This window comes from Thalassoroseus sp. (genome assembly GCF_984380535.1).
This window is the reverse complement of record NZ_CFHRBF010000005.1, coordinates 325,583-383,253: the sequence shown is the minus strand read 5'-3', so window position 1 is coordinate 383,253 and position 57,671 is coordinate 325,583. Positions and strand designations below refer to the sequence as shown.

The following is a 57,671-nucleotide window of genomic DNA, read 5'->3' as shown; positions in this document are numbered from 1 at the left end:
GACTTGAGGTCGCTTCCCATCATCACCCCAGACCTCATCACATCATCAGCAACTCACGCCGCTTTGCGGGGGTACTTCGGAAATGTGTGGCCGGCTTCACGGAGAGTCTTCTCGCGGGCGGCGAGTTCCACGTCTTCCTCGACCATCATTTGCACGAGTTGTTCGAAGCTGACTTTCTGTTGCCAACCGAGCTTCTGTTTCGCTTTCGTGGCATCGCCGAGGAGCAGATCGACTTCCGTCGGACGGAAGTAACGCGGATCGATCTCTACGAAGTCTCGGTAATCCAGATCGACGCACGAAAACGCCAATTCCAGAAATTCGCGAACCGAATGTGTCTCACCGGTTGCGACGACGTAATCCTCGGCTTGTTCTTGTTGAAGCATCAGCCACATCGCTTCGACATAATCACCGGCAAAACCCCAGTCGCGTTTGGCGTCGAGATTGCCCAGGTAAAGTTTGTCCTGCAAACCGTGCTTGATCCGACCGATGCCAAGTGTGATTTTCCGTGTGACGAAAGTTTCGCCGCGACGGGGGGATTCGTGGTTGAACAGAATCCCGTTGCTGGCGTGCAATCCGTAGGCTTCGCGGTAATTCACGACTGCCCAATACGAAAAGACTTTCGAGCAGGCATACGGGCTGCGTGGGTAGAACGGCGTGGTTTCCTTCTGCGGTGTTTCGACGACTTTGCCGAACATCTCGCTTGATGATGCCTGGTAGAATCGAATTTCCCGACCGGTGGTGTCCTGCACTTCGCGGACGGCTTCCAACAATCGCAGTGTGCCCATCGCATCGATGTCAGCGGAGTCGAGCGGCATATCGAAGCTCACCCGCACATGGGATTGGGCCCCGAGATTGTAAAGTTCATCTGGCTCGACAGCGTCGAGCACACGACGCAAGCTGTTCGCATCGGAGAGGTCGCCGTAATGCAATTTCAACCGCACATTGGGGTTGTGGGGATCTTGATAGAGATGATCGATCCGCCCGGTGTTAATCGTCGAAGCCCGCCGGATTAGCCCGTGAACTTCATATCCTTTGGAGAGCAACAACTCGGCCAAGTAGCTCCCGTCTTGCCCGGTGATGCCGGTGATGAGAGCAACGGGTCGGGATGTGGAATCGTGGGCGTCCATGCGTTTTCCTGTCTCTTGCGTCCTGCAGCCGATCGAACCGTCGCGGTGTAACGGACGTGTGGAAATGCGTCAATAGCGAATCAGAGCTGAGAGTGGGGAGTTGAGAGTGAGGAGTAGAGGGTGGGATAGCAATGTCATTTCACAACTCTCTACCCCCTACCCTCCACAGCCGTCATTGCCCTGCGTACCGCACGGGGGCAGCGCCGGTGCCGTAGTCGTGACCGAGACCGGCTCGGTAGTCCGGCGATCCGGTTTCCGGGCGGAGGTTGTAGTCTTCGGGCCGGTAGGAATGGTATTCGTCAGGCCCGGTCATCATACCGGGAGGAATTGCCGGTCGGTCCGCTGAACCTTGGCCCCATTGTCCGCGTTGGGTGGCCAACTGCTGCAATTCCGTGTTGTAACTGGCGGCATGTTCTTGGCGTTGACGATCATAGGCGTCAAGTGGTCCGGGATTCTGTGGAGCGTATTGCGGGGGATTCGTCATTTCCGATTGTCGGTCGTATTGGCCGGGATTCTGCGGAAACGACCCGTTCTGATCGTACCGCTGGTCCGCAGGAACACCCGGCTGCGGCTGATGGGCATTGCTCGGTTGAATCACTGGCAACCCGTTGGAGTTTGTGGAACCGTTCGCGTGTGGCCATTGGCCGGGAGTGGTGGTCGCGGTATCGAATTGATTGTTCCAGTTCGATGAACTGTATTGATCCTGTGTGCTCCAGTCAGGAGTCGCAGGCCGATCGTGCCAACTTGGTGTGGCTGTTCCCTGAGTTTGCGAGTTCGATCCTGGCAGTTGACGACGTGGCGGTGCCTGGACTCGTGGTTGAATGATCGGTGCAGCCGATCCAGAGGCCATCGTCCGTGGTTGCCCGTTGGTCGGCATATTGTCGGACGACCGTAACCCCGGGAACATTGCGCCCGGTCCGGTTTGCATCCCGACTTCAGCGGCTTGTCGAGCGACGGTGTAATCGGTTTGCTGAATGGCTCCCGAGCGAACTCCCGATGCGTTGCGAGAATCGTACTGCGCTTGGGTCGCGGTTGGGATTTGTGACCAATTTTGCTCCGGGATGTTCTCCCAACGCGGAGCTTCCGGCCGATTGTCGATTGCATTGTGTGTCGCAACCGATTCCGACGGATTACCCATGTTCCGAGCATTCATGTCGTAACGGGTGGTGTGCGCTGGCGAAACCGAGTCGAAATCGGCATTTCGAACGCCGCTGTTCTCTGGCATCTGCGGACCGTACGCCACTTGAGTCGTGGTGCGTGGATCGGGTGCCATTAGGCCGCGATCGTAGTCCCGTTGCCCTTCTGCGATCATCCGAGGATCATGCGACGGTGACTGAGTTCGCGTCGGCCATTCTTGTGCGGACATGGGACGTGGTCGGGTTGCCTGGGAAGTTCGGTCAATATCCCGTAGCACGGTCGCAAGATGTTCATCCGGAATGCGGCCGTCTTGGGGCGGGTAGTTGTTCTGCGGTTGGCGATGCGGCAGCGAACGGTTCCGACGTTCCGGGGCAAGTTCCGCAGGTGACTTCGTCCGAGCGGCGGCCATCTTCTGACGCATCCATTCGTTCGGGTCCACTCCTTCGGGAGGCATATTGGAGTCCAAGTTCATCGGTCGACCGGCAAGCCCGTTCGATGCTGGCGGCGAGTGTGGTGGTACTCGCGGCGTCGGCGGGCTCGTCCGAGCGGCAGCCATCTTCTGACGCAACCATTCGTTCGGGTCCACCCCTTCCGGCGGTGTGTCGGTGTTCAAGTCCATTTGCCCACTGTTCGGTCCGTCGTCGAACAAACTCGCCAGCGTTTGCGATGCTTCCCGTGGACTTTGGACCGTCCGCAATACCGACTCGGCTTTCGAGCGATCAAACAAGACGGAAAGGTTGTCGCGAGCGTGGCGATGTCCGGGGTCGGCCTGCAATGCTTCCCGCAGGAACTTCTCGCTTTCGATCGGTCGCCCTTGCAGGAAGTAGGAGTATCCCAAATCGCTGAGCAAGTCCGCATCGGTCGGTCGCCCGCGGAGTGCTCTGAGGTAATGTCTTTCGGCTGTCGCGTACTGACCACCTCGATCTGCAAGAATTCCGAGCCGATGATGAGCCACGGGATGATCGGGTTGCTCGTCGAGCACAAGTTGATACAACCGACGGGCTTCGTCCGCGTTGCCCCGCACAACGGCCTCGTGTCCTTGTTGCAACAATCCTTGCACTCGGGGCGGATCGGCAGCGGGTCGCCCCAACTGCGAGGCGGATTCACGGCCTCGACTCACGAATTTGTCGAGTTCCTCATGTTCGCGATCTTTCGTCGGGGAGAACGCCTCACGAATGGCGGCCGGGTCCGACGAACTCGCGGTGCCCCCCCCGAAGAACGGTGGCGATTGGCAACCGCACAACATTACGCTGCCGGAAAGAGTTAGCAGGCCAACAGATGCGGCTCGGCGGAAACGTTGTTGCATCGGGTGATTCTCCCGGATCGGTCCAATCATACGCACGCCAGCGGAGACAACATCGCGAACCGCGATTTCCACGGACGAATCGTACCTAGCGAATGCCGATTGGATTCGAATGAAGAGTTTTGAAGAGATTTCGGAGAAAGAGTGGCGCGGGTTATAGATTGCTTCAAGTTCCGTGTCGAGACCAATTCCGAACCGAGAACGTTGCAATCTTCCGCAGACCACAGATGTTCCAGAGAAGCTTGGCAACCTGGATAAGTTATCAGGTTCTTGCGGGTCCTAAACTCTTGAGTTGGAGGACTCTTTTAGCAGAGATTCGACAAAACTGGACTTGGCATAATCTGAAGTTCGAAATAACTTCCAGCGCTAACTCACGCACGATGGGGCAGTTCCGACTTAAATTTGGCCGTTGGCTGTCTCCAACACTCCACTCACGAGCATGATGCTTGCGAACGCGTGAACACAGCAGGGATGTATCCATAGCGGGGAGACGACACGAATGGCGAACGAGTTGACGGCCAATGGCCAACCGGAAGTTGTGGCCGGTGGGCCCGCAGGCGATTCATTCGACATCCTGCAAATTATCAAAAGGCGATGGACGGTCCTGGTGGTCGCCGTCGCCCTTGGTTGGGCCGCATCAGTCGCGTACTGGTATGTCACTCCGGTCACGTACGAATCTGCCGCTCAGTTGATGATTATGCGTCGCGACCCGCGTTTGGCAACGCGTGGTGTGCAAGACGGGCAAACCGGCGGCGTTGGCGAAGATATTCTCGCCACACACATGCAATTGCTGCAAAGCCCACGGATCGTCAAAGACGCCCTCCAAGGGGCCGGCTTGTTCGAGCTGGAGTCCATCAAAAAAGAACTGAAAAAAGATGAGACGCCCGTCGATTACGTGATCGATCATCTGGACATCACCCGCGGTGGTGCCGGTGGTGCCAAGGAAGCGAATGTGCTGAACATCAGCTTCCGACACAACTCGCCGGCGGAATCTCAACTGATCGTCAATGCGTTGGTTCAGCGGTTTCAGTCGTTTGTGGATGAGCAATCCGAAGACGTCAACAACGAGGCTGCAGAACTCATCGCCCGTGCCCGTAAGGATTTGGAAGACGAGTTGAGCGACGTCGAAACCGAACGACTCAACATGCGGAAAAACGCACCGTTGTTGTGGAACGGATCGCAAAGCAACAACATTCACCGCACACGATACGAGCAAATTCAACAGGAACTTTCCGCACTCCGGTTGCAAGCGACCGAGGCGGAAGCTCGGTTGCAGAATCTTCGCGATGTCGCTCTACGAGATTCGCAATCGCCAATCAACCTGCTGCAAAAACTTTCACTCATCGACGACGAGAACTTGGCCCGCTTGGGCGTGTTCGTCGAAGTGATCGGCAGCGAAGCCAGCTCTGCAACGTTCCAAGCCAGCATGCCGGTGCGGTTGTCAGAGGCCAAAGCTCAATATGAAGTGCTTTCGTCCTTGCGAGCGAAGGAAAAGACGCTTCTCGAAAAGTTCGCACCGCGACATCCGGAAGTGATCCGCGTTCGTTACGAGATCGAAGAAGCCGAACGCGTCTTGAAAGAAGCTTCGGGCGCGACTTCTCTGACCAGCAACGAGCAAATGTTGACGCCGGACGGCATTGTCGATGCGTACACTCGGATTCTGGAAAACGACCTGCAATCGATCAAGAACCGCGAACAAGGCTTGCTCGCGTTGGCAGCTTCGGAAGAGCAGTCCGCGAAGGAACTTGTTGTCTACGAGTTGCAGGATGAAACGCTCGACAAGCAAGTTGCTCGTCGTCAAGAGTTGTATAACGCGGTCGTTGAACGTCTGCGGGACATCAACATGGCGAAGGACTACGGCGGGTTCATCAATGAACTGATCGCGTCGCCTTCGTTCGGCGAAGATGTATGGCCCAGTTTGCCGTTGTGCATCATTTTGGGAACATTCCTCGGTTTGATGGGCGGAGTCGGCGGAGCATTCCTGCTGGAATACCAAGACCGATCCTTCCGCGATGCCGACGAAGTCGCTGCACTGCTCGACTTGCCGGTCCTCAGCCAAGTGCCATACCTGGAAATTCCAGAGGAAGCCACGAACCCGCTGCATGCGGCAATGGACCTGACCGTCTGTTCGTTGCATGCACCGCAATCGCCGGAGGCGGAAGTCTTCCGGGGCTTGCGAACGCAAATGTTCTTCGCGGCCAACGGTGCCACGCTCCATGTGTTGGCTGTCACCAGTGCGAAACCGGGCGACGGGAAAACCACCGTTACCGCGAACCTGGCTTTCAGCTTGGCTCAAACGGGTCGGCGGGTGTTGCTGGTCGATTGCGACATGCGACGTCCACGGATGAACCAGGTCTTCGGGGTCGACAACGAAACCGGCTTGAGCATGGCATTGCAAGGCAAAGTCAGCCCGTGGGACGTCACCCACCATGTGCCCGAAACGAACGTGACATTCCTGCCGGCCGGTCCGAACCCTGGCAACCCGGCCGAAATGTTGGAATCGCCAGCGTTCCACGATTTCCTCGAACTGGCGAAAAGCGAGTACGATTTCGTTCTCTTGGACTGCCCGCCAGTCCTCAAAGTGGCCGATCCGTGCATCATCGCTTCGCAAGTCGATGGCATGCTGCTGGCCATGCGAGTCTCGCAAGACACCAAACCCGAGGCCCTCAAAACGCTGGAAATGCTCGAGCAAACCGGGGTCACGATGTTGGGCCTCGTGCTCAACTGTTGGGATGCCGGAGCCAGTTTCGACACCTACGGCGGTGGCTACGGTTACGGGTACGGCTACGGAGACTACACTCCCGACGAAACCCCCAAAGCGGCTGCATAACTGCGACCGAACTCCTACACTTCAAATTCGAAAGTCGAGTCGATCGTTTGATCGGCTCGGCTTTTTCTTTCGCTGCCGACCGACGTTTTGTTCCACAGCCAAATTCGGGAGCCACTGCAGGAAATTGCATGTATTAAAGACAATATTGCGTAACACTCAATGCGGTTAACACTTGGGTGGCATGCCCACCGTTTGGGGTGGGCATGGGCCAGCGATGTTTGAATGTCCAATCATGCCCACGTAAAACCGTGGGCATGCCACCCACGACGCTATATCGATGTAATTTGCTGCACTCGCTTTGCCAGTGCAATGTGACTTCAATGTCCACTTGAGTTTGCACTGGTCGCGCCAGTGACACACAATCCAATTGTTCCACGGGAACAAAGAACTCGAGATCCATTCGTACCCAAGATTCCGGTCGCCCTATGACTGACGCCCTCCATGTCGCCATGCTGCAAATGAAATGCACCGAACATCCAGCGGTGAATTTGCAGATTGCCCAAGATATGATCCGCGAAGCCGCCGCTGCGGGTGCCCATATTGTGTGTTTGCCCGAGTTGTTTTTGGCTCCGTATTTCTGCCAGACCGAAGACCACGTCCATTTCGACCTCGCCGAACCGATCCCCGGACCGACCACCGAAACGCTGCAAGAAACCGCGCGGGAAACCGGTACCGTCGTGATTGCCAGCTTGTTCGAACGTCGTGCGGCTGGGCTGTATCACAACACGACGGCGGTTATCGATGCCGACGGACAGTACCTCGGCAAATACCGTAAGATGCACATTCCCGACGATCCGCTGTACTACGAGAAATTCTATTTCACGCCAGGTGATCTCGGTTTCAAGACATTCGAGACAAAGTTCGCCCGCATCGGTGTGCTGATTTGCTGGGACCAATGGTTCCCCGAAGCAGCTCGATTGACCGCCATGCAAGGTGCGGAAATTCTGTTCTATCCCACCGCGATCGGTTGGCATCCCAGCGAGAAAGACGAGTACGGTGTCGCGCAGCATGGGAGTTGGGAACTGATCCAACGTTCTCACGCGGTCGCCAACGGTTGCTACGTGTTCGCCGTCAACCGCACCGGTTTCGAAGCAACACCAACGAGCGATTCCCCCACACTGACCGGAGCGGCCGAGTCGGGCGGAATCGAATTCTGGGGCCAGAGTTTCGCCGCCGACCCGTCAGGAACGATCATCGCGAAAGCTTCGAACGATCAAGCGGAAGTGATCGTGGTGCCGGTCGATCGCGAGCGGATTGATGTCACCCGCACACACTGGCCGTTTCTGCGTGACCGTCGCATCGACGCTTACGACCAATTGACCAAACGTTACATTGACGCCGACTGAGCGAAAGTCCCTTTATGAAACCGATCAATTCGGGAACGTTCAGCCAACATGGTTTTCGGATGCCGGCCGAGTGGGAGCCGCACGCCGCCACGTGGGTTTCGTGGCCGCACAAAGAAGAGTCGTGGCCCGGCAAATTCGAGAAGATTCCGCCGATCTACGCTCAAATGGTGAAGCACCTGGCGCGTTCCGAACCGGTGCACATCAACGTCGCCGATGCCGAGATGGAGTCGCACGCGCGACGACATCTCGATGAAGCGGGTGCGAGCGGTGAGATTCTATTTCATCACTTCTCGACCAACGATGCTTGGTGTCGCGATCACGGTGCGATCATCGTCAAAAACGCCGACGGAGACCGCCATGCCCTCGATTGGCAGTACAATGCCTGGGGCGAGAAGTATCCGCCGTTTGATCTCGATAACCAAATCCCCAGCCAAATGGCAGACGCACTCGGTCTTCCGTGCACTTCCATTCCATTAGTGCTCGAAGGCGGTTCGATCGATGTCAACGGACAGTCGGTGTTATTGACGACCGAATCCTGTCTGCTCAATCCGAACCGCAACCCGCAGTTCTCGAAACGAGAGATCGAACAAACGCTGAAAGACTTCTTCGGTGTGACGGAAGTGTGGTGGTTGGGCGACGGGATTGTCGGCGACGACACCGATGGCCACATCGACGATCTCACGCGGTTTGTCAATCCGAACACCGTTGTGACAGTGGTGGAAAGCAACCCGAACGATGTGAACTATCAGCCGCTCGAAGAAAACCGGCGACGGTTGGAATCGTTTCAGCTCGACGGCAAACCGCTGAACGTCATAGAACTGCCGATGCCCTCCCCTGTGGAATACGACGGCGAACGACTACCGGCCAGCTACGCGAACTTCTACATCGCGAATCGCCTAGTGTTAGTGCCGACCTACAATTGCCCGGCGGATGCGGTTGCGTTGGATGTGCTCGGAAAATGTTTCCCGAACCGCGAGATTGTCGGTCTCGACTGCACCGATCTGGTATGGGGACTCGGTGCATTCCACTGCCTGACACAACAAATCCCAGCATGAAAAAAGCCGCCGGAGAGAACCGACGGCTTTCAAGATTTGACGTGACGTTAGCGATCTAGCTATCCAAACCCTGCAACCGGCCTTTGCTGTCGCCGATGCTTTCAACTTGGGCTCCCACGCGATCGAGCATGGAGAGGAACAAGTTGTTCAACGGGGTTTCTTTCGGATAAGCCACGTGACGACCGGTTTCAATCGTTCCGCCGCCACGTCCGGCCAACACGATGGGCAGATCGTGGTGAGCGTGACGATTACCGTCGCTGATTGCACTTCCAAAGAGGATCATGCTGTTGTCGAGCAAGTTGCCTTCACCCTCAGGGATATTGCGGAGGTTCTGGAGGAACTTCGCATACTGTTCGGTGAGGAACAGATCGATCTTGGCGATCTGATCCATCTTCTTGCGCTCGTTACGGTGGTGCGACAACGAGTGGTGACCGTCGGTCACACCGACTTCCGGGTAAGTGCGGTTCGAACCGGCGTTGGCCAACATGAAGGTCGCGATGCGGGTCGTGTCGGTTTGGAAGGCGAGCGTCATGATGTCGTACATCAAATTGATGTGCTGCGCCGTTTCCTTCGGAATGCCTTCGGGCACGTTGTAGTCCGGCACTTCGGCGGCGGTGACGGCGGATTGTTGAATCCGAAGTTCCAACTCACGAACGCTGGTGAAATACTCGTCGACTTTCCGACGGTCGGACTGGCCAAGACGTTGTTGCAGTTTTCGCGCGTCTTCGGAAACCAAGTCGAGAATGCTTTGCCGATAGAAATCGCGACGGGCCTGCTTTTGTTTGTCTTCGCCATTGCCGAATAGCCGTTCGAAGGCCAACCGGGGGTTGATTTCCTTCGCCATCGGCGTGGTCGGCGTTTTCCACGAGATGTTCGACGAATAGGCACAACTGTAACCCGAATCGCAATTACCGGCGTTACGACTGCGGTCGACACCAAGCTCGATCGACGGCAACCGCGTGTACTTGCCAATGTCGTCAGCGGCGGCTTGATCGACCGAAATCCCGAGCTTGATGTCGGCTCCGTTGGTCTTGTAGGCTTGGCAGCCGGTCAAGAAGACCGACGCGTTGCGTGCGTGGTCGCCTCCGCCGTCGCCGTTCGCCCGACCGTGGTGCTGCGTGAGTCCGGAGAAGATATTGATATCGTCTTTCAAACCCGCAAGCGGTTTGAGTGTCGGAGAAAACTTGTAGTCTCGCCCCTCACCTTCGACTTGCCATTGATCCATAATGGCCCCGTTGGCGAAGAAGATGAACGCCATCCGCACGGGCGGTTTGGCTGCCGCCGCTGCCGCTTGCACGGGGCGAACCAAGCTCATTCGCGGCGACATAATGTCCAACAATGGCAACGCCATCGCTGTTCCGGCACCACGGAGAAATGTCCGACGCGGGATGTGATTCTTGTTCGTATCCATAATTCGCCCTTTCCGACTTTCGTAGAGTGCGTCGTGACGCACCATTGCGAGAATGTCGTTTGAAGGTGCGTCACGACGCACCCCACAAAATTCTACTTGGTCTCGGTTTGCTGATGACGACGTTTGAGGAACGGATCACTCAGTACGACTTCCGTAATGAGCGTGGAAAACCGATCCCCATTGGATTTCATTTTCTTGCAAATCTCATCAATCGCACAACGATCGTAATATTCAACCCCGCGTCCAAGAGCGTAGGTCAACATTTTCTCGGCTAACGAACGACGAAAATCCTCATCGCGGGTTTTCAGGATTTTGACCAACTCGACAGGGCCATTGAACGAACCGCTGCCCTTGAGTTCGGCGGATGCGTCGATCTTGACCCCATCGTCTTTATCCCGCCATTGGCCGACGGCATCGAAGTTTTCGAAGCCGAAGCCGATTGCGTCCATCACACGGTGACACGAGGCACAGGCCGGGTCCTTGCGGTGAAGTTCCAATTGATCTCGCAATGAAGCCCCTTCCGGTGCTTTGGCGAGTGTTTCTTCCAGTTCGGGTACGTCTGGCGGAGCCGGTGGCGGCGGCGTGCCGAGGATATTCTCCATGACCCATTTCCCCCGCTTCACTGGACTCGTTCGCGTGGGATTGCTGGTCAACGTGAGAATGCTCCCCTGCGTCAGGACACCGCGACGCGGCAGACCCGCAAGTGACACTTTCTGGAACTCGTCACCTTTGATGCCACCAATTCCGTAAAGTTTCGCGAGTCGTTCGTTGACGAAGGTGAAGTCTCCGTCGAGGAATTCCAGCACGCTGCGATCTTCCCGCATAATCGTTTCGAAGAACTTGCGGGTCTCGGTTTGCAAGTCCTGCCGAAGTTCCTCGTTGAACTGCGGGAAGAGTTTCGGATCGGGTTCCATTTCTTCGAGTAATCGCAAGTTCAACCATTGCATCGCGAAGTTATCGACAATGGATTGCGATTTTTCGTCTGCAAGCATCCGGCGAACTTGCTTCCGAAGCACGTCCGGCTCATGAAGTTTCCCGGCTGATGCCAGTTGGAATAACTCCTCGTCGGGCATACTGCTCCAGAGGAAGTAGCTCAGTCGCGACGCCAGATCGTATTCTTCGATGTATTGAATCGATGCCGTCTCAGCCGGTCGCGCGTCACTTTCCACACGGAACAGGAAGTGTGGCGAGACCAATGCCGCCGAAACAGCCAGTTGAATTCCTTGTTCAAACGAGTCGCCCCGTTTGATCGCCAGTTTCACAAGTTCTTGGAAGCGTTCGACTTCCTCATCACTGACCGGGCGACGAAACGCACGTGGCAAGAACTTTCGTAGGATTTCCTCACTGGCACGGTCGGGAGACTCGTCTTTGCCAGGACGGGTAAACACGATTTGCTGATGCGACTCTGGCAAGAGTTCCGATTCGAAACTCTGCGGCCCAACGACGGTAATCGATCGGACCGCTGCGTTGCGGTCGCGTTGATTGCGGTCTTTGGCTTTCGCGTTGTAATAGTCATTGATGAAGGCCGCCTCGATTTTCCGTTGCCCGTCTTTGAGACGAACGGAGTACTCGAGTGTTTCGGACTTCATGTTCTTTTGCACATCGAACGTGTGAACGGCTTCACCATCGATTCGCAATTCGAGTTTGGCTTTCTCGTTACCAGCTTGTTGGGCCATCGCTTCGACTTTGACGATGTAATCGCTGGTGACCGGAATTTTGAGATTCGCTGCAACTGACCCCGTGGATGCCATCCAAGCGAAACCGCGGTCCCGGAGGGCGGCACTGCCTTCGAGCTGCAAATCTTTTCCGGACACACGACGATCGACTTGCGAGAACGGGTCGCCAATGATCGCCCGACTGGCAACTTCCTCGGCGGCTTCGATGTACTTTTCGAACAAAAGCGGGGGCAGTGAAAGCACATCGCCGATGTTGTCGAATCCATAGCCGACTTCATCAGACGGAAAATCCTTCGCCGGATGAAAATCAACGCCGAGCAAATCTCGGATGGTATTGTCATACTCTGCCCGATTTAGTCGTCGAATCGTGACACGACCAGGATCCGGCGGCAATGTGCAGTCGACAAAGAACAACCGATCATCCAGCCAACGCAGGACTTGTTCCCGTTCCTTCGCGGTGGGTTGAGCGTAGTGATCACCTGGCGGCATGGCCTCCGCAGAGATCATCCGCAGGGCTTTTTCGTAGTCTTTGCGATGTTCGTCAATTTTCTCGGCGGAAGTATCGTCATCGAAGGCTAGTCCACCCTCTTCCACCCCATTCGCATGACAGTCGAAACAGTATTTTTCGAGGAACGGACGCACGTCTTTCTGGAATAACGCTTCCGTAGCGGGAGATTCCGCGGGTTGCCGATTTTGTTCGGTGTTCTCGACAGGAGCGGCTGCAGCCGTTTGTGACTGGGGCACACCCGAGAAATTGCGGACCAAAATCAAGACGACCGCGAGAGCCATCGCACCCGTGACGCCTAGAAGACCATGCCAAAGCCAACTGCGTTGCTTTGAACGAGTTTTCTTGGGGGGTGCCAATCGTTTGCGAACGGCAGGTGGAATCGGCGTTCTCGACGCCAACGGAGCAACCCGCGAGGAAATTTTTGACCGAATCTCTTTTGCAGCAACACGTTGCGGCGGACGGCTCGGCCTCTTCGGAGCTGGTGGCGGTAGCAGATTCTGAACCGCTGGCGGGGTTGGGACGGTAAACTTCATCCCACACTGTTTATTCGGACAGGTCCCCTGCTTTCCGGCGTAACGTCCTTGGACTTTGAACTTTACGCCGCAAGATCGGCACCGGACTCGGATGAGATCAACAGTCAAGATTGAAAACCCCCTCTTGGTTGGCAAGGTGACAACGGGGGCCACAAGACGAACGTGGCAGGTTTTATCGGTCATCCGTCAGCGAGATTCAGTGCTCTCGTCTTTGTGAGCATGAGCCAACGGAAGGATGGAATTTCGGCAGTTATCTATTTTGAATTCTAGACAAAACTTCCTATGAAAGTAAAGGAAATCGATGAATGTTGATACGATCGAGCGAGAAACTTGTCAAATTCATCGCCTCTTATGGATTAGTTCGGTGATCTGATCGGTAGAATTCCCGGAAAAATCCGGTTACTCGGCTGCGAATAGGGAAACTCCCGGTTGAAACTGGGTTTTTGCTGTTCAGACTCGCACCAAATTTGGTTTACTAGCATACTGGATGGGATTCTTTGACGTTTTGGTTTGCTTTTGTCGGTCGGGCCCTGTCGGAACATTCGTGGAAGAACATCGATCAAGGGCCATTCCGATGTTCGGAATAAGATTGTAATTCGACATGTCTCCACTTGAACTCATTGGTGCCTTACTGGCATTTCAGGTTGTTCTCGGATTGGTCGGTGAATTGATTTCCCGGCTTACGCCCTTCGGACGTCAAGACGAGGCGTTGATTGTCGAAGTGTTTCAAACTCCCAACGGCCCCGATGGCGTGCTGGAATTGACCGGCCGTCGCGGTGGATTCTGGGGGTTGGTCTTGATGACGATCGGCAAACACGCTCGTGCCCGTCTGACTGTGGATTCCACGGAAGTCCGCCTGGAATCGGACAGTCTCATGGGCAAATCGATGGCGGTCATGCCGATCACACGCAACCTCGGCGTGACAGCCTACGCCAATCGTTCGCTGATTTATCTTGTTTACGCAGTGCTGACGTTTGTCGTTGGCGTTCCCGGTTTGTTCCTGGGTGCATCGTTTTTCAGCCATCTGATTTACTTGGGCATGTTGTTGCTGTTCGTGGGTGCCTGGTTGGTGGTGTTCTCGATGTCGATGCGGTACGGCGTTATGGTCAGCGGACCGTTGAACATCATCGTGGGATTCAAGCCGGGTGTGGTGAATAGTCGCAAAATCACCTTCGCCGAGGTGATTCAAGCCGCCGATGCGATCACGAATTGGGTGCAAGAATCCGACGCGATGCCGGAGATCAACATTCCGGAAATCAAGTTGCCGCCGATGCCACAACCGGCTGCAGTTTCACCCCAAGCACCTCCACCACCCGCGATGCCACCGGCACGAGCCGAATCACATGATCCTTTCGCGAACGTGCCGAAGGGCAGCCAGTTCGCTGAAATGGCGGATTTTTCGCCGAATGAGCCGGGGATTTCGGAATCCATTCGTCTTCAGCATTCCGCCGGTCGACCGAGTGCCCCGAGTGAACCGGAACGTCGCCCCGGAACGGGAACCGTTCCCGATGCCAGCGAGTTTGGCTTTGCTCCGCAAGCCCCTGAGGGTTTTGACGACGACAATGATGACGATGGAGAATGGGGACAAGTTCGTGGAACGAGTACCGTCGGCTGGGAGGATGCATCCGAACGTGCCAGTGACGAAGATCTCGCTGAGAAAGTGCTCAATGAAATCCGTTCTGGTGACATGACGCCGACCCAAGCCCGGCGGCATCTTCAAGATGTCATGCGACAATACCCCACGACCCGGGCGGCACGAAAAGCACGGCGACTGTTGAACGACATCGAGCACGGCAACTTCCGCGAACGCGGCAAAGAATCGGACCCCGAAGAACTTGCTTACAACGCTTTCGAGCAGATCAAAAGCCGATCCGATATGCCTCGCAGCGAAATCAAGCAACGATTGCAACTCATCGTGAACAAGTGGCCCAACACCAGAGCCGGCCGCCAAGCCAACGAAAAGCTCAAACAACTTCTCCGCGGCAACAGTTAGTTCGAGCAAAAGACCACAGGCCTATGATCAGGGGCCGAAGAGAACTGCCTGTGCAGGGTCTCGCAAGAACTCCTGATCTGGGATGTCCGAAACTGCGTAAGATCGGAACGTTTCCCAACGTTCTGAACCTTTCGCCCCTCGTCCTCAACTCGAACGAACATGCAACAGCACGAAACAGACGCGGAATTCCTCACTAACTACATTGCCGAACATATTCCGTTGTCTCAGGCGATGGGGTTCGAGGTCCGGGCGGTTTCGGAGACTGGGATCGAATTGTTCGTGCCGTTGGCCCCGAATATCAATCATCGAGATTCCGTCTTCGGCGGAAGTATCTCGGCAGCGGGGATTATGGCCGGTTGGGGATTATTGCATCACAATTGTCGGATGCACGGACTTCGCCCAACGCTGGTGGTGCAAGAAAGCACCACGAAATACCTCAAGCCGATCCTGAGTGATTTCCTTGTCACCGTGCAGCCGGTTGAAACCGATGCCTGGCGAAAGTTCTTCCGCACTCTCGAAGCCCGTGGCAAAGCCCGATTGCGACTCACGTCCGTCATTCAAATCGATGACGAAACACTCGCCGAGCAAGATGGCACGTTCGTCGCCATGCTGCGGACATAAGGCAAGTGCCCGGATAGAAAGACGGCTTCCGGTCCCGGATATTTTTCCGGCTCTGGCCGCTGGTCTCTAGTCCGTTGCCCTACGCGACGGTTGACCATTCGTAATCTTCATTCGATGATCCGAATTCACGGAACTTTTGCCGACGGACGTCGTCTCATTCGGCGGTCTGCTGGAATTTACTACAGGAGCGTTCCCATGCGGCGGTTCGGATTGATTGGCTTGGTGGTCGGAAGTCTTGTATTCGGTGGAGGAGGCCCGATGCCCCAGGCGGACGCGGCGAAAATCGGTTTCATTGAAGATTTTGCCCTAGCGAAGAACCGCGAGCAGGCCCTCGCCCAGTTGATCCCCGGCACCGAAGATTACTATTACTTTCACGCCCTCCAATACCAGCACACCGAACAGTTCGACAAAGTTGGCGATCTCCTGACGCCGTGGATCAAACGTCATGGCCGCACGCAACGGGTCCGCGAGATCGAACACCGCCAAGCGTTGCTCACCTACCAACGCACGCCGCAAAACTCGTTGGACTATCTCAAGCGGGAACTCAACCTGCGACTGAACCATCAGCGACAACGACTCGGCGAGAAACCCAACTTGCCGACCACGCTCGATGCTCAGCAAATTTCGCGGGAAACGCTCACGCAGCAGGCACTCTCTCAACACAATAATCTTCAAGGTTTCGAAACCGGCGCACTCGATTGGGTCATCGACCGCAAGCTCGACGAAGACGAACGCTGGGATCTGCTGCAACGCATCGAACGCCCCGACTACAAAAACCTCGTCGATCACATCATCGCCGACTTGGGGACCAAACACAGCGGCGGATTCGGCTATTTGGAGATCCACAAGCGACTGCTCTTGGCTCAACTCGATGAGTTACTGGACAAGAAACCCGATCTGCGAAATCAACAGAACTTCGTCAACGTCTACCTACAGAAATTGCGACCGTCCGACGATGTCGATTGGCGACACAACGACAAAGAACGTCTTGCGTATCTCGAGCGTTTGTGGAAGTTCGTTTCCACATTGGAGCCGCGGTACAATTCGCTGAAGGCTCATGTGCTGTATCATCGACTGAAGTACGACCTCCAGCATGGTGTTATCGACAAACCGCGATTCATGACCTACCTCGCGTTGCCCCGCGAAATCGGGTACATGAACGTCGATTATCTCCGCTCCCCCGAGCAACGCAGTTGGCATGCGAACCTGGGTGCGAACTTCCAAGGCGTGACGCTATTCCCGCCGATCCACAACGACGAACAACTCGTGCGGGAATACTTGTCGATCTTCTTTCTCAAAGAGACAGACATCAAACCCTATGCCCAATATGTGAGTGATGTGTACCTGCGGAAGTTGCTCGCGGAAACGAAAATCGTCAACGGACTCGGCGACCCGGAAAAGTGGGCATCGTTGCTATCACCGGAGGAATATCGAGCCCTGAAAGATCGCGTCGATCTGGATTTTGCTCCGACGAATCCCGACGAGTTCGCCCCGGACGACCCGGTCAGTCTGGATGTGTCCGTCAAGAACGTGCGGAATTTGTTGATCAAAGTTTACGAGATCAACACCCTGACGTGGTATCGACAAACGCAACGGGAAGTCGACACGGATATCAATCTCGACGGGCTCGTCCCGAACTCCGAACAAACGCAATCCTACAACGAACCACCCGTTCGCCGTGTGAAACGACACTTCGAATTTCCCGCCCTCGACAAACGCGGGGTGTACGTAATTGACTTCATCGGCAACGGACGCAGCAGTCGAGCGGTGATTCGGAAGGGGCGATTACATTTCGTGATGCACACCGATGTGTCCGGGCATGTGTTCACAGTGCTCGACTCGAAAAACGAAATCGTGCCGAAGGCGGAACTGTGGCTTGGCGGTCAGAAATACATCGCCGACAAAGATCACCACATCACCGTCCCGTTCACTGCTAACGCAAAACAGCAGCCGATCGTTCTGTGTGCCGACGGGTTCTGCTCACTCACACGGTTCCCGCATCAACAGGAGAACTACACCCTTCAGGCGGGCTTTTTCGTCGACCGTGAAGCGTTGTTGAAAAACCGTCAGACGCGTGTGGCTATCCGACCGCAGTTGCTCGTGCAATCGGTCGTTGCGCCGTTGGAACTTCTAAAGAACGCTAGTTTGACGATCGTCTCGACAGACCTCGACGGCGTCACCGCAACGCAACGCTTCTCGGGCGAGTCGCTGAAACTCTCGATGAAAACCGAATCGGTTGTCGATTTCAACGTGCCCGATCGACTGTCGAAATTGCAATTCACACTCCAAGGCACCGTCGAAAACCTTAGCCAAGGGAACGACACGACCGTTAGTGCGTCGCGATCGTTCGAGATCAACCAAATCGACCGCGAGGACAAAATTAGTGACTTGTTCCTCGCCGAGTTTAGTGGCGAGTATTTCGTCAATTTGCTCGGTCGTACCGGCGAACCATTGGCGGACCGGCCGGTACGGTTCGAGATCAAACACCGTGATTTCACTCGTCCCGTGCAACTGACCTTGCAAACGAATGCCGCCGGTCGAATTGGGCTTGGTCGATTACCCGGCATCGCGTGGGTGAAGGCGGTAGGGCCGAATGAAGTCTCGACGACTTGGACCCTTCGTCACGACGAACACACGCAATTCACCCATACGCATGGCATCGCCGGTGTGCCTGTGGAAGTGCCTTTGATGCCCACACCGAAGGAGCTTTCTCGCGAGGATGTGTCGCTGCTCGAAGTGCGTGGCGGCACCTTCGTGGAAGACCACTTCGATGCCCTGAAACTCGAAGACGGGTTGCTTCGCACCGATGATTTGCCCCCGGGCGATTACGATTTGTATCTGAAACGCACCGGACAGCATGTGCGAATTCGGCTGACCGAAGGGGATTACAAAGACAGTTACATTCTGGGTGATGAACGGTATTTGGAAGTCGTTTCTCCACGCCCGTTGCAGATCGCCGAGCTTGTTGGTGATAACGACAAACTCCACGTCAAACTTCGCAACGCTCGCAACGCCACCCGTGTGCATGTGGTGGCAACGCGGTATCGTCCGGTATGGTCGGCGTTTCAAGAATTCGCGCAATTGACGCACGCGGGTCCTCAATTGATGACGCGTCCAAACGCGTTGTCGGCGTATGTGGAGGGTCGCAATATCGGGGATGAGTACCGGTATATTCTCGATCGACAGTACGCACCGAAGTTCCCCGGCAACATGCTGGAACGCCCGAGTGTCTTGCTGAATCCGTGGGCGGTGCGGGAAACGGAGACCGGTCAGCAGGCGGCCCAGAGAGGCGACGAATTTGCGCCCGCTGCCCTGGATGATTCCGGCATGATGGCCGCTCCCCAAACCGCTCCCGCTCCGTCAGCCAGCAACACGGATTACTCGAATCTCGATTTCCTCGCCGACCAATCGGTGATGCTGTTCAACTTGGTGCCGGATGAGAATGGATTGGTCACGATCGATCGCAAAGACATCGGACCGCACTCGTATTTGCAAGTCATCGCGGTCGATCCGCAAGCAGTCGCATCGCGGTTGGCCACGCTACCGGAATCACAACGTCGCTTCCGCGATTTGCGGTTGGCCGAAAGTCTCGATGCCGACAAGCACTTCGCGTTGCAAAAGAAAATCAGTGTGTTGTCAGCGGGTGAGAAGTTCCAACTCAACCACTTGCAAACCGCACGGTTCGAAGCGTACGACAGTTTGTCGAGCGTGTACGGTCTTTATATGGCTTTGACGCAAAATCCTGAGTTGGCGAAGTTCCGCTTCCTGCTCAACTGGCCGGCATTGACCGACGAAGAAAAACGCGAGAAGTACTCCGAGTTCGCCAGTCACGAGGTGAGTTTCTTCATCGCCCAGAAAGACCCAGAGTTCTTCCGCAAGGTGGTCGTTCCGTACTTGCAGAACAAGAAAGACAAGACGTTCCTCGACTACTATCTTCTCGAAGCGAATCTCACGCGGTTCCTTTCGCCTTGGGAATACAACCGTCTCAATGCGGCCGAGCGGGCATTGCTGGCCTCGCGGATCGAAGCCGAGCGACCGTTCACCATTCGCGATTTGAACGACCTGCTCGCATTGCAACCGCCGAACCCCGTTCGTGATGACCAACTCTTCCAAACCGCGATCAACGGGACCGCACTGAGCACTTCCGATCGATTCGGTTTCCAAGAAAAGCTGAGTTTGGAACTCCGCCAAGAACAGCTGATGGAAAACGAAGCCATGCTAGGTGCCATTATGGAACCGCAGTCGGCGACTTCCGATTTCAACGGGCCGATGGGCGGAGTTGGCGGCGGTGGCGGATTCGGCGGAATGGTCGGGGGCGAGTCCTTGTCGAAAGACAAAAAGTCCGAAGCGAAATCCCGGTCATTGGACACCCGCAAACGCCGTTACTCGGGGCGAGAAATGGCGGAGGAAATGGACGCCGAGTTCAGTGATTACAACCAAAATTGGTCCGCCCTTGGCGAGCACGATATGGATGGCATCCAAGATCGACTCGGTCGGCGGGCGACCGCGAGACAGTTGTTCCGCAAACTCGATAAGACGAAAGAATGGATCGAGAACAACTATTGGCATCTTCCGATGGCCGATCACGACGCCGATGTCGTCCCGGTGAATGATTTCTGGGCCGACTTCGCCGCTCACGATCACCAAACGCCGTTCTTCTCCGAGCACCTCACCAAATCCGCGAGCAACATTCATGAAATGTTGCTCGCACTCGCTGTATTGGATTTGCCATTCGAAGCCAAAGAACACAATGTCGAACTCGCTGACGACAAGATGACGCTCACGCCAGGCGGATCGATGATTGTGTTTCATGAGGAAATTGAAGCCGCGGGAATTGTCGACGGCCCGACGCCGGTGCTGATCAGTCAGAACGTCTTCCGTTTGGATGACCGCTACCAAACCCAGAATGGCGAAAAGTCCGACAAATACGTGACCGACGAATTCCTGACGCACGCGATTTATGGATGTCAGATTGTCGTCACCAACCCGACCAGCACCCGCCAGAAACTTCGCGTGCTCACGCAAGTTCCCGTGGGTGCGTTTCCGGTGGGCGGCAGTCAGTTTTTGAAGAGTCTTCCCATCGACTTGGAACCGTTCCACACGCACAAATTGGAATACCACTTCTACTTCCCGCTCGCCGGTGACTTCCCGCACTACGCCGCTCACGTGGCTGAAGGCGGGCAAACATTGGCCCATGCAGACGCGATGTCATTCCACGTGGTTTCGGAACCGTCGAAAATCGATCGCGAGTCGTGGGTTTACATCTCCCAATTGGGCAGCAACGACGAGGTGCTCGACTTCCTCAATACGCACAATTTGCGAGAACTCGATCTCGATGCCATCGCATTCCGCATGAAAGACAAAGCGTTTTTCGAGCAAGTCACGGAACTGCTGGCACGACGACATGTTTACGACCACACGCTGTGGGCGTATGCAGTGTTGCACAACGATACCGACTCGATTCGCGAGTTCCTCGCCCATGCCGAAGGCTTTCTGAATCAATGTGGCGACTTCCTTGATAGCGAGTTGGTGACGATCGATCCGGTACAACGTCATGTTTACCAGCACCGTGATTACCGTCCGTTGGTCAATGCTCGCACGCATCGACTGGGAGCGGATCGCGAAATTCTGAACGATCGGTTCCATACCCACTATCATGAGTTCCTGACGATCCTCAGTTACCACCACAAACTCTCCGATGAACAAAGGATGGCGGTCACGTACTATCTGCTTCTGCAAGATCGCATTGGCGAGGCACTTGCGTTCTTCAGCGAGGTGCAGCCGAACAATCTGGAAACGCGGTTGCAATACGATTACTTCGCTGCGTATCTGGGGATGTATCAACGTGAAACCGATCGGGCCGCCGCACTGGCGCGGAAACATGAGAACCACCCGGTTGACCGTTGGCGGAATGCGTTCGTTGCCGTCTCGCAACAGATTAACGAGATCACCGGTGGCGATGTGCAACTGGCCGATCCGAAAAACCGCGATCAACAACAAACGAAATTGGCAGCAACGGATGCAAGTTTTGACTTCCGCGTCGAAGGCGAAACCGTTGCGGTGGATTATCAAAACCTGAAGGAAATTCAGGTGAACTTCTATCTGATGGATGTCGAGTTGCTGTTCAGTCGCAACCCGTTCGTGCAAGCGGGGACCGAACGGTTTGGGTTCATCAAGCCGAATCAAACGATGACGGTGAATCTGCCCGAGAACGGTTCGCAAACCTCCTTCGAGTTGCCCGAAGATTTGCGATCACGAAACGTGTTGGTGCAACTCGTCGGCGGCGGACAAACCACTTCGAAACCGTATTACGCGAATTCGCTGTCCGTCACGACCAGCGAGAACTACGGCCAACTGCTTGTGCGTCAGGCGAAGGGCGGCCAACCGGAACCGACGGTCTACGTCAAAGTTTACGCCCGGAAGAAAGACGGTCGTATCGAGTTCTACAAAGACGGCTACACCGATCTGCGGGGCCGATTCGATTACGTCTCGCTAAGCACGAACGAAGTCGAAAACGTCACCCAATTCGCCCTACTAATCCTCAGCGACGAACACGGCGCGATCGTACGTGAAGCGAAACCACCGCAACGATAAGGAAGACGATGATGTGATGAGGTCTGATGTGATGATGTAAGAACAGCGTCTCTTCTCCTGACTTCATCACATCATTATTGCTGAGGGACATTTCCGAATGTCCCCCAACCATCTGAGTATCCATCGAATGGGCGGCTCAGTTCGTCGAGTTCGACCTGAGCCCACCTGACGTTCTGATAGGTGGGCACAATCGATTTCGTGCAATACACGCTCCAGGTTCCTGATTCATCGTCGTAAAAGACCCTTGAGTTGTAACCATTCGCATCCGCAACTTCGCGGATGGCATTGGCAGCGAATTCATCGGGCACGGCAATAGCAAAATCGATCTCCATCGGTTTTGTCATGTCGTTGCCCGATTCGGCGAGTTTTCGCAACACATTGCCGTCGGCATTGCTCGGATAGTGCGTATTCATCCACCACTCCCTCCACTCACATGATCACATCAGACCTTATCACATCATCAACAACGACCGATCTCTCCGGTTCTGCCGGGTGTCCGGGTGTTAGACGATCAAGTTTGCTAAACCCGGCGTGATCTGCTTGCAACGACTGGGATGGGCTGGCAAAATAGGACGTTAGGGAGTTGGTCCGTAGCTCGCGGTCCAACTCTCATCCATTTCTCGATCACCAATCCTATTCAAAACCGATTTGCATTTTGGTTGTCGGTTCGCAATAACGGTGAATTCACAGATCCAAGTCGTTCCTGGTTGTGGTCAATAAGGGCAACTCATGAATTTTCTCGACGGGCAAACAGTTGGTATCGATTTAGGAACGACCTACTCGGCCATTTCCCAATTGAATGAAGAGGGCGTACCGGTCCTCATCGAAAACGCGGATGAACGCACGATTACGCCGTCGGTTGTGCTGCTTGCCGATGGTGGGCAAGTGATGGTGGGACCGTCTGCGGAACGGATTTCCATCGAAGACCCCAATCACATCGTCGAAGCCGTCAAACGGCAAATGGGTAACAGCGATTACTTCGTTGTCTATCAAAACAAGAAACTCACGCCGGAATTTATTTCGGCTTTGATTTTGAAGAAGCTCAAGAAAGACGCCGAAGCGAAAATCGGCCCGATCGCAAATGCGGTCATTACGGTACCGTACTACTTTAATGATGTCCGTCGAAAAGCTACGCAAGACGCCGGTCGAATCGCCGGGTTGAACGTGTTAGACATCATCAACGAACCCACCGCCGCGACTTTGGCTTATGCTTGGAACAAGGGTGAACTTGGCCGCCCGGATGTTCTTTCCGGTGAACGAACGATTTTGGTTTACGACCTCGGTGGTGGTACCTTCGACGTGACGGTGGTTCGTTACTCGGCCTCCAAGTTTCAAGTCCTGGCGACGGACGGGGACGTGATGCTCGGTGGTTTGGACTGGACGCAACGTCTGGTCGACCACGTCGCTGAACAGTTCAAACGGAAGTTCGGCGAAGACCCGCGTGACGATCTCGAAGCGTTGAAATCCTTCCAACAGGAATGTGAAGACGCCAAGCTGCAACTCACGAAGAAAGCGCAAGTGCCGATCAGTGTGTACTGCAAAGGCAAGACACTGACCGTGAGTCTGACTCGTGGCGACTTCGAACGGATGACCGCCGACTTGCTGCAACGAACCAAAGACACGACCGAGTTGGTGCTCGAGCAGTCGGGCGTTAAAGGTCCGGACTTGGATGAAGTCGTGATGGTCGGTGGCTCGACGTACATGCCGGTCGTCGAATCGATGTTGAGGCAACTTACCGGTTGCGAACCATCCCGTGCATTGGAACCGGAAAAAGGCGTGGCCCAGGGAGCTGCCATCCACGCCGCAATTCTGGAAGCCCGCGAACGCGGCGAAAACAGCTCGCTAGGGCAAGCGGTTCTCAAGCGACTGCAAGCCGTGCAAACTGCCGATGTCAACAGTCACTCGCTCGGTGTGAAGGTTTCCGATCCGGAAGAACGGTCGCGGAAGATCAATCACATCATGATCCCTCGCAATACGACCATTCCATTCAGCGTCAGCCAGCGGTTCGTCACCAACTCCGACAATCAAAAGCGGATTCACGTCGAGATTCTCGAAGGCGAAGCCCGTGACCCAGCCGGTTGTTCGTTGATCGGGGACTTCCGCATCCTCGATTTGCCGCCAAACTTGCCGAAGGGGTCACCGGTGGAAGTCACCTACAGTTACGATTCAAACGGCCGTATCCAAGCCACCGCGAAGGAACTCACCAGCAACAAAGCCTCGCAAACCGAAATCGTCCGCGATTCCGGCCTGTCCGAAGCCAACGTCGGCAACTTCGAACAACTGGCGAAGGATTATCACGTGGAGTAGTCAGTTGTCGGTTGTTCGTGGTCAGTTGTTGTTGGCCTTTGTGGGTCTGTTTAGAAAAGTCGGGGTCTTATGTGGCTCGGACGCAATTTGAAGAACTTGAGGTCTATCAGTTAGCGGAGAAACTTGCGGACCTGGTTTGGCGGATTGTCTCCGTGTGGGACCAGTTTCCGCAGAACACGCTTGGCAAACAACTTGGACGTACTTCCGACAGTATTGGGGCGAATATAGCCGAGGGTTGCGGTCGCGGTTCTTTCAAGGATAATCAACGCTTCGTCAAAATCGCGAGAGGCTCACTCTACGAAACCAAGCACTGGCTCCGCCGTGCGTTTCGACGAAGATTATTGAATACGGCAGAAACTGACGAACTGAAAAAACTCTTGGACGAGTTGAGTCCGCGCCTCAATGCCTATCTCAATTCGATCGGTCGAGTGAATCCAACGGACAACTGACTACTAACAACTGACAAGCACCTATGGACGTTTACAAGGATTGGCTCGGGATTCCCGAGGGGGAACGGCCGCCGGATTACTACACGCTGCTGCGGCTGAAGCAGTTTGAGGATGATCCGGAGAAAGTCCAGAAGCATTACAAGAAGCTCAATGCGGTGGTGCGGAAGTATGCCACCGGGCAGTACATGCAGAAGTCGCAAGACTTGCTGAATGAACTCGCCAAGGCGATGCTCTGCCTGACCGATGCCGAACGCAAACGCGACTACGACGAAAGTCTCGGCCGGGAGTTCGAGGAAAGCGACACCGGCGGTCGCAAGCCGATGTTACGCGTGCTGGTCGAACGCAAAGTTCTCTCGCGTGACCAAGCCCGTGAAGCGGAAGAGTTCGCTCAAGGTCGTGGGTTGTCTCACCGTGACGCCGTCGTACAGATGAAAGCGACCGACGCCGAAACCGCGACTCGGGCTTACGCCCAGGAACTCGGCCGACCGTTCATCGATCTCGCCGAAACCACACCCGATGACGATGTGCTCGACCGTGTGCCTCGAAATTTCGTCAAACGCAATGCGGTTTTGCCGTTGTTCGTGGACGACGACGTCGTGATGGTCGCGTGTGCCTACGAACCCACACCCGATTTGGAGGAGGAAATCCAACTTCGGTACGGCATGCCGATGCGGGCCGTCATGGCGACTCCGTTGGCCGTCAATCAAGGCATCGCAAAATACTATCAACCGGGCATGCGAGACGAAGCCGTTGCCGCAGCGGCTCCGGCGGGTAATCCGAGCGGCGGCAAAGTCGTCAAGCAGAAGAAGGACACGGCGAACAAATCCTGGTCGCAGCTCACTCCAGATGAACAACGCGAACGCAAGAGCCTCGGCATTATCATGATGTGCTGGGCATTCATCGGTTCCGCGATGTTCGACACGTTCGTGTTACCGGAATCGTTGAAGTTTATCCCGGTTGTGCCGTTTCTCACGGCATTGATCGTGCCGCCGATTGTCGTTTGGTACGTGTTGAAGGTCTACTGGAAGTAGCGTCGGATTAAAGTGAGATCCGGTATGACCGGATCATTCGGATTGTTCTCGCGAGAGATCATGCGAACGCTTCGCGTTACCTCCGGGTCGGTCCCTGACAAAACGTATGGTTAATTCGGATAATGTCACGTTGACATATCGGAACATTAACAAACGTGCACAGGGCCGAACGATGTCTGACGCTCGTCACCACATCAACGAGGCGAAACGGGTCGAATCGCTCCGACACGCCATGATTCTGGACACCCCCGCCGAGGCAGAGTTCGATCGTCTTGTCGAGTTGGCCGCCGATATTTGCGAAACGCCGATGGCTTTTGTGTGTTTCGTCGACGACGAGCGGTGTTGGTACAAGAGTCGTCTGGGTTTCGACGAGCAAGAATTTCCTCGTTCGATTGCCCTATGTGGCCAAACGATTCTGGCGGGTCAGCCTCTTGTGGTTCCAGATACACTCGCTGACGAACGCTTCGTCGACAACCCGATGTGTACGGCCCCTGATGGTGTCCGAGCGTATTTGGGTGTCCCAGTTTGCTGCCCGGATGGCCAGCGGATCGGTACCATTGGTGTCGCCAGTGCTTCGCCGCGTCCGTTCAGTCCGCTGCAACAGAAAACATTGGTTACCTTAGGCAAGCAGATCGAGCAACTCGTGAGGTTGCGGACGACGGTCACACGCCTCCGATTGAACAACGAACAACTCGTCCTACGGATGGCGGCGCTCAATGCGTCGACCGACGGAATCGTGACCGTCAGCCAAGATGGTCAGTTGGTGGAAGTCAATCAAGCTTTCGCCGAAATGCACGGATATGAACATCGTGGGGATTTGGTCAATCAGCCCTGGTCGACCGTGTGTGATCTCAACTTGGCCGAGCTAGGTCTGCATCTCGATATTCGTGAACCATCATTTTATCTCAGCCGTCAAAGTGAGCTTTCTTCACGACGTCGGGATGGGTCGCGTTTCGATTCCTGGGTCACATGGACTTATGCCGAGAACAACCATTGGATCGGGGTGTTTCGGGATGTTTCGGAATGGCGACAACACGAGGCCGTGTTGCGAGCGAGTGAAGCTCACTTGCGAATGATCACCGATGCCGTCCCGGCGTTTATCAGCTACGTCGACACCGAGCATCGATTCCAATTCGTGAACGCCAAGTACGAGGAGTTTTTCGAAAAACCACGTGCGGAGCTGATTGGTCAGCACGTCCGCAACATTATCGGCGACGAAACATATCGCCAGGCGGTACCACACTTCGAAGCGGCTCTTCAAGGGCAGCCCGTCCGTTGTGAAATTCGTCACAGCGACTTCGAGGGCCGACGACTGGGCAGCGAAATGACCCTCGTCCCGCATCATTCCAATACCGGCCAGATATTAGGCATGCATGTCGTAGTCATCGACCAAACCGAGATGCTGCGGCAACGCGATGAACTCAGTCGGCAAGAAAAAGAAACGCAACGCATTCTCGATAGTTTGCGGGCATTCATCGTCTTCAAAGACACCAAGAATCGGATTCTACGAATCAATCAGTACGCGGCCGACGCCGTCGGTCTGCCCGTCGAAGACATCGAAGGTCGTCATACCGCTGACGTCTATCCTGCCGATGCCGACCACTACTACGAAGACGATTTGAAAGTCGTGCAAACGGGGAAAGCACAATTCGGAATCATTGAGTCGGTCCAGAATGGTGACGGCAGCACCTCTTGGATTCGCACCGACAAAATTCCGCTGTTCGACGATGCGGGGAACGTCGAGCGGATCCTCGTGGTGGCGGTCGACGTAACGGAGTTACTCGAAACACAGTCAGAATTGGTCGCAGCCCGGGAAGCCGCCGAAGACGCGAACTACGCTAAGAGTCAATTCTTGGCGAACATGAGTCATGAAATCCGCACGCCAATGAGTGCCATCCTCGGCTTTGCCGACGTGTTGGCACAATCTCTGACCGAACCTCGGCAAATCGAAGCCGCGAACACCATTCGGCGAAACGGGGATCATCTGCTGAATTTGATCAATGATATTCTTGATCTCTCAAAGATCGAGGCCGGTCGGATGACGATCCATTCGCAGAAGTTCTCGCCGCAGATGTTGGTCAACGATGTCGTGAAATCGTTGTTCTGGCGGATAGAGAGTTCGAAAGTTCAACTGCGTGTGGCGACCGAGGGGCTGATTCCGGAATGGATTGAATCCGACCTCACCCGGTTACGGCAGGTGCTCATCAACCTCGTCGGCAATGCGTTGAAGTTTACAAGTGAAGGTTCGATCGAAGTGCGACTACGGACGCTGCCGCAGACATCGAACGAACAACGGTTGCTGGAATTCGCGGTCGTCGATACGGGGATCGGAATCGCGGAGGAACACCTCGAATGGCTGTTCCAGCCGTTCACGCAGGTCGATGATTCGTCGACGCGTCAACACGGGGGCACCGGGCTTGGTCTCGCGATTTGCAAACGCTTGGTGAACATGCTCGGTGGTGAGATTTCCTTGGAAAGCCAACTGGGCAAAGGCAGTACGTTCCGCTTCGTCATTCCGTATGTCGAACCGGACACGTTTGAAACCACCATGTTGCACATTGAAGACGCGAGATCGGAGTCGGAAGATCCCACCGCAGACTCTCCCCATCTTCCGCGTGTTCTGCTGGCGGAAGACGGGCCGGACAACCAACGGCTCTTCAAATTCCTTCTGGAAAAGGCCGGTATGGCGGTGACGATCGCGAACAACGGCAGCGAAGCGATCGAGGCCATTCAATCTGGCTGGGATCAATTTGATTTGGTGCTGATGGACCTCGAAATGCCGGTGCTCGACGGCTACAGCGCGACCCGTGAGTTGCGAGCCATGGGCTACAAGAAACCGGTGATTGCATTGACCGCACACGCGATGCCGGAAGTCGCGGAACGGTGTCACGCGATCGGTTTCAGCGATTATGCCACCAAGCCCATCCGACGCCCTGCCCTGATGGAATTGGTCGCGAAGTGGCATCGATCTGAACTTCCTGTTGCCCACTAACGCCCGTTCGTCTGACAAGCGATAGCGGCCCGATCGGTCCGTACGCGAATCAACTGATCGGGTGTTGCGGTCCGAGAAATGCCGGGTAGAATCAAATGTTCCATTGGCCCATTTCGCCCGGCCGATACGATCGCGGGTACTTCACAGGATCGCTCTCCCATGCCGCAAGACCAACTCCATTGCCCCGCCTGTGATGTTGCCATTCGTTTTCGGAATGGGTTGCCCGACCGCGATTGGATTCGCTGCCCGCGTTGCCAGGAAGAAATCGATCTTGCCGAGCTTCGTTATGGCTCCTCCCATGCAGCAGCCGAGTATGGAGCCGACGATTTAGAACTCCTCGATGAGGACGAACACGACCCGTTCGATGACGTCTTCGACGACGCACAACCACGCCAGCGTCACACACGGCGACCGTCATCGCAGTCGCGAAGTGGCACACGTTCGCGGAGCGGTTCTCGCTCTCGCAAACCGGCACCGTCTTCTTCCAATGGTCTCTGGATTGGTATTGCCGCCGGTGGTATCGCGTTGGTCGCGTTGGCTGTCGTCTTGGTGATGCTGTTGAACAAAGACGACCCCGCAGTTCCGCCCGCGATGGCTCGTAACAATCAACAGCAAAACGCACCAGTTGTGCCGGCAAATCCGAACCCGAATTGGCCGGGGCTCAATCCGCAACCGCGTCTCGTGCCCGAGCCACAACCGCCGATCAATCAAGAGATCGCGTTCGCTCCGGCGGATCCTGCGGCAGAAGGTCCTGTCGTCAACGAAGCACCGCTAGAGAATCTTCCACCAATCGCGAACAATCCGCCGGCGGAAATCCCACCACCGGTTCAAAATCAACCGCCGGTTCAAAATCAACCGCCAATGCCACCTGACGTTATTCCGGCTCCTCCGGGCGGTCAGAATGTCGCCGTGATCGCCGCTCCGCGGGATCTGCGTTACGACTGGAAACCCGGCAACGAGTATGCATTTCAATTGAAAATGGAAGCCGACTTTTCCGACTACATTGAGGAAGTCAGCGGACAATGTACCTACACCGTCTCCGACAAACCGGCCGGTGCCTTGGCGAACGGCGAACCCGAGGAAGGCAGCGGGACCGGCTTCGTTATCAGTCCTGATGGTTATCTGGCGACCTGTGCTCACGTCATCGAAGATGCCAGTACGATCGAAGTCGATTTGGGCGGCAAGACCTACGCAGCCACGCCGGTGGCGATCGATCACGACAAAGACCTAGCCATCATTCGCATCACCGCCAACGATTTGCCCGTTTTACCGCTCGGCGATTCGCAAGGTGTGCAACTGGCCCAAGACGTCCGCGTGATTGGGTACCCCCTGACCGACGTACTTGGTCAAAGCGTGAAAGTTACGAAGGGGACCATCGCTGGGTTTGTCGAAGGTCGAAAGGGAAAAACCTTCCAAGTCGACGCCAGCATCAACTTTGGCAATTCCGGTGGGCCGTTAGTCAACAATCGTGGGGAAGTCGTCGGAGTCGCCAGTGCGAAACTGACCGGAAACAAAGTTTCCAACGTCGGTTTCGCGGTCCCTTCGCAGGATTTGCAATCTTTGGCTCGAAAGCACAACGTCGGCTTGGGGGGTGCGAAATCGAAAATCGATCTAGACGGCCCGAACTTGGCAAAACGTGTTACCCCCGCCATTGGGCTGGTGCGAGTCACCGTCGGACCAGGACAAGGAAAGCAACAGTTCGTCCTGAAATACAATGGCCATTTCTCGCGAATGAAGCGACCAAAACGCGGGTTCTTCCGCGGTCCGAATTTCCCGGACCACACAAGCGACCGCGGTCAAATCATTGTCGATGAGTTGGGTCACATCATTGATGGCGGGGATTCGGAATCAATTCCGTTCTTGATCGAACCGCTTGCACATTTGGCGATAGAACCGTTGCCACGTCATCAAGATACCAGTTGGAACGCCGATCAAATCATCACAATTCAACGCGTTCAACGCCAAGACAACGGCATCGGCCCACGATTCACGCCGCGAATTCGTCCCCGGTTCGGTCCTGATCCGTTTGCCGGTCGAGAGAAAGTCACGATTTACCCGGCAGAGGAGAACCGCAGTTTTCGGATTGCCTCGGTGACGGATCAGGCGTACGTCATCAACCGCATTTACGAAATTAAAACCACGAAGAATGCCGAGAAACCGTTCTTCCACCTCAAAGGTAGCGGGACTATTTCGATTGACCGAGCGGACATGCTGCCCCGGAAAATCGAGCACAACCTCGTGCTGGAAGTAAACGACGAAAACAAATCGGTCCGAGCACCGTTGACCGTCACCTTCACCCGGTTGACCAGGCAGGAGCTTGCCGACCAAAAGAAACGAGCCGAGGAACTCGCTGCAAAAGCCAAAGAAGACGCCGCCCGTCGAAAGGTCGAAGAAAACTCCCCGGAAAAACTGGCCGAGCACCTGAAAACCATCGAAGAATTGACGCCGCAGGGTGAGTTCTCCAAACGGTTTGTTGCGCTAAGTGCATTGGGGCGAATGAACCCTGAGGATCACGCAGAGATGCGGTCCGATGTGGCAGAAATCCTGAAGCCGTTGATGGATGACAAGAACGGTTCCATTCAACGCACTGCCCGCGACACGTTCCTAGTTTGGGCCGACGACGGAGACTTAAAGACCGTCCTGGAAATGATGAATGATTCGAATATTCTCACGCGACAAAAAGCGATCGCCGCAGCCGGTCGAATTGGTGACGCAAAAACCGCCGAAACGATTGCTGCCCGGTTGGCGGAGAATTCCGATCGCGGGGCTGCCAAGAAGGCGTTGATCGCGATGGGGGAATCCGCCCTGCCCGCCGTTACGAAGATGACCGAACATGCCGACAAATTCGTCCGGACCGAAGCGTATCGGATTCTCGGCGACATCGGCGGAGACGCTGCCAAGAAACTGCTCACCGAGCGAGCGGAGAACGACCCCGACAGTTACGGCCGATTGAACGCCAACATCGCTTTAAAGAAGCTCAACGGAACGAAATGACCCTGCAGGTTCGATGAATTTTGCAGTTCGTTGTCACGATCACATCGAAGGCAAAATCCGCAACTTACTGTCCAAGTGTTGCGTTTCGTCAGGTGTCGGGTAAAACTGATCCGTTCCACCGAAGACTGACTCGAGTCATCAATTCTGCTAAGGAACGTTCCCATGCCGGAGGTTGAGATCCACTGTCCAGCATGTGGCGTGAAAATCCGGTTTCGTCAAGGTCTACCCGCTGGAGATTGGATTCATTGCCCGTGTTGTCGAACGGAATTCGATCTGCCGGAACATCGAAGTGGTTCGTCTCCTGTTGCGGAAGAATCTGCTAAACCCAAGCCGGAACCAACACTGCCATCGCAACAACAGACTTTGGCAGGATCACACTCGCGGGAATCCGCATCGCCCTCATCGACGGGAGTTTGGATCGGGTTTGGTGGCGCTGTCGTTGCGATCATTTCCCTGGCGATTGCGTTGTTTGTTGTGATGCAACGCAATGACGGAACAGTTCCGTCCCAGGATCGGGTTGCCGAGAACGATCAGAAGGAGCAGACACCTCCTCCCGAACCGGATTCACAACCGAGTCAGCCATCGCTGAATTTGCAACCGAGTCAGCCACCACTGGATTCGCAACGACTTCCAGAGACTCGCCCGAAAGACAACGGCTTCAGCCCGGTGCCTCAAAGAACAGAGTCGATCGATCCGCTATCTCCGTCTGATCCCGTGTTCGCAGAACCCTCGCCGGCTGTCAACTTATCCCCCGAGCGGATGCCGGCAGTCGCCGAGAAACAACGGCCGTCTGAGCACGCATCATCGGTTCCGCCGGATCCCCAAGTGGATGTCGAGTTACCCGCGATTGCCGAGAAGCCGACACCAAGTACCGAACAAACTGCTGTCGCGGACGTGTTGCCAGCCGATCTGCATTACGAATGGAAACCGGGTACCGAGTATGCTTTTCAGTTGAGCGCGGAAGCCGAATTCAAAGATCACAAGGAGGTTGTCATCGGGCAATATAAGTACCATGTCTCCGACGATCTCACTGGCTTACCACCGATTCACGAACCGGAAGTCAGCAGCGGGACCGGATTTGTCATCAGTTCCGATGGCTATATTGCGACCTGCGCTCACCTAGTCGAAAACAACTCCTCGATTGAGGTTGATCTTGCAGGAAGGACGTATCCGGCCACGGTCCTTACGCTCAACCATGAGAAAGATTTGGCCATCCTTCGTATCGCCGCGAAGGGGTTACCGGTCGTGCCACTCGGCGATTCCAGTCGTGTGCAGTTGGCTCAAGACATCCACATGATCGGCTTTCCCCTGACCAATGTCCTTGGTCAAAGCGTGAAAGTCACCAAGGGATCAATTGCGGGTGTTATCGAAGAACCCAGCCGAAAGACCTTTCAGGTTGGTCCCAGCATTCCCCAAGGAAGTTCGGGCGGTCCCTTGGTCAATGATCGTGGCGAAGTCATCGGCGTAGCCAATTCACAACTCGATAACAAGCGAGTCGCGAATGCGAGCTTCGCGGTGCCTGTGCAAGACCTGCGTACGATGGCGCAAATCTACAATATTCGTTTGGATGGATCAAAATCGGAAGTCGAGTTAGACGGTCCGAAACTGGCGAAAATGGTGACTCCCGCCGTCGGATTGGTGAGGGTCACAGTCGGACCCATACCAGGGAACGATCCGCTCGTGCTCAATTACAATGGACTGCTGACGTATCGACAACACACTCAACGAGGTTATTCGCGGTCGACGAGCATTTCCAATTACCCCGGTAATAGCGGTCGGATGGCAGTCGACGAACTGGGAAATTATTATCCGGTCGGTGAATCCGATTCCATTCCGTTTCTCAAGAAACTTTTGGCCCGGTTGCCGATTGCCCCATTGCCAAGTCAGCCACAAGCAACTCGGAATCATCATCGGATCGTCATGATCCAACGCGATGAAGTGGAAGACTTCAGCTTCGGCTCAATTTTTCCCGCCACCACTCGTTCAGCATTCGTTCCACGCACTTCGGTCGTACGACAAAAGACGATCAACCTACAGGCGGAGGAAAACATCAGTTGCCGGGTGATGTCCGTCACTGGAGAAGCGGTGGTCATCAATCGTGAATACGAACTCAAAACATTGAAAAACGCCACCAAAATGTCTTTTGAGCTAAGCGGTCGCGGAACGATCACTTTCGATCGCAACGATATGTTGCCCCGCAAGATCGAACATCGGCTTGTACTTCAGGTGACCGACGAGTTTAAGACAGTCCGAACGCCATTGACGATAACGCTCGTAAGGCCGACTCCCGAGGAATTAGCCGAACAACAACGAAAGCTTGAGGAACAAAAGAAACGGACGGCGGAAATAACCGCTCAACTCAAGGCAGATATGGCACGTCGCCGGGCGGAGGAAAATTCGCCGGAGAAGCTGCTCGAACATCTGAAGACAATCGAGTCCGCAAAGAAGGATAATGAACTGCTGAAAATTTCAACCACGTTATCTGCAATTGCGCGAATGGACCCCACGGATCATACCGAGAATCAATCGGATGTTTTGAAAATGCTAAAGTCGTTGACCAACGACAAGAATAGTTCGGTCAGCCGTATCGCTCGCGAAAATTACCTAAGATGGGCCGATGATCAAGAAACCGATACTGTGCTGACGTATCTAGATGACCCCAGTATCTCCATCCGATCAATGGCTTTCGCAGCGGCTGCGAGGATCGGCGGAAAAAAGGTCATTGAAGAAGTCGCGTCACAGTTTGGTCGTGGCGATCGATACCACGCGAAAAAAGCGTTGATCGAAATCGGCAGAGACGCTGTCCCCGCGTTAGCCAAGTGGACCGAAGACTCGAATCGGGATATCCGGCTCGATGCGTATCGGGCATTGGGCGAACTCGGTGGCGACGATGCTATCATGCTCTTGGAACAACGAGTCAAAGATGACCCAGACATCCTCGGCCAATCAACTGCGAAAAGCGCCCTACAACGGTTACGTCGATAGACAAACGCAAGATTGAACCCAACGTGAAACGTATTATTGATAATTACATCGCGCGCCATCAAAACCGCTGGAATCAATTGTTGCACTGGATTGGTGTGCCGTTGACGTTTGTTGTCTCGGTGGTGTTCCTGATTCGTGAACAGTGGATTTTCGCTGCGGGTGCGTTCATCGGCGGCTATGTTCTGCAGTTTTTAGGGCATGCAATCGAGGGAAATGACGCGGGCGAACTCATTTTGATCAAAAAAATGCTGGGAATTCCCTACACTGAGTTCGGCCCTTCGGCAAAACAGTCAAACTTTCCGGATTGACCCGCCGATACTGATTCTGCCGCTTATGCCAATTTTGCGCGGAGTCAGAGGGTCTATCTATGAACAACTCGCCGATGACGCTTCGAGTCTCGGGCTGTGTCGTTTCTTGTGTGTTGGCTATCCTTGCTGGCTGCGCTAGCAATCCACCGAAGCTGCATTACATCGGTGATGCGGATTTGAACTACTACAAGGAAGCCGCCACGCAAGTGGAATATCCGCTCGTGTTTTCGGACACGGTCGGCGACGCGATGGCGACCGATCAGCCACGAACGATCGAAGATCGTCGCAAAGACGAACTTTGGGATCTTACGCTTGAAGAAGCGTTGCATTTGGCACTCGAAAACAATGCGGTCATTCGCACTGCGAGTGAATTCCGTACCGGTGGTGGGGTGTTGAACAACCCAACCAACGCACCGAGTATCTACGATCCCGCGATTCAAGAGTCTGGGGTGTTGTTCGGTGGACGCGGTGTCGAATCGGCCTTGTCTGCATTCGATCCGACGTTGAACGTCTCGATGAACTGGGGACGTGACGAACAAATCCTCAATAACCTGTTCTTCAGCGGAACGAGTTTGGGACCAACCACGGCATTGGGGAACCCCTCGACCGGGATTACCAATGCGGCTACGGGGACAAGCGGATTGATCAGCGGGGGTTCCAACGCTGCTGTCGCTGGTCCCGCCAGTGAACTTGTCGCCGAAACCGGAAATTTTCAGGCTCGTTTGCAGAAGCAATTTGCCTATGGTGGGCAATTGGCGTTGGTTCACTCTTGGTTGTATCAGGGAACCAACACAGAGAACGTGTTGTTTCCGTCGGCGTACACGGGGCTGGCTCAACTTGAGTATCGGCAACCGTTGTTGGCCGGTGCCGGTACGGAGTTCACACGAATTGCCGGCCCGATCGCCCAGAGTTTCGGCGGTTTGACGGGTGTGAACCAAGGGGTTGTGATTACGCGAATCAATGCCGACATCACGATTGCCCAATTCGAGGCCTCGGTCCGCAATTTGGCTCGGGACGTCGAGCGTTTGTACTGGCAGTTGTACTTGCAATATCGTCTGTACGACATCGCCGTCGTTGCCCGCAACAGTGCTTTGCGAACATGGCGGGAAGTGTCGTTAATCATCGAAGCCGGTGGTGCCCGCGACTTGGGACGGGAAGACGAACTCCAGGCGAAAGCTCAGTACTTCGAAACTCGGGCCGCTGTCAAAACAGCCTTATCGAACATCTATACCACCGAAACCCAACTACGACGGATTATGGGCCAACCTGTGAACGATGGCCGCATCATTCGCCCGGTTGACGAGCCGCCGCTCGCCAAATTCGTTCCAGACTGGCACGTCAGTTTGGCCCAAGCATTGACAAACCGCGTGGAACTGCGAAGCCAGAAGTTCAACATCAAGAGTCTCGAACTTCAGTTGCAAGCAGCCAAAAGCTTGACACGCCCAAGGTTGGACTTCGTCAGCAACTATCATATCAACGGTTTCGGCGACAATCTGTTCGGAGAGGACGACAACGACGGCCGAACCTCTCAGGGGTTGGCCAGTGGATACGAAACAATCACGCAGGGCGACCAGACTGGTTGGGGGCTCGGCTTGGAAATGACGTGGCAAATCGGATTGCGGTCGGCTAATGCTCAGGTGCGGAATCTCGAACTCCGCTTGGCAAAAGCGCGAGAAGCGTTAGCCACGCAGGAACTGGATATTAGTCATGAAGTCGCAGCGACCTTCCAAGACTTGGCTGCCAACTACGGCACGGCTGAGGAACAATTCAACCGCCGAACTGCCGCCGCCGAACGGGTGGAAGTCTTCCGCACGAAACAAGCGTTGGGATCGGTCACGTTGGACTTGGTGTTGCGAGCACAACGCGAACGAGCCGCCGCCGACCAAGCGTACTATTCGAGTCTCGTCGAGTATGCTCAGTCCATCGCTGACTACCACTTCTTCACCGGCAGTATGTTAGAAGCGAACAACATCCACATCGGCGAAGGCGGTTGGCGACCCGAGGCGTACCATCAAGCCTTGCGACGAGCCTGGGCACGCAGTTACGCGTTCGAACATGACATGACCGATGCCCGTCCGGGTGTGTTCGCGAGCGAGATCGAAGTGGAATCAGTGCCTTATGATCCCGCTCAGCTAAATCAGCCCAGCGATGTCATTCTCGATATTCCGAATGTCATCGAAGAGGACAAGGCGGCCGAGATGCCATTGGTGCCCACACCCGAACCGGCTGCTGATCCGACAACCGACAAAACCGAAGCTCCTTTGCAACCCATTCCACCGGCTCCGAAAGCGGAGTACGACGGAATGACGACCGAAAGCAAGTTTCTCTCGCGTCGGTATCGAAATGTTCGCCAGACCGGTTTCACAATGCCTCGCACACAGGACACGGAACCAAAACGCACGACGGAGTCGGAAACCGAACCGGAGTCGTTGGATCTGTTTCCCGGGCGTGACTTTCTCGAATAGATGATCAGAAGTCAAATCTGTTGACGCACCGTCGACGATCATCCATTGTGTGATGATCGTCGACGTTTTTGTTAGTCGAATACCAATCATCTAAAGACGAGCTTCGCAGTAAGGGCCAAAAGTCTGTATGACACCAAACGATCGGCTGCTGAGACTGCTGAGAATTGTGCGACTCCTGCAATCCGGTCGGCCGTACACGTCGACCGAACTGGCAAAAGAAAGTGGTGTGAGTCAGCGAACGATCTTTCGCGATCTTCAACTCTTGCAGAGAGCCGGCGTTGTATACGGCCGAGACGACGCAGACACCGGCTACATCCTGCAAGATGCCACGTTGTTACCATCGACCGATTTCACGATTTCGGAAACTCTTGCGTTACTGGTGCTGTGCAACGAACTCGGGCACACCACCAGCGGGATTCCTTTTCAACGCGATGCCCGGTCGGCCGCTTTGAAACTTCTCAGCAACTTGCCGGCGGAGTTACGCGACGAACTCGGCGAATTGACTCGGGCAATTTCAATTGATCTTGGTCCGCACAACACGTTGCATCACGCCCATGCGGCGTACGATGCCCTCACCATGGCAATCGCTGACGGACGGAAAACCCGTATCATCTACGGGAGTTTGAGCGGTGAGGGCACAATCGAAACGACCCTTTCCCCTTATCATTTGATGTTCAAACGACGGAGTTGGTACGTCGTCGGCTATTCGGATTTGCACGACGAAACGCGAATCTTCAATGTGGGACGGATTCAATCGTGGGAGATGCTCTCGGACGAGTACGAAATCCCCGCGAGTTTCAAAATCGAACGCTTCCTCGGCAATGCCTGGGCTTTGATCCCCGAACGGGGCAAACGAACACGGGTTGTCCTGCGATTTCAACCGATGGTCGCCAAGAACGTCGCTGAAGTCCGTTGGCATAAGACGCAGCAAATCTTTTGGAACGATGACGAAACATTGGATTTTCAGGTCGTTGTCGACGGACTCACCGAGATTCGCTGGTGGATTCTTGGGTATGGTGCCCAAGTCGAAGTGCTCGAACCTCTGGAACTTCGCCGCGACATCCGCAATGCCATCCAGCAAATGCAACAGATTTACAGTGAGGACGATTAAAGAAGTGTGCATCACGTCCGGTTTCGCATTTGTGGACGACGGTCTCACCGAACAGTTGATGGGGAAAGAGGTTGAGTGACATGCCCACCGCTTGGGGTAGGCATGAGCCAGCGAGGTTCGCATGTCGAATCATGTCCATGCAAAGTCGTGGACATGTCGTCCTTTCCATTTTCTATACACGAAATCGTCCATCACGCCCCCGCCCCCGACTTGCTCCGAGGGATTGATTTTCCGGGCTGGCGGTGTTAAATCCGAACAGGCAGCCCTCTGGTTTCGTCCCGTGGCGTGAACCGGAGGGTTTTGTTGTACATGCGTTACCTGTTTGTCCCGCGATCGCTTTGCCCTCTGCTTTGATATGACCAAGCATATTTTCGTTACCGGTGGTGTTGTGAGTTCCTTGGGCAAGGGGCTGACGAGTGCGTCGATCGGTTTGGTGCTGGAACGACACGGCCTGTCCGTACGGATGCAAAAGCTCGATCCGTACCTCAATGTCGACCCCGGAACCATGAGCCCGTATCAACACGGCGAGGTGTACGTGCTCGACGATGGTGCCGAAACCGATTTAGATCTCGGCCACTACGAACGGTTCACGAACAGCCCGCTTTCGCGGGAATCGAATTACACCTCCGGTCAGATTTACCAACGAGTGATCGAACGGGAACGACGCGGCGAATATCTCGGGCGGACCGTGCAAGTCATTCCGCACGTGACCGACCAAATCAAAGAGTGCATCCTCAATCTCGCGCGGGCGGATGTCGATGTCGTCATCACCGAACTCGGGGGAACCGTTGGCGATATTGAAGGGCTGCCGTTCTTGGAAGCGATTCGGCAAATTCCGCTGGATGTCGGCAAAGAGAATTGCCTGTTCATTCACCTTACGCTCGTGCCCTATCTGAAAGCCGCTCGCGAAGCGAAAACGAAACCGACGCAACACAGCGTTGGGTTGTTGCGACAGATCGGGATTCAGCCGGACGTGCTCATCGTCCGCACGGAACGCGAAATCGAACGCGAACATCTCGACAAGATCGCATCGTTCTGCAACGTGGAACCGAAGGCCGTCATCGAGGAAGTCGACAAGGAATTTTCGATCTACGAAGTGCCATTGGGATTGGTGGATCACAAACTCGATCAGCTCATCATTCAGAAACTCGGCCTGAACGCCAACCCATTACAAATGGATGACTGGCAAGCGTTGATGCAACGAGTTCGGCATCCCGATTCCGAAGTGCGAGTCGCGGTTGTCGGGAAGTACATCGACCACCGTGATGCCTACAAATCGATTTATGAGGCCCTCGATCACGCCGGTTTTAGTCACTCCGCACGAGTGTTAGTCAAACGGATCGAAGCCGAGGATTTGCAGAAAGAAGGGGCCGACCAGCTGCTGCGTGGCGTCGACGGAATTCTCGTTCCCGGCGGATTCGGTATGCGGGGGATTGAAGGTAAAATCGAAGCCGTGCAATACGCCCGCGAAAATGACATTCCATACTTTGGGATTTGTCTTGGCATGCAGGTCGCGGTGATCGAGTTCGCTCGCAACGTGCTTGGCCTGACGCAGGCACATAGCACCGAGTTCGCCGCGGACACGCCTGATCCGGTCATCTGCATTCTCGAAGAGCAAAAAACCGTCACGGACAAAGGCGGTACGATGCGGCTTGGTGCCCAACCTTGTCGACTCAAAGAGGGTTCACGGGTCGCCGAGTGTTACGGGGCGACGGAAATCACGGAGCGACATCGGCACCGTTACGAGTTCAACCCGGAATACGAAGACCGATTCGTATCAGCCGGTTTATCTCCGAGCGGCACCCACGAAAGTGGCATGCTGGTGGAAGTTGTCGAACTCCCCGACCATCCGTGGTTCATCGCCGTGCAGTTCCACCCGGAGTTTCGGTCCAAACCCCACGATGCACATCCGCTGTTCCGTGATTTCATCGGAGCGGCATTGCGACGGCAGAAAGATCGTGCCGGCTCGGGCGTGCATTAGGTCTGTAACTTTTGGTGTTCCTCGACGATATTTCTGCGAGTCACTGGTTAACCCAACGTCTTGGCTGCGGTTACATTCCTGAGATGCAACTGATCTGAAAAGCCAATGAAACCGAGGGTTCGACCATGAAGATTTTTGCTCCTGCTGTGATCGGCACAGGCATCGGTGTTTTTTCGCTTGCGATGATGGTGGGTAGTGTCGCCATCTTCGGACCGACCGCAACGCCATCGAACGGATTGACAGTGGCTGTCGATACGTTGCAAACGTCCGTGTACCTGCTGATACTCGGTTGGCCCGTTGCAGCCTTGATGGGTGGACTCAGCGGCGCGGTGCTCGGATTGTGGAGCACCGACCTGGGGTCTTTGGCATCGTCAGAACCGGCGGTTCCAGACAGCCGAGAAACCGATCACGCGAAGCAAAACGCACTGGCCACACGAATTGCCCGTAAACCCCGGACAACTCGCTCGAGTGGATTCAACCAACCCGCGTGAACTTCCCCCATCACCGTGCTACACTCCTCATGCGCTGAATCCATTGCGTTTTGCCCGTTATTAGACGGAATGGTCGTGTCGTTCTAAAATCGTCCGTATGAATCACGACTTGGTGTGTCATGGCTCTGTGAGCCGTGTTGTCTCGGTTCTCTAAGAAGCACGGCTGAGACAGCCGTGGCACACGTCAACGACGGGCTGTCTTGAGGAGACAAACGAATGCCGTTGAGCCAGTTCCTGATTGCATTATGTTGTGCGTTGTTTTCAACTATCGGAATCACTGAAGCGGCATCGTTGCGGGTCGGAACTTTTACCGTCGATGCCTCCCCGCCAATCGGCAGTCCGTTGGCATACGACCCCTGCGATTCCGTGCAACTTCCGCTGACTTGCTGTGGTATCGTGCTGCTCGGGAATGATCAACCAATCGTCCTGTGTGCACTCGATTGGATCGGCATCGGTAACGGTGGTCATGATGAATGGCGAACGGAACTTGCGAAAGCCGCAGGTACTTCGCCCGGTCGTGTTTCCGTCCATACACTCCACCAACACGATGCCCCCATTTGCGATTTTGAAACTGCCGATCTGGTCGCGAAACACGGTTTGGACGGGTACCGATTCGATAACAACTTCGGTCGTGAAATCCTCAGCCAAGCCAGTGATGCGGTGAAACACGCCATCAAAAATGCCGTACCGGTCACGCACATCGGGCTGGGTTCCGGTGAAGTGCAGAAGGTCGCTTCGAACCGTCGCATCCTCGACGAGAATGGCAAAGTCCGCGCGGTTCGGTACACCGCCACGCTTGATCCGAAATTGCGAGCCGAACCGGAGGGAACGATCGATCCGCTGTGTCGCGTGATCAGTTTCTTCCAGAACGAACAACCCGTCGCGGTCGTGTCGTACTATGCGACCCATCCGCAAAGTTATTACCGCACCGGCAAAGCCAACCCGGACTTTCCTGGCATGGCTCGGATGATGCGTAACGAAGCACTGCAAACTGCCGAAAAAACCGGGCCGTTGCATATCCACTTCAACGGTGCGGGCGGCAACATTGGTGCGGGCAAATACAACGACGGATCGCCGGAGAATCGCCTCATCCTCGCCCGACGACTCGCCGAAGGCATGCGACTCGCCTGGGAAGACAGTCACGAAAATCGCCGCCCGATCGTCGTCGAAGATCTGAATTGGAAGTCCACCACCGTGCAACTGCCGCCGGCGAAACATCTCGATGAAAAGACGCTGCTCGCGATACTCGAAGACGACGAACAAAACGCCGACGCACGCGTGGCTGCCGCTCGCAGTCTCGTATGGCTCAAGCGATGTCAGAAAGGTGTCGGTGTCGAGATCGGTTGTCTCACACTCGGCGATGCTCGCGTCTTGCATATGCCAGGTGAGTTGGTTGTCGAATACCAACTCGAAGCGCAAAAAATGCGGCCGGACTTGTTCGTCGCCATGGCCGCCTATGCGGATTACGCACCTGGTTACATTTGCCGATCGATTCACTACGAAGAAGGCGGTTACGAATCCAGCCAACGCGCCAGCCGCGTTGCTCCGGAAGTGGAAGACGTCCTGCGAACCGCGATGCAGGAATTGCTAGACGTCTCCGACAAGTGATTTGACTTGAGGTGGCATGTCCATGGCTTTGCATGGGCATGAAAAACACTGTTGCAACTCCAAGCATGCCTAACCCAAAGCGGTCGGCATGCGACATAGACGACATTATAAAGCACGATGAGAATTGGAATTTTTGCGGACACGCACGATCACGTCGACAACGTCCGGCATGCAGTCAATGTGTTCAACGCTGAGAAATGCGAATTGGTCATCTTCGCGGGCGACTTCTGTTCGCCGATCGTGATTCCCTCGCTGCGGAATCTGTATTGTCGTGTGCTCGCGGTGCTGGGCGACAACGACGGTAACATCATCGGCATCAAGGGCGGAATGAAGATCATCGGCGAAGTCGCCAACGGTCCGGTCGGGTTGCGAACTCCCGACGGCATTCGCATTCTGATCGGACATACGATCGATTCGCTCCGCGGTTTGGTCGCCGACGCGGATGTCGTCATCCACGCCCACTCACACCGCGCTCAAATCGAACGCACCGAACGTCGGTTGGTCATCAATCCCGGCGAAACTAGCGGCTGGTTCTATCGCAAACCGACCGTCGCGATCCTCGACACTGCCCCCCTCGACGCCCGCTTGGTCGCCCTGCCGGAGATGGATTCGCGGGTGGATATCGTGGACGATATGAGAAGCAAGGTGTAGGCTGATCATGAGGTGAGAAGACACGGCCATGCTCAAAACAATTCGTGAGTGGTACATCTCTCGTCTCATCAAGAAGCTGGGCCATCCGTCTGACCGGGTGGGTGGGAAAGCCGAACAGCGATTGGTTTGGTTGGGACGTGATGCAATTCGCGAAGTCCAGCCGCTCGCGAATCATCCTAATCCCCAAGTTCGCTATCGTGCGGTTTGGATCCTCGGCAAATCGCGAGATCCGGACTTCTTCGAGACGATTGTGTCAAAGGTTGGAGATCCCGATCATCGCGTGGCATATGATGCCATTCTGGCTCTTGGTGAATTGAGAGACCCACGTGCCATCCCTCACCTGCAAGCCTTGCCGGAACGACACCAGGATCATCCAGACGGCTTGGAGAGTGCAGCGCTCATGGCATTGGCGAAACTTGGTATCACTCGCGAAACCGAATGAGTTGAACATACACAGGATGCTCGACTGAGAATGCAGAATTCAGGATTCCTTAACTCGAAGTTGATCGTAGAACTCTTTCTCTTGATGTCACTGTCGGTGTTCGTCATGGCTATGACGATGAACGACCAGTACGACGGTGCGAGTTTCGAGCAGATTCAGTTTGGGCTCCTGATCCTGATCGTTCCATCGATCGGCATCGCAGCGATTTGGTGTGCTCTGAGTTGGTGGCTATCACGGATGCAAATTGACTTGGCCGTTCAATACGGCATGTTTCTCGTGTTCTTATTGTTCGCCGGTTCCTTAGGGAACTGGGTTGCCAGGGCTGCGAATTTCTAGGGCCGAGTTGCTAGGACCCGGCCCAGGCGACTCGGCTGAAACGGTCGAGAGATTTCGCTATTTCTTTGATTCGAGGGTGGCGGCTCCGAAATGTTTCTTCCCGAACTGATCGGTCAGGGAATAAGCGAGTGCGATCACACCGTTTCGGAGATTACCCCGGGCATAAATTTTGCCTCGCCCGATGACCGGCGTCTCGATAATGACAAGCCCGTCACCGCTCACTGGCGCTGTTCCGGAAACCGGAAGTTCGACCTTTTCATTGTCCTTCCCCTTAAAGGCAATCGCCCCGGTGAATTTCTTGCCATCACGTGTGGCAATCGAGATCGCCCAAGGCGTTTTCTTGTCCTTACTGACAGTAGCCAGGCCGGCCCACACGACGCCGGTATGAAACTGGTCTGTCTGACGAGTACGGCTATCATCGTCCATACCGTCATCATCTTTCCCGCTTCGGTTTCCCGCTTCTTTGCGGAGTGTCTCGTTTTCCTTTTCTAACAGTTCGATGGTTCTCTCGGCCAGTTCCAACTTGGCCTCCAAGAGTTCGATTTTCTGCTTGAGATCGTCGATCTCGCCAGCTTCGACCGGGGAACTCAACGCCCAAAGCCCCATTGTGAATCCGCAGATTGCAATCCAATTTCTAGAATGCCCGCTCATTCGTCTGTTCCCTGATTCTCGACCAAAAATAGGAAGTAACGTTCGCGTGCCGGCATGGCACGACGAAACACTAGAATGCCGAACAGCCTACACGACACATTGACAAATGTCTAACAGCAAAACTGTAAAACCGAAGGCTTGTCGCATCATCATCCATTCGTGTTCGGTTGTCGGTAAGACGGCTCAACTGCTACAACATGGTGGGTAATTCAAAGGAAATGACGCGAATGGACGCATCATGCATAATGTGTTGGCTTTAGTGCTCGCGGGTGGCAAAGGGAGTCGGCTGGAACCGCTGACCCGGGATCGGGCAAAACCGGCCGTCCCGTTTGGCAGCGGTTATCGAATCATCGACTTTACGCTGTCCAACTGCATCAATAGCGGTTTGCGGCGGATGTTGGTGCTCACGCAGTACAAAGCCGCCAGTCTCGATCGGCATATCAATCTCGGTTGGCGGTTTCTCTGTCGCGAGTTGAACGAGTTCATCGATGTCCTCCCGCCACAACAACGGCTCGATGAAAACTGGTATCAAGGCACCGCTGATGCCGTCTACCAGAACATCTACACCATCGAAAAAATCGGAGCCGAATACACGCTGATTCTCTCCGGCGACCATATCTACAAGATGGACTACGCCGAACTCATTCGCGACCACATCGACTCCGGTGCCGATGCAACCGTCGCATGCATTCCGGTCCCGCTGCACGAGGGTTCGGATTTCGGCATTATGCACATCGACCCCGATCACAACGTACTGTCCTTCGACGAGAAACCCGCCGAGCCGGAGTGCATTCCGGGTGATCCCGAACACTGTCTGGCGTCGATGGGCGTGTACGTGTTCAAGACGGATTTTCTGTTCGAGCAGTTATGTCAAGACGCTACCGTCGCTGGTAGTCGGCACGACTTCGGGCACAACATCATTCCCAACATGATCGGCACGCGGAAAGTGCGGGCGTATCCGTTTCGCGACAAGAACACGGGCGAGCGGTGTTACTGGCGAGATGTCGGCACACTCGATGCGTATTACGAAGCCAACATGGATTTGGTGCACGTCGATCCGCAGTTAAATCTTTATGATCCAACGTGGGAAATTCGCACCTATCACCCGCCGCTGCCACCACCGAAGTTTGTGTTCAACGATGCCAACGTAGCCGAACCTCGCGTCGGGACGGCTCTCGATAGTGTGGTCGGTCTGGGATGTATTCTGTCCGGGGGCAAAGTGGAACGATCGATGCTCTCGCCGGGCGTCCGTGTGAATAGCTGGGCACACGTGGAAGATTCGATTTTGTTCGAAGGCGTCGATATCGGTCGTCACGCGAAAGTGCGAAAAGCCATCATCGACAAGAACGTCCACATCCCCGCCGGCATGGAAATCGGCTATGATCCCGAACTCGACAAGTCCCGCGGCTTCACCATCTCCGAAGGCGGAGTCACCGTGATCCCGCTCGGAACGCGTTTGGAGTAACTCGTAGGGTGCGTCGCGACGCACCAATTTCGAAACACGTGAAAACCAGGTGCTTCACGACGCACCCTACAGTTTCGAGCGAAAACAACTGACAACCCACAACAAACAACTGACAAAACCAATGCTTGATCTGCAATATATCTGTGATAATGCCGACGCCGTGCGGGAGAACTGCGAACGGCGAGGTGTGAAAGTGGACTTGGAAAAAGTTCTGGCTCTGCGTGGGCAACGCAGCGAGTCAATTCAACTCGTTGACCAAAAGCGGAAGGACCAGAAAGAAGTCTCCGGCAAAATTCCCAAAGCGTCGGCGGAAGACAAGCCGAAGTTCATCGCCGAAGGCAAGCAACTCCGCGAGGAGATCAGCGAAGCCGAAGCGAAACTCAAGGAAATCGAAGCCGAACTGTTCGCCGAACAGAGTCGCATTCCGAACATGACCCATCCCGACGCCCCGATCGGTGGCGAAGACGATGCGAGAGTCGTACGGACTTGGGGAGAGAAACCGGCGTTTGATTTCAAACCGCTCGATCATGTGGAGTTGGCGGAAAAGCATGACTTGATCGACTTCGAAGCCGGCACGCGAGTGGCGGGTGCGGGATTCTATTTCCTCAAGAACGAAGCCGTGCTGCTGGAAATGGCGCTCGTGCAGTATGCCCTCACGACGCTCTACCAACGCGGTTTCGTGTTGCACTCCACGCCCGACTTGGCCAAGAACGATGTGCTGTTCGGCACTGGTTATACGCCACGCGGTGATGAAACGCAGATTTACTCCATCGAAAATACCGATCTCAGTTTGGTCGCGACGGCGGAAATCACACTCGGCGGTTCGTTGCGGGATGAGATTGTCGATTACGACAAGTTGCCGCTCAAGTACGCGGGTGTTTCACACTGTTTCCGCACCGAAGCGGGTGCCCATGGCCGGGCGAGTCGCGGGATTTACCGGGTGCATCAATTCACGAAGGTCGAGATGTTCGGCTTCACCGCCCCGGACAACGCCGCCTCCGATGCCTTCCACGAGGAAGTGGTGGAGATCGAAGAAGCGATCTTCCAGGCGCTCAAACTTCCGTATCAGGTGATTGACACGGCCACGGGCGATCTCGGCGGAGCGGCGTATCGCAAGTACGATTTGGAAGCCTGGATGCCCGGTCGTGATGCGTACGGCGAAGTCACCAGTGCGTCGAACTGCACCGATTACCAAGCCCGTCGTCTCGGCATTCGTACCCGTGTGCCCGAGCAGAAAGGCACGCAGTTCGTGCACACGCTCAACGGTACCGCGGTCGCGATTAGTCGGGCGTTGATTGCCGTCCTTGAAAACAATCAGCAAGCCGACGGCAGCATCGTCATCCCCGAAGTGCTGCGGCCCTGGGTCGGTAAAGACAAGATCGGTTGATTCCCTCAGAGTTGAAAAAGGTTCACAATGAGAGACAAGGGTGGCATGGCCACGGCTCGGAGTGGCCATGATTCCGCATACCAACTCGACCATGCCCACGCAAAGCCGTGGGCATGCCACACATGATCTCAGGTCTCGTAGTTTATTAGTTTTTCGATCAAAACGAAATTTGTTGCTTCATGCTCGAATTGCGAGGCGTTAGCAAAATTTATCGCGGCGAGACGGTGCTGCATCCGCTGGATCTCTCCATCGACGCGGCGGAGAATTTGGTGCTCATCGGGCCAAGTGGGTGTGGGAAATCGACCACGTTGCGGTTGATGATGGGACTCATCCGAGCCGACAGTGGCGAAGTGTTGTTCGACAACACGAAACTCACTCCCGAGAACGTGCTCGAACTCCGGCAGCGGATGGGTTATGTCATTCAGGATGGCGGATTGTTTCCGCACCTGACTGCTGCGGAGAACGTCACGCTGATGGCGCGCCATTTGAAGTGGGAGCCCAAGCGAATCAGCGAGCGACTCGAAGAACTCCGGCAGCTGACGCATCTTCAGAAAGAGTCGCTGAATCGTTATCCGGCTCAAATTTCCGGCGGACAACGTCAACGTGTCGGACTGATGCGGGCGTTGATGCTCGACCCCGATGTACTGTTCCTCGACGAACCGCTTGGGGCTCTCGACCCGATCATTCGAGCCGACCTGCAAACCGAACTTCGCGAGATTTTCAATTCGCTGCATAAGACCGTCGTGATCGTCACCCACGATTTGGCAGAGGCGGCGTACTTTGCCGACTCGGTCGTGCTGATGCGGGACGGCCGCGTCGTGCAACGGGGAACCGTTGCGGAACTCTGGGAGAAACCAGCCGACCCGTTCGTCGAGAAATTCGTGCAAGCTCAACGCAGCATTCACGCCACATAGGATCGCTCATGAATCATTTCGTCGGTCGATTCGTACTCTCTCTCACGCTGCTCGTCTGCGGAGTCGGTTGCGGACCGGGAACCGATCCGGATTCTGGTGAGGGCGACGAATCTGCCAGCATCGTCGTGGGTTCGAAGGTCTTTCCCGAGAACGTCATCCTCGGGGAAATGATGACGCAGTTGATGGAATCAACCGGTGCCAACACCATTCACGAGCGAGGCATGGGCGGGTCGCAGACGCTGTGGGAATCGTTGCGAGCGGGCGAAATCGATGCGTACCCCGAATACACCGGTACGATCCAAAAAGAACTCTTCGCCAGTCGCAATATCAAAAACGAAGACCAACTCCGCAAGCTGCTGAAGTCGGAGTTTCAAATCGAAATGAGCGAGCCGTTCGGTTTGAACAATACCTATGCGATTGGCGTGCGTAAAATCGCGCCGACGGGGATCTCCCAAGCCGACTGGGACCAAGTGACCAACATCGGCGACTTGAGAAAGTACCCCGATCTCGAATTTGCATTCAGCAATGAGTTTCTCGATCGTAACGATGGTTGGCCGGCCTTGAAGAAAGCGTTCCGTCTGCCTCACAAAAACGTGGACGGTGTCGATCATAGTTTTGCTTACGCAGGTCTGGAGAGTGGCACCGTCGATGTGATCGATCTGTATTCGACCGACCCCGACATCAAACGCCTGGATCTGAAAATTCTGAGCGACGAACTCGAAAGCGGTCGCAACTTCTTCCCGAATTACAATGCGATGATTCTATATCGCGACGACCTCAGCGTCCGCGCGCCGGAAGCGGTCGAGGCGATGTTGCAATTGGTCGGGCAGATCGACAACGAAACAATCATCCCGCTCAACGCCCGTGCCAAACTCGACAAAGTTCCCGAACCAATTGTGGCGGCGGATTATCTGCAAGAATCGTTCAATATCCAGAAAACCATCCGTCGGGAATCGCGAACCGCTCGACTGACGAAACGAACCTGGGAACACTTGCAACTGGTTGGCATCTCGGTGTTCGCGGCTGTGTTAGTTGCGGTTCCGCTGGGTGTGTTCGCGGCGAAGTCTCGGGTGCTTGGTCAGGTCGTTCTCGGCGTAACGGGCATTCTACAAACGATTCCCTCGCTGGTGCTGTTTCTCATCATGATTCCCTATCTCGGCATCGGTCCGCGACCGGTGATTGTGGGGCTGTTCCTCTACAGTTTGTTGCCGATCGTACGCAACACTTACGCAGGGCTGGCGGAAATCCCGCGACAAATCCACGAGTCCGCCGAGGCATTGGGATTACCATCATCGGCGAGATTGTGGCGAGTCGAACTGCCACTCGCAACACGGTCGATCATGGCGGGCATCAAGACGGCTGCCACGATCAACGTCGGTACGGCGACACTCGGCGGACTGATCGCTGCCGGCGGCTACGGGGCACCCATCTTCACCGGCATTCGGCGATTGGATTGGTCACTCGTCTCCGAAGGTGCAATTGCGGCCGCCGTGATGGCACTCTTCGTGCAGTTTCTCTTCGACATCGCCGAACGGTTTCTGGTGTCGCCGGGGTTGAAGGCCAAACCGGAATCGTGATCGGTCAGTTGTCAGTGGTCCGTTGAGTTCGTACTTTACGAAATCGCGTTCATCGATGAAACGACCTCCTGGAAAGACCTCTCATGGCGGAATCGAAATACCGAGAAACTCCCGAACCGATCGAAACCATGCCGCCGGGCGTGCCCTACATCGTCGGCAACGAAGCGGCGGAGCGGTTTAGTTACTACGGGATGCGGGCGATTCTGACCGTCTTCATGGCCGACTATCTCCATCTGATGTCGGACCAGATTCAACCTGCCATGAGTGAGGCGGAAGCGACCGAGCATTACCACACCTTCAGTTCCTGGGTGTATCTGTTCCCGATCTTCGGTGCACTCATCTCCGACACGCTGACGGGGAAATATCGGATCATCATTTGGGTGTCGGTGTTGTACTGCATCGGGCACTTGTCGCTCGCCATGATGGGAGCCGCCCAATTGGCCCCGGAAACCTGGATGTGGATCGGGCTATTTCTGATCGCACTCGGTTCCGGCGGGATCAAACCGTGTGTGTCAGCTCACGTGGGCGACCAGTTCGGCAGCAAGAACCAACACTTGATGCCCAAGGTTTATCAGTGGTTCTACTTTTCGATTAACTTCGGCTCGATGTTTTCGTACTTCCTCACGCCGTGGTTGTTGGAATGGTACGGTCCGCACGTTGCGTTTGGTGTGCCGGGGATTCTGATGGGAATCGCCACGCTGGCATTCTGGATGGGTCGCACGACGTTCGTGCACATGCCGCCCGCAGGTGTCAGGTTTCTGGAAGACGTCTTCAGCCGCACGGGGCTCTTCACCATCGGCAAACTGCTGTTGGTGTACTTTTCGATCTCCGCGTTTTGGGCGTTGTTTGACCAAACCGGATCGGCTTGGGTGTTGCAGGCTCAGAATATGGATCGCCAATGGCTCGGCATGTTGTGGTTGGAGTCGCAAATTGGAGCCGTCAATCCGATTCTGGTGATGCTGTTGATTCCCATTTTCCAATTCGGTCTATACCCGGCGATCAACAAAGTCTTCACGCTGACTCCACTGCGAAAAATTTCGATCGGTTTGTTCCTGGCGGCTGCATCGTTCGCATTGTCGTCCCTGATTCAGGAATGGATCGATACCGGCTCTCGTCCGTCGATTGCTTGGCAGATTCTGTCTTACGTCATTCTGACGGCCGCCGAGGTGATGGTTTCAATTACCGGTTTGGAGTTTTCCTACTCGCAGGCTCCGAAGTCGATGAAATCGGTGGTGATGTCAATTTGGCTGTTGTCGGTCTCGTTGGGGAACTATGTGACGGCGGCGGTCAACCACTTCATTCAAGTCCCCGGCATCAACCAGTTTATCAGTGATGCGAGTGGTTTAAGTATCGAGGATCAAGAGAAAACTTATAACGATCGATGGGTCGTCAAAGCTCTACCGGTCGAAGAAGCAACGGACGCCGAAGAGAAAAGCAAAACGCATGATGTGTTGGTCGCCGGTTACGATCGCAAGTTCGATACCGAAGACGACTTCCGTTTGACCTACGACCAGTATGGCAACCTAACGGATGTGTCCCCGCAGAATGCCGATGTGCTGAAGGAAGCGAAACAGCGAATTGACGAGCATTTCTTCGCGTCGGCAGAGAACGACTCCGACATGCAGTTGCCGGACGATCAAGCGGGTGCCGAATTACTAACGGGTCTTCAAGACGCAACCGGGAACGCATTGCAATTTCACCGCGTGACCCGCGATCGTTATCGGATTGTCTCCGCTGGTGCCGACGGAACTTTCGAGACGCCTTGGGACGAAGTTCTCGAAGCGAAAGTCAGTCGTGTCAATAAGAAAACGTCCGCATCGGAAGACAAGCCGCTCTCTTGGCGTGAGAAGCGAATTATCGAACTCAAAGGGGATGTCGGTCGCAAAGAAGTCGAGGAAGCTCGCGGGGAGATTCCGAAAACGAAAATCAGCGAATCGTTCACGGTCGGCGGGCAAGTCACGCTCGAAGGTGCCAGTTACTTTTGGTTCTGGACGTACGTCATGTTCGGAGCCGCTGTGTTGTTTGTGCCGATCGCGTATTTCTACAAAGACCAAACGCAAATCCCGGACGATGAATCACCCGACCACCCTGCTCCGCCCGAAGATCACGCGTTGACGAACGAGGAAACGTAAGCTGAGTCGCGTCGTCCGTAGGGTGCGTCAGGACGCACCAAGAATCCGTTCGGAAGTGCGGTGCATCGCATACGATTTTGCATTTGTATAACGAATAGGGTGGCATGCCCACAGCTTGGGGTGGGCATGGGCCAACGACGTTCGAATGTCTCATCATGCCCACGCAAAGCCGTGGGCATGCCACCCAGCCGTGCCGATCGCGTACTTCTACAAAGACCAAACGCAAATCCCAGACGATGAATCACCTGACCACCCTGCTCCGCCCGAAGACCACGCGTTGACGAACGAGGAAACGTGAACGCAATCGACCAGCGTGCATTGTTTTGGCTGAAACTAATAGATGCTTTACTGGACTTCGAGGTACTCAAGTCCTTTCGCCCGCAAGTCCTTTAAGTGACCAACCACTGTCTCAGTGGCGATGAGCCAAAAAACGCGGCCACGTATATTTTCTTGTCTGAGCGACGGTACCCCGATCTGTAGAGGATCACTTGGTAGAGCTATCGATTCCAACATTGGGAAGAATGTTGTTTCCCTAAAGCGACCACATTGAGGACACTGTCGATGAAACTGTGTGCCTGACCGCGCGACATCCACATCGATTTCAAGTCGCGGGTCGGGTACGACAAGAAGATGTTCGCGATCGCCTGGTATGGGTATTGTGGAAACGCCATGGACACCGAGTGTCACAAGTTGGTGCCAAATATCACATTTGAAGTACACGAAACCATCGTCCGTCGTATTGATATCAAATGTTGTCTTCAGCCGCAGGTCTTCGTCCAGTCCTCGGGCAATCGCTCGCCCTTCATCGAGTTTCCCACATTGTGAACAACACAGGTCGCGGTATTGTTCACGGACAGCAATCCCTTTTCTGCCACCATCGTACAAAATCCAATTGTTCCGGCGATTATCTTTGGGGACGAGCCAATAGCATCTCACTTTGGCGAAAACCTTTCCCTCACATTTCGAGGAAGTTCTGCAGGAGTTTCACGCCTTCGAGGGTGAGGAAACTTTCCGGGTGGAATTGGACGCCGTGGATGGGGTGTTTCTTGTGTCGCAGGCCCATCACTTCGCGGGGGTGGTCTTCGTCGGCGGTCCAGGCGGTGAGTTCGAAATCGCCGGAGAGTGATTCCGCCGGTACAATCAGGCTGTGATATCGCGTGGCGGTGAACGGGTTCTCTAGACCGGCGAATAAACCGGAATCGTTGTGATGCACCTGGGAGACTTTCCCATGCATCAACCGCTCGGCTCGGACGACTTGTCCGCCGAACACGTCCGCGATGCACTGATGCCCTAAACACACGCCGAGCACGGGAATCTTCGTGCCAAATTCCGAGATGATCTCCCGCGACAAACCGGAATCGTTCGGCGTGCCGGGACCGGGGGAAATGATGACACGTTCAGGTTGCCAACTGGCGATTTCATCCAACGTGGTTTGGTCGTTTCGAGCGACGCGGATCTCAAGCGATGAGTCCATTTCGCCCAGACGCTGAACGAGGTTCCAAGTGAATGAATCGTAGTTGTCGAGAACGAAGATCATCGGCGTATTAGTCGGAGTTGCGAACGGGATCGAGACGACGTGCAGTCATCGTATCACTCGACACAATTCCTGACCAGGGGTTCGTTTTCGACTTCCAGGAGACAGAACCCGCGACGGTCAATCGTCAACGGCTTTAGGCGGCCGGTCCGAAAAGTTTGCGGATGAGGTCGCGGAGTTGTTCCGTGTTCCCGCCTTCGCGTTGTGACTGCAGATACCGCAGATCGACGAAGACCAAAGCCGGTTGGTTGGCACACGTATCATGGGCCACTTGAGCCAACAGTTTCTGCTCAGAGCCGTTCAGTCGATGGACTTTGCAGAGTTGTTCGAATAGGTCGTAGGGTGTGTCGCTGGCGGTTGTCTGGGCGATGCGATAGCGATCCCACCAGTATAAGCCGACCCATATGCCCACAATGACGACCAAAAGCCCGGCGAAGAACAGAAAGTTCCCAAATGATGCCGAGTGGCGACTCCAACGCGTGAATGCATTGGCCAACTCGGAGATCGAGGCGAACGTCGAGACTGGAATATTCATCGGGGTGGCCCTCAAACTTCTGCGGAAGCGATTGTGGAGACCGAGGGATTCGGTTCGTCCACGTTTTGGTCGGCGATTAATTCCGCCAGGTTCACCAAGGCCGATTCCACCGCCTCGCGAACTCGAATGTTCGGGTCGTTTCGCTGTTGTTGCAGTCGGTCAATCACCGGCTGAACCGGCATCACGGTCAATGTCTCCACGACGGCACGCCGGATTTGCTCGTCTTCGTCGTCAAGCAATTCCAGAAGCGTAGGCAGCACATGCCAATGCAAACCCAACGATACCGACCCGGTGATCGCTCTAAGTCGACGCTGACGGATCGGGTGATAAAACTCCTTCGCCAACTGTTCCGTAGCGGTGGGGTCGATCTTGAGAACCAACTTCCCCGCTTGTTCGGCGGAGTCTTCGTCGAACCGGTCGTAAGAAGCCAAGACCCGCTCCAACCCGAAATCGGACAGTTCTCCACGGGCGGCATCTCGCACGACGTCTTCCGTGCTGTCTAACCCGTTGACCAATCGTTCGAGAGCATCGGGCAGGCGTTGTTGTCGGACCTGCGTCAGTGCCCATGCTTGGGACTCGGGTTGATTGGAGTTGAGAGCATCGGTCACAATCTCCCGGACCGACTCCCCCTTAACCGACATGCCGCCGGACAGCACCAAGTCACGAGCTTCGAATGTGCCGTTGCGTAACATCCATTCGCGAACCTGCGTTTTGAGTTGATCGGCGACCGCGACGTGCGTCAACAACCGCAGCACTGCAGGTTGCAACGATTCCGGGAGCAGCGGAAGCACTTCGTCCGGGTTTTGCAGCCAAGACATCTTTTCGATTTGCTGGAGATTTCGGACCTGCATTGTCGTCGGATTCTTCGGCAACCAACGCAAGACTGTCGCGATAAACTCCAGATCGGACCGTTCACTGAGAATCTCCAAAGCCTTCAGTGGCGGACGGGCGGTGCTCAAGAACTGCAGGGTCAATTCCATGATGCCCGGATGGGTGCTGGTCTGCAGGACTTCGAAGACGTGCTGGCGGATTTCACTCCCATTGCGGCTAAGAACCGCTCGGATGGCTTCATCGTTCGGTTGCCCTAAGATCAGAATCGCTTCGATGATGACTTCGCGATACAACGATTTCGTCAAGCTCGGGCCGGAGATATTGAGCGTCATCAGACTGGCATCACGGGTTTGCTTCGCCTGGGCGTGACGCGGATCGGTCGATCGTGTCCGCAGTTGATCGTACACACGATCGACAAGGCCACGGAATGTCGCCACCATGCGGTCGTCGACGAACTCGGGAAACTCGCACAGACACTGGGCCACCAATGGCAGCAAATTTCCGCTGGGGCTGGCGTCGAGGATGCCTATGACATCGATGGAAGCATCCCCACGCGTGGTGAGACACTTTCGCAATGGGCCTGTCAGCTGAATGGCATTCAGAACAAGCCGATCCTGGCCTTCCTGCGTCAGATTCCCGAATTGTCGGAGTAACTCGATCTGCGCGCGTGCGGAACTGTACTCGACAATCGCATCCACGGCAGCGACCTGCACACCGGCGTGGGGAACTTCCAATGCTTTCAGCAATGTTGGCAGTGCATGGTCGCTACGCGACGTTGCCAACGCTCGCATTGTCAGAGAAACGGGTTGTGTCATAAAGCAGTTCACTTTTCAACGTCTGCGGGGGCTGTCGTCACGAATGAAGCCGAACCCACACGTTCATGCCATCACCCCGAACATGGTTCAGCCGCAATTCAATAGAGACGATGACACCCGCTTGGGCCGAATGTTTTCGTCAACGGTTATCCCTCGATGGAGTCCGAACCTCCGTTTTTTGTGATCGGTCACACAATGAAAGGTATGGGTTTCCTTGAACCCTCTTGTAGGATGACGTGCTACCAACAGCTGCCAATCAGGCTTGCAACTGCCGGTCATCGACATCACACGCCGAAAGCTGCGATGCGATTTATCACTTCTGAAAAAAGCATGTGTCACGCCGCGTGTTTTCGTCCCGATTGCAATGAGTTTATCGGTGACTTTCAGTCAAATTCCCAAACGCACCACATAGAGGCATTGCGACCTTTACGATCGGCTTAGCAAGAATTTCTGGAGAAATCGGCCCTTTACAGTACGCGTTCTCTTAGAATTTGAGAAAACGCTCGCTTCTGCAGAACTGTGACTTGAAATTGGTAGATCTCTTTAGCGCGCCAACTGGCGTCGAATGTTGCGATCGATCTCTCCTGTTGGTCTGTTATACTTGTGGGTTATGTCTCAGCCACTTGATCTTTCTGAACCGGATTACCGTCATGACACGGAGTTTTCCAAATTGTTGGCCCGGCGTGCGGATGTGGATCTGACGGTGGCCGCCTTGGAAGTGGCGCGGGATGCGTATCCGGATTTGCAATTCGAGGAAACGCTGCGGTGGTTCGACCTGCGCGCAAACACCCTGCGTGAGCAATTCGCGACAAGCATCTTCGAACGTGAAGCTCTTGAAGCGTTATGTGAGGAGTTGGGTCAACGACAGAAATTGACGGGAACCGACGCGGCTTTTGACGATGCGGACGCGAGTTATCTTCATCGGATCATCGCGACCGGTCATGGAATTCCGCTGAGTTTGTCACTGATTTATTTAGGTGTCGCCGAGCGGGCGGGCTTGCCGTTGAGTGGGGTATCGGCTCCGCAGCATTTTCTCTCGCGATGCGAAACCAGTGAAGGACCGTTGTTTGTCGATGCCTTTACACCGGGCCGGATCTTGACGGAAACGGAATGCATTGCGTGGTTGTCGGAACTCACGGAAATGACGGATACGCAGATTCTGCCGTTTCTCGAACCTGCCGGGCCGCGGATGATTCTCGTCCGGATGTTGAACAACTTGAAAGTCGTTCATGCCAAACACGAGAACTGGTCGGCCGCTTGGAAGGTGCAACATCGTTTGATGTCACTCAAACCTGGGTCGTACCAGGAACGTCGTGACATGGGCATTCTCTCCGTGCACGCCAAGCGAACACTCACCGCCATCAAACTTCTGACCAATTGCCTGCGAAACTGCCCTGCCGACGAACGCGTCGTGCTGCGTGAGCATCTCGAGATGGCTCACTCCAGCCATGCCCAGTGGAATTGACGACGCGTTCTACAGAACCGGCGTAAAGAGACGACAGACGTTTTCGCGGAGAACCCGCCATTTCGCACGTTGCACCCATT

At 55.1% G+C, this 57,671-nt stretch carries 39 protein-coding genes (1 of these 39 cut by a window edge); 28 read left to right on the top strand and 11 right to left on the bottom strand.

Going from position 1 to position 57,671, the window contains the following annotated elements; translation table 11 throughout:
- Positions 1-53: 53 nt before the first annotated feature.
- Both gmd and AC5DDB_RS09135 read right to left on the bottom strand, forming a co-directional pair.
- Positions 54-1,127 carry a GDP-mannose 4,6-dehydratase gene (gene gmd / locus AC5DDB_RS09140; RefSeq protein ID WP_491739406.1) on the bottom strand — a complete coding sequence of 358 codons (1,074 nt, stop codon included), beginning with the start codon at positions 1,125-1,127 and terminating at the stop codon, positions 54-56.
- A 172-nt stretch (positions 1,128-1,299) separates the two neighbouring features.
- Complete coding sequence (locus tag AC5DDB_RS09135; RefSeq protein ID WP_491739405.1) at positions 1,300-3,570, bottom strand: tetratricopeptide repeat protein; 2,271 nt, start codon at positions 3,568-3,570, stop codon at positions 1,300-1,302.
- A 496-nt stretch (positions 3,571-4,066) separates the two neighbouring features.
- Here AC5DDB_RS09135 and AC5DDB_RS09130 point away from each other — a divergent pair, with 496 nt between their 5' ends.
- From AC5DDB_RS09130 to AC5DDB_RS09120, 3 genes are all read left to right on the top strand, one after another.
- On the top strand, positions 4,067-6,397 hold the full coding sequence (locus AC5DDB_RS09130; protein ID WP_491739404.1) for a GumC family protein: 2,331 nt from the start codon (positions 4,067-4,069) through the stop codon (positions 6,395-6,397).
- Positions 6,398-6,822: 425 nt separating this feature from the next.
- Positions 6,823-7,743, top strand: coding sequence for a carbon-nitrogen hydrolase (locus AC5DDB_RS09125; protein WP_491739403.1), 921 nt, complete (start codon positions 6,823-6,825; stop codon positions 7,741-7,743).
- Between the two features lie 14 nt (positions 7,744-7,757).
- Positions 7,758-8,798: an agmatine deiminase family protein gene (locus AC5DDB_RS09120; RefSeq protein WP_491739402.1), complete on the top strand. Its 1,041-nt coding sequence runs from the start codon at positions 7,758-7,760 to the stop codon at positions 8,796-8,798.
- Between the two features lie 55 nt (positions 8,799-8,853).
- Here AC5DDB_RS09120 and AC5DDB_RS09115 read toward each other — a convergent pair whose 3' ends face one another.
- Both AC5DDB_RS09115 and AC5DDB_RS09110 read right to left on the bottom strand, forming a co-directional pair.
- A complete protein-coding gene (locus tag AC5DDB_RS09115) occupies positions 8,854-10,254 on the bottom strand; it encodes a DUF1552 domain-containing protein (protein ID WP_491739401.1) in 1,401 nt (466 codons plus the stop codon).
- Positions 10,255-10,301: 47 nt separating this feature from the next.
- Positions 10,302-12,926 (bottom strand): DUF1592 domain-containing protein, encoded by a 2,625-nt coding sequence (locus AC5DDB_RS09110; RefSeq protein ID WP_491739400.1) that lies wholly within the window; start codon positions 12,924-12,926, stop codon positions 10,302-10,304.
- A 601-nt stretch (positions 12,927-13,527) separates the two neighbouring features.
- Between AC5DDB_RS09110 and AC5DDB_RS09105 the strand changes: the two genes are divergently transcribed.
- From AC5DDB_RS09105 to AC5DDB_RS09095, 3 genes are all read left to right on the top strand, one after another.
- Positions 13,528-14,919 (top strand): tetratricopeptide repeat protein, encoded by a 1,392-nt coding sequence (locus tag AC5DDB_RS09105; RefSeq protein WP_491739399.1) that lies wholly within the window; start codon positions 13,528-13,530, stop codon positions 14,917-14,919.
- A 159-nt stretch (positions 14,920-15,078) separates the two neighbouring features.
- A complete protein-coding gene (locus tag AC5DDB_RS09100; protein WP_491739398.1) occupies positions 15,079-15,540 on the top strand; it encodes a YiiD C-terminal domain-containing protein in 462 nt (153 codons plus the stop codon).
- Between the two features lie 195 nt (positions 15,541-15,735).
- Positions 15,736-22,134, top strand: a complete 6,399-nt coding sequence (locus AC5DDB_RS09095; RefSeq protein ID WP_491739397.1) for a hypothetical protein — start codon at positions 15,736-15,738, stop codon at positions 22,132-22,134.
- Between the two features lie 74 nt (positions 22,135-22,208).
- On the opposite strand, the gene AC5DDB_RS09090 is transcribed toward AC5DDB_RS09095, so the two are convergent.
- On the bottom strand, positions 22,209-22,547 hold the full coding sequence (locus AC5DDB_RS09090; RefSeq protein ID WP_491739396.1) for a ribonuclease E inhibitor RraB: 339 nt from the start codon (positions 22,545-22,547) through the stop codon (positions 22,209-22,211).
- Positions 22,548-22,863: 316 nt separating this feature from the next.
- Between AC5DDB_RS09090 and AC5DDB_RS09085 the strand changes: the two genes are divergently transcribed.
- From AC5DDB_RS09085 to AC5DDB_RS09015, 15 genes are all read left to right on the top strand, one after another.
- A complete protein-coding gene (locus AC5DDB_RS09085) occupies positions 22,864-24,441 on the top strand; it encodes an Hsp70 family protein (RefSeq protein WP_491739395.1) in 1,578 nt (525 codons plus the stop codon).
- 71 nt (positions 24,442-24,512) lie between these two features.
- Positions 24,513-24,890, top strand: a complete 378-nt coding sequence (locus tag AC5DDB_RS09080; RefSeq protein WP_491739394.1) for a four helix bundle protein — start codon at positions 24,513-24,515, stop codon at positions 24,888-24,890.
- A 23-nt stretch (positions 24,891-24,913) separates the two neighbouring features.
- Positions 24,914-25,921 (top strand): GspE/PulE/PilB domain-containing protein, encoded by a 1,008-nt coding sequence (locus AC5DDB_RS09075; RefSeq protein WP_491739393.1) that lies wholly within the window; start codon positions 24,914-24,916, stop codon positions 25,919-25,921.
- 172 nt (positions 25,922-26,093) lie between these two features.
- Positions 26,094-28,913, top strand: coding sequence for a PAS domain-containing protein (locus AC5DDB_RS09070; RefSeq protein WP_491739392.1), 2,820 nt, complete (start codon positions 26,094-26,096; stop codon positions 28,911-28,913).
- A gap of 159 nt (positions 28,914-29,072) precedes the next feature.
- Entirely contained in the window at positions 29,073-31,907 is a 2,835-nt protein-coding gene (locus tag AC5DDB_RS09065; protein ID WP_491739391.1) for a trypsin-like peptidase domain-containing protein, read from the top strand.
- 162 nt (positions 31,908-32,069) lie between these two features.
- Entirely contained in the window at positions 32,070-34,892 is a 2,823-nt protein-coding gene (locus AC5DDB_RS09060; RefSeq protein ID WP_491739390.1) for a trypsin-like peptidase domain-containing protein, read from the top strand.
- 23 nt (positions 34,893-34,915) lie between these two features.
- The gene (locus AC5DDB_RS09055) at positions 34,916-35,200 is read left to right on the top strand and encodes a DUF962 domain-containing protein (RefSeq protein WP_491739389.1); all 285 of its coding nucleotides are present in this window, start codon (positions 34,916-34,918) and stop codon (positions 35,198-35,200) included.
- 59 nt (positions 35,201-35,259) lie between these two features.
- The gene (locus tag AC5DDB_RS09050; RefSeq protein ID WP_491739388.1) at positions 35,260-37,665 is read left to right on the top strand and encodes a TolC family protein; all 2,406 of its coding nucleotides are present in this window, start codon (positions 35,260-35,262) and stop codon (positions 37,663-37,665) included.
- 127 nt (positions 37,666-37,792) lie between these two features.
- Positions 37,793-38,776, top strand: a complete 984-nt coding sequence (locus AC5DDB_RS09045; RefSeq protein ID WP_491739387.1) for a helix-turn-helix transcriptional regulator — start codon at positions 37,793-37,795, stop codon at positions 38,774-38,776.
- Positions 38,777-39,131: 355 nt separating this feature from the next.
- Positions 39,132-40,757, top strand: coding sequence for a CTP synthase (gene pyrG, locus AC5DDB_RS09040; protein WP_491739386.1), 1,626 nt, complete (start codon positions 39,132-39,134; stop codon positions 40,755-40,757).
- A 125-nt stretch (positions 40,758-40,882) separates the two neighbouring features.
- The gene (locus tag AC5DDB_RS09035; RefSeq protein ID WP_491739385.1) at positions 40,883-41,248 is read left to right on the top strand and encodes a hypothetical protein; all 366 of its coding nucleotides are present in this window, start codon (positions 40,883-40,885) and stop codon (positions 41,246-41,248) included.
- Between the two features lie 216 nt (positions 41,249-41,464).
- A complete protein-coding gene (locus AC5DDB_RS09030; RefSeq protein WP_491739384.1) occupies positions 41,465-42,856 on the top strand; it encodes a hypothetical protein in 1,392 nt (463 codons plus the stop codon).
- A 117-nt stretch (positions 42,857-42,973) separates the two neighbouring features.
- Positions 42,974-43,507: a YfcE family phosphodiesterase gene (locus tag AC5DDB_RS09025; RefSeq protein ID WP_491739383.1), complete on the top strand. Its 534-nt coding sequence runs from the start codon at positions 42,974-42,976 to the stop codon at positions 43,505-43,507.
- Between the two features lie 28 nt (positions 43,508-43,535).
- Positions 43,536-43,949: a HEAT repeat domain-containing protein gene (locus AC5DDB_RS09020; protein ID WP_491739382.1), complete on the top strand. Its 414-nt coding sequence runs from the start codon at positions 43,536-43,538 to the stop codon at positions 43,947-43,949.
- A gap of 30 nt (positions 43,950-43,979) precedes the next feature.
- On the top strand, positions 43,980-44,285 hold the full coding sequence (locus AC5DDB_RS09015) for a hypothetical protein (RefSeq protein ID WP_491739381.1): 306 nt from the start codon (positions 43,980-43,982) through the stop codon (positions 44,283-44,285).
- Between the two features lie 57 nt (positions 44,286-44,342).
- Here AC5DDB_RS09015 and AC5DDB_RS09010 read toward each other — a convergent pair whose 3' ends face one another.
- Complete coding sequence (locus tag AC5DDB_RS09010; protein ID WP_491739380.1) at positions 44,343-44,936, bottom strand: hypothetical protein; 594 nt, start codon at positions 44,934-44,936, stop codon at positions 44,343-44,345.
- Positions 44,937-45,174: 238 nt separating this feature from the next.
- Between AC5DDB_RS09010 and glgC the strand changes: the two genes are divergently transcribed.
- The 6 genes from glgC to AC5DDB_RS08980 all read left to right on the top strand — a co-directional run bounded on the left by glgC (position 45,175) and on the right by AC5DDB_RS08980 (position 52,709).
- A complete protein-coding gene (gene glgC, locus AC5DDB_RS09005; RefSeq protein ID WP_491739379.1) occupies positions 45,175-46,401 on the top strand; it encodes a glucose-1-phosphate adenylyltransferase in 1,227 nt (408 codons plus the stop codon).
- A 121-nt stretch (positions 46,402-46,522) separates the two neighbouring features.
- Positions 46,523-47,788: a serine--tRNA ligase gene (gene serS / locus AC5DDB_RS09000; protein ID WP_491739378.1), complete on the top strand. Its 1,266-nt coding sequence runs from the start codon at positions 46,523-46,525 to the stop codon at positions 47,786-47,788.
- Between the two features lie 179 nt (positions 47,789-47,967).
- Entirely contained in the window at positions 47,968-48,702 is a 735-nt protein-coding gene (locus AC5DDB_RS08995; protein WP_491739377.1) for an ATP-binding cassette domain-containing protein, read from the top strand.
- Positions 48,703-48,710: 8 nt separating this feature from the next.
- A complete protein-coding gene (locus tag AC5DDB_RS08990; protein WP_491739376.1) occupies positions 48,711-50,279 on the top strand; it encodes a glycine betaine ABC transporter substrate-binding protein in 1,569 nt (522 codons plus the stop codon).
- 83 nt (positions 50,280-50,362) lie between these two features.
- Entirely contained in the window at positions 50,363-52,411 is a 2,049-nt protein-coding gene (locus AC5DDB_RS08985) for a POT family MFS transporter (protein ID WP_491739375.1), read from the top strand.
- Between the two features lie 145 nt (positions 52,412-52,556).
- Positions 52,557-52,709 carry a hypothetical protein gene (locus AC5DDB_RS08980; RefSeq protein ID WP_491739374.1) on the top strand — a complete coding sequence of 51 codons (153 nt, stop codon included), beginning with the start codon at positions 52,557-52,559 and terminating at the stop codon, positions 52,707-52,709.
- A gap of 47 nt (positions 52,710-52,756) precedes the next feature.
- Here AC5DDB_RS08980 and AC5DDB_RS08975 read toward each other — a convergent pair whose 3' ends face one another.
- From AC5DDB_RS08975 to AC5DDB_RS08960, 4 genes are all read right to left on the bottom strand, one after another.
- Complete coding sequence (locus tag AC5DDB_RS08975; RefSeq protein ID WP_491739373.1) at positions 52,757-53,347, bottom strand: hypothetical protein; 591 nt, start codon at positions 53,345-53,347, stop codon at positions 52,757-52,759.
- 19 nt (positions 53,348-53,366) lie between these two features.
- Positions 53,367-53,948: an anthranilate synthase component II gene (locus AC5DDB_RS08970; protein ID WP_491739372.1), complete on the bottom strand. Its 582-nt coding sequence runs from the start codon at positions 53,946-53,948 to the stop codon at positions 53,367-53,369.
- Positions 53,949-54,081: 133 nt separating this feature from the next.
- Positions 54,082-54,480 (bottom strand): hypothetical protein, encoded by a 399-nt coding sequence (locus AC5DDB_RS08965; protein ID WP_491739371.1) that lies wholly within the window; start codon positions 54,478-54,480, stop codon positions 54,082-54,084.
- Positions 54,481-54,491: 11 nt separating this feature from the next.
- Positions 54,492-56,126 carry a HEAT repeat domain-containing protein gene (locus AC5DDB_RS08960; protein WP_491739370.1) on the bottom strand — a complete coding sequence of 545 codons (1,635 nt, stop codon included), beginning with the start codon at positions 56,124-56,126 and terminating at the stop codon, positions 54,492-54,494.
- 610 nt (positions 56,127-56,736) lie between these two features.
- Between AC5DDB_RS08960 and AC5DDB_RS08955 the strand changes: the two genes are divergently transcribed.
- Complete coding sequence (locus AC5DDB_RS08955; RefSeq protein ID WP_491739369.1) at positions 56,737-57,591, top strand: SirB1 family protein; 855 nt, start codon at positions 56,737-56,739, stop codon at positions 57,589-57,591.
- A gap of 9 nt (positions 57,592-57,600) precedes the next feature.
- Here the strand turns inward: AC5DDB_RS08955 and cls are convergent, their stop codons facing one another.
- Positions 57,601-57,671, bottom strand: partial view of a cardiolipin synthase gene (cls, locus tag AC5DDB_RS08950; protein WP_491739368.1) — the 3' portion only. It continues 1,381 nt past the right edge of the window; only the last 71 of its 1,452 coding nucleotides appear in the window; its start codon lies beyond the right edge, outside the window — the gene reads right to left on this strand; its stop codon occupies positions 57,601-57,603.

What these genes read in the sequence shown, in the direction of transcription:
- gmd (WP_491739406.1), bottom strand. Translation starts at nt 1,127, where the DNA reads ATGGACGCCCACGATTCCACATCCCGACCCGTTGCTCTCATCACCGGC.
- AC5DDB_RS09135 (WP_491739405.1), bottom strand. Translation starts at nt 3,570, where the DNA reads ATGCAACAACGTTTCCGCCGAGCCGCATCTGTTGGCCTGCTAACTCTT.
- AC5DDB_RS09130 (WP_491739404.1), top strand. Translation starts at nt 4,067, where the DNA reads ATGGCGAACGAGTTGACGGCCAATGGCCAACCGGAAGTTGTGGCCGGT.
- AC5DDB_RS09125 (WP_491739403.1), top strand. Translation starts at nt 6,823, where the DNA reads ATGACTGACGCCCTCCATGTCGCCATGCTGCAAATGAAATGCACCGAA.
- AC5DDB_RS09120 (WP_491739402.1), top strand. Translation starts at nt 7,758, where the DNA reads ATGAAACCGATCAATTCGGGAACGTTCAGCCAACATGGTTTTCGGATG.
- AC5DDB_RS09115 (WP_491739401.1), bottom strand. Translation starts at nt 10,254, where the DNA reads ATGGTGCGTCACGACGCACTCTACGAAAGTCGGAAAGGGCGAATTATG.
- AC5DDB_RS09110 (WP_491739400.1), bottom strand. Translation starts at nt 12,926, where the DNA reads ATGAAGTTTACCGTCCCAACCCCGCCAGCGGTTCAGAATCTGCTACCG.
- AC5DDB_RS09105 (WP_491739399.1), top strand. Translation starts at nt 13,528, where the DNA reads ATGTCTCCACTTGAACTCATTGGTGCCTTACTGGCATTTCAGGTTGTT.
- AC5DDB_RS09100 (WP_491739398.1), top strand. Translation starts at nt 15,079, where the DNA reads ATGCAACAGCACGAAACAGACGCGGAATTCCTCACTAACTACATTGCC.
- AC5DDB_RS09095 (WP_491739397.1), top strand. Translation starts at nt 15,736, where the DNA reads ATGCGGCGGTTCGGATTGATTGGCTTGGTGGTCGGAAGTCTTGTATTC.
- AC5DDB_RS09090 (WP_491739396.1), bottom strand. Translation starts at nt 22,547, where the DNA reads ATGAATACGCACTATCCGAGCAATGCCGACGGCAATGTGTTGCGAAAA.
- AC5DDB_RS09085 (WP_491739395.1), top strand. Translation starts at nt 22,864, where the DNA reads ATGAATTTTCTCGACGGGCAAACAGTTGGTATCGATTTAGGAACGACC.
- AC5DDB_RS09075 (WP_491739393.1), top strand. Translation starts at nt 24,914, where the DNA reads ATGGACGTTTACAAGGATTGGCTCGGGATTCCCGAGGGGGAACGGCCG.
- AC5DDB_RS09070 (WP_491739392.1), top strand. Translation starts at nt 26,094, where the DNA reads ATGTCTGACGCTCGTCACCACATCAACGAGGCGAAACGGGTCGAATCG.
- AC5DDB_RS09065 (WP_491739391.1), top strand. Translation starts at nt 29,073, where the DNA reads ATGCCGCAAGACCAACTCCATTGCCCCGCCTGTGATGTTGCCATTCGT.
- AC5DDB_RS09060 (WP_491739390.1), top strand. Translation starts at nt 32,070, where the DNA reads ATGCCGGAGGTTGAGATCCACTGTCCAGCATGTGGCGTGAAAATCCGG.
- AC5DDB_RS09050 (WP_491739388.1), top strand. Translation starts at nt 35,260, where the DNA reads ATGAACAACTCGCCGATGACGCTTCGAGTCTCGGGCTGTGTCGTTTCT.
- AC5DDB_RS09045 (WP_491739387.1), top strand. Translation starts at nt 37,793, where the DNA reads ATGACACCAAACGATCGGCTGCTGAGACTGCTGAGAATTGTGCGACTC.
- pyrG (WP_491739386.1), top strand. Translation starts at nt 39,132, where the DNA reads ATGACCAAGCATATTTTCGTTACCGGTGGTGTTGTGAGTTCCTTGGGC.
- AC5DDB_RS09035 (WP_491739385.1), top strand. Translation starts at nt 40,883, where the DNA reads ATGAAGATTTTTGCTCCTGCTGTGATCGGCACAGGCATCGGTGTTTTT.
- AC5DDB_RS09030 (WP_491739384.1), top strand. Translation starts at nt 41,465, where the DNA reads ATGCCGTTGAGCCAGTTCCTGATTGCATTATGTTGTGCGTTGTTTTCA.
- AC5DDB_RS09025 (WP_491739383.1), top strand. Translation starts at nt 42,974, where the DNA reads ATGAGAATTGGAATTTTTGCGGACACGCACGATCACGTCGACAACGTC.
- AC5DDB_RS09020 (WP_491739382.1), top strand. Translation starts at nt 43,536, where the DNA reads ATGCTCAAAACAATTCGTGAGTGGTACATCTCTCGTCTCATCAAGAAG.
- AC5DDB_RS09015 (WP_491739381.1), top strand. Translation starts at nt 43,980, where the DNA reads ATGCAGAATTCAGGATTCCTTAACTCGAAGTTGATCGTAGAACTCTTT.
- AC5DDB_RS09010 (WP_491739380.1), bottom strand. Translation starts at nt 44,936, where the DNA reads ATGAGCGGGCATTCTAGAAATTGGATTGCAATCTGCGGATTCACAATG.
- glgC (WP_491739379.1), top strand. Translation starts at nt 45,175, where the DNA reads ATGCATAATGTGTTGGCTTTAGTGCTCGCGGGTGGCAAAGGGAGTCGG.
- serS (WP_491739378.1), top strand. Translation starts at nt 46,523, where the DNA reads ATGCTTGATCTGCAATATATCTGTGATAATGCCGACGCCGTGCGGGAG.
- AC5DDB_RS08995 (WP_491739377.1), top strand. Translation starts at nt 47,968, where the DNA reads ATGCTCGAATTGCGAGGCGTTAGCAAAATTTATCGCGGCGAGACGGTG.
- AC5DDB_RS08990 (WP_491739376.1), top strand. Translation starts at nt 48,711, where the DNA reads ATGAATCATTTCGTCGGTCGATTCGTACTCTCTCTCACGCTGCTCGTC.
- AC5DDB_RS08985 (WP_491739375.1), top strand. Translation starts at nt 50,363, where the DNA reads ATGGCGGAATCGAAATACCGAGAAACTCCCGAACCGATCGAAACCATG.
- AC5DDB_RS08980 (WP_491739374.1), top strand. Translation starts at nt 52,557, where the DNA reads ATGTCTCATCATGCCCACGCAAAGCCGTGGGCATGCCACCCAGCCGTG.
- AC5DDB_RS08970 (WP_491739372.1), bottom strand. Translation starts at nt 53,948, where the DNA reads ATGATCTTCGTTCTCGACAACTACGATTCATTCACTTGGAACCTCGTT.
- AC5DDB_RS08965 (WP_491739371.1), bottom strand. Translation starts at nt 54,480, where the DNA reads ATGAATATTCCAGTCTCGACGTTCGCCTCGATCTCCGAGTTGGCCAAT.
- AC5DDB_RS08960 (WP_491739370.1), bottom strand. Translation starts at nt 56,126, where the DNA reads ATGACACAACCCGTTTCTCTGACAATGCGAGCGTTGGCAACGTCGCGT.
- AC5DDB_RS08955 (WP_491739369.1), top strand. Translation starts at nt 56,737, where the DNA reads ATGTCTCAGCCACTTGATCTTTCTGAACCGGATTACCGTCATGACACG.